We start from the raw sequence: 57,671 nt of genomic DNA, 5'->3' as shown, positions 1-57,671 counted from the left end.
AGGTAAACTGGGTGCTTGCCAAGTGATTGATGTTAAATCACTTGAGCAAAATGGCCGTGTGGTTTTCGGTGTGACAGTGACCATTGAAAACTTAGATACTGAAGAACAAAAGACTTATAAAATCGTTGGTGATGACGAAGCAGATTTTAAAATCAACAAAATCTCTGTGAACTCTCCAATTGCGCGTGGTCTTTTGGGTAAAAACGAAGGCGACGATGTAAAAATCAACACACCACAAGGTGAAGTTGAGTATGAAATTTCTAAAGTTGAATATCTTTAATTCATTAAGATAAGCAATTTTAAGCCCCTCTTTTGAGGGGTTTTTTATTGTTCTATGTTTTTGCTTAGCCCAATGTATGCTATCGAATGACCAAAATGTACGTTCAGCACTAATAGTCGACTGAATACGTCATTGTTCAACTGGCTTATTTCATTAAAGTGTTATCTAAAACAAAAAGAGTCATAACACACGATGAAATTTGGACATGCAAGCCGAACGGCACAAGCTGCTGCTGCCATTCGCGCAAATCATTATCTATATGCGAACGAACCTGTTTTTTCCGACCCTTATGCCTTTCATTTCACCAGTCCAATTTGGCGTCGACTACTTTCAAATCGTGCATGTATAAAAGCGTTGAATAGCAAAATACCCAATCAAACGTTTGGATTACTTACTGCACAGGTGGTGGCACGTTCACGCTATGCCGAAGATCAATTAGAAAAGGCAGTACAACAAGGAATTAAACAATATGTGCTGATTGGTGCAGGTTTAGATTCTTTTGTCCTCCGATTAGCGCAGAAATACTCAGATATTAAAATTTTTGAGGTTGATCACCCAGATACTCAAACATTAAAAATACGAAGTTTACAGAAACTCGGACATATTCCAGACCATGTTGAATTTGTTTCTATTGATTTTGAAAAAGAAAATTTAGCGCATGCCTTAAAACGGAGTTCTTATGATACAAAGCAACCAACTTTCTTTTCTTGGCTTGGAACGACGCATTATTTAAAACCAGAAACAACTATGAGCACCTTGCAAACTATTGCCGAATTTGTAGCCTCAGGTAGCGAATTGGTTTTAGATTATTCCATTCCCTATCAAGATTTAACTGGTATAGAGCGTGTCGGATCATTTGCTGTTTCCAAATTTACCTATTTTTTAAGTGAACCCATTATTGGGACATTTCACAGTAATGAGTTACACCGTGCTGCAACAACGTTGGGTTATGTAGTCTTAGAAGATTTATCTGCACATGACATTACACAGCGTTATTTTGCGAATCGTAAAGATGGAATACGACATACTCAAGCCACGCATTTGCTGCATTTAAAACGTGCTTAAGCATTTATCTGTAGTCGACATTTATAGTGAGTCAGCTAAAATAGTCACGCGAATCATTATTGCTATTAAACCTTATGTCTGAAAAATTGATTAATTCACCTGTCAATCATTGGTGTGAGTTTGAGTTCATCTCTAAAACAGTGAAGAACCCAAATATTCACATCAAAGGTAATTATTCATATTATTCTGCATATTGGGATCAGGGTTTTGAGCGCTGTGTGGTGCGTTATCTACACGATAAACCTGCAACAGCTGAGAAGCCGATAGACCAGCTATATATCGGTAATTTTGTCTGTTTTGGCGCAGAATGCGTGATTATGATGGGTGGTAACCAACTCCACCGAACCGACTGGATTTCGGCATTTCCGTTTGATACACGGAGTTTTGTCCCTGCGGGTGACACAATCATTGGTGATGGATGCTGGATCGGCTCACGTGCAATGATTATGCAAGGCGTGACACTGGGTGAAGGTGCTGTGGTAGCTACTGGCGCGGTGGTGACTAAAGATGTGCCACCTTATGCAGTTGTCGGCGGCGTGCCTGCTCAAATTATTAAATATCGTTTCCCTCTGGAAGATATCAAAAAACTGCTTTCCCTTAAGCTCTATGACTTAGATGAAAAGCAGTTTTTAAAGATGCGGGAACAGTTGCAGACGGATGATGTTAATTCGCTACTTCTTTATGTACAAAATTCAAGTTAAAAGTTATATTTATTTCAAATAATTATTCTTAATAAATATGCACCTATCATCAAAAACTCTGGAAAAACTTCGCGACCTAATTAACGAAACAACCGAATACCGATCAGGTCCCAAAATTATAGATTTTTTCTCAATCTTCGATTACATGGACACTTATGGTCAGGGCTTTCCATCAAGATGGGCATATACAGATTTTCGGTTAGGAAGAATTAATAAAACTGAAAAGATAAAAATATGTATTCAGACGCTCTTTAATCCTATCAACTACATGGATGATCTAAAAAGGCTCGATACTCTAATAGCTAATTTTAACAAATATCTTCAATTCGATAAATTTCGTGTGGCGCGAAAAAACACAGAAATTTTTATAGAATCAGTCAGTGAGGTAAATTTAGACGAAAATTTAAATACTGAGGAAGAAAATCTGGAAAATAATTTTATCAAACATGAGTTCAATGTTGATTTCTCTAAACTCAATTTAATACCAGCATTAGTTCCAATAATTGATAAGAGAATGCAAGAAATAGAAAAAGCTTTCAAAGCAGAAGCATATTTATCGGTCGTTTTATTAGCAGGTAGTACATTAGAAGGATTATTTCTAAATATAGCTTCTTTAAACCCCAAAGTTTTTAATTTATCCACACAAAGCCCTAAAAAAGATGGAAAAGTTAAAAATTTTGATCAATGGACACTAAATAACTTTATCGAAGTGTCCCACTCCATTGGAATACTTGAAAAAGATACCTATCGTTTTAGTAAAGAATTAAGAGATTTCAGAAACTATATACACCCATTTCAACAAATGAGTGAGAAATTTTCACCAAGAGAAGAAACGGCAAAAATTTGTCTTCAAGTATTAAAATCAGCAATCTCAGACATACAAACTAACAAACATAAATTTTAGGCATAAAAAAACCCACTCAATCGGAGTGGTTTTTTCAAAATATGGTGGATATTACGAGACTTGAACTTGTGCTCCACAATTATGAGTACGGCACTTTAACCAACTCAGCTAAATAGCTTATAAATGTCTATATATGTAGCAAAAAAAAATACTACAATCATCTTTATTCCTAGCCTTTTTTACTCAATCAGACTATAAAGAACTCACAAAATAAAAAAAACACTTTTCAGGATGAATGATGACGAGAACCACTCAATTCTCAGGCATATTTATACTTGCCCTGCTGGCAGCAGTCGTCGCAACTTTTTGCGATGCGATTCATGTCTATACCCAGACGCTTAGTTATCCCAACCCATTATTTTTCCATCAAGCTTGGTGGGTATTCCCCGGCTTTTTTATAGCCTTTGCTTTCATGGCATTTACCTATATTCAACTTACACAACGACTTAAACACTATGTGATGACTCAGCTCAGTTGCTATCATGACGGCACTGCGCCCCTCGTCGAGAGCCTAATACTATTTGCCATAGTCTATATACTCAGCGGATTTGGCAATTTTCATCCCGAAGCACTTTGTTGGATTTTTTACATTAGCTTTTTTATTCGCTGGTTATTTAGCTATGAGCGTACATGGCTACTGATATTGGCCATCATGCTTGCTTTTGGTGGCATATTCTTTGAAGGGCTATTGGCTGAGTTTACATTAGTCAAATATCGCCATGAAGATATTTACAATGTGCCGTATTGGCTCGGCGGCGTATATATGCATGGCGCATTTGCTTTACGTGCGGGTATGCGTCGTTTTGTTTATCGTTAATTTTTTTAAATTTGGAAAATTGAGACATAAAAAAAAGACCACTCAATCGGAGTGGTCTTTTTTTGAATATGGTGGCTATGACGAGACTTGAACTTGTGACCCCCGCATTATGAGTGCGGTGCTCTAACCAACTGAGCTACATAGCCTTAAACTGTGCGCGCATTATGGAGGGATATTTAAATATCGTCAAGCCCATAATGCGCGTATTTGATCAAAATTTGTTGAAGTGAACCGATAAGCCGGGTTCTGTCGAGGACGATCATTCCTCTAGGCGTACAATCACTCATACGCTCAAGCGACCTACCCGGATCCAGCATGGGCCATGCCTAAAGGATCCCTATTTGGTCTTGCTTCCGGTGGGGTTTACCATGCCATGAACTGTTACCAGTCATGCGGTGCGCTCTTACCGCACCCTTTCACCCTTACCTCCGATTTTGATTGCTCAAAACCATAATGAAGGCGGTCTACTCTCTGCTGCACTTTCCGTCGGCTCACGCCGCCCAGGTGTTACCTGGCACCTTGCCCTATGAAGCCCGGACTTTCCTCCCCTGCTTTAGTCACGGAGACCTATACACAGCAGCGATCGTCTGGTTCACTTCGGGGCGCATTTTAACAAATCTGACAACTAATTGCTTGATGTTTTTTGAGCAGTTAGTTTTTCGTACTTTTGTTGAAGCTGTTCCTGAGTTTCAGGATGTGCCGGATCCAATGGAATACAGTCCACCGGACAGAACAACTGACACTGCGGTTTATCGTGATGCCCAACGCATTCCGTACACAAATCAGGGTTAATCTCATAAATGAGTTCCCCCATGAAAATCGCCTCATTGGGGCATACAGGTTCACAGACATCGCAGTTGATGCATTCATCAGTGATATATAAAGACACTCTACCAACCTTGCTGTTGTTTACGCTTAAAGGCTTCCACGACAGCTTGTGGTACAAACTGAGTGACATCACCATTTAAACGTGCAATTTCACGCACGAGCGTAGATGAAATAAACGAATATTGCTCTGATGGGGTTAAGAACACCGCTTCAAATTTACTGTCCAAACGGCGATTCATATTTGCCAATTGAAATTCATATTCAAAATCTGAAACTGCACGTAACCCACGTAATACGGCTGTTGCTTTTTGCTCGTTAAAGAAATTGACCAACAGCCCATCAAAACCTACAAACTCAACATTTGACAAATGACTTAAAGACTCTTGCGCTAGTGCAACACGTTCTTCCAGACTAAACACAGGGTTTTTGTGATGTCCAATTGCAATTGCCACGACAACTTCGTCAAACATGCGTGATGCACGTGTCACTAAGTCGATATGACCATTAGTAATTGGATCGAATGTGCCCGGATAAATTACACGAGTTTTAGACATCCAGTTGTACTCTGTTATTTTGTAGACGGGTATTTTAACAAAATCTTGATTTATAGGTGAAGTCAGCTTGTAAATTTAAAAACTTCATCTTATTCAAAGTTCGGGTACAATAGTGCTAAGTTTGGAAGTTTTTGATTATGACGAAAGCAGTAGTTAAAAAAAATAGTAGCAGTACGATTGCCCTAAATAAGCGTGCGCGTCACGATTATTTCATTGAAGAAAAATTTGAAGCGGGTCTTTCATTACAAGGCTGGGAAGTCAAATCAATGCGTGCGGGTCGTATGACTATCGTAGAGAGCTATATTACGTTTAAAAATGGTGAAGCATTTTTATTCGGCGCTCAAGTGCAACCTTTACTGAGTGCTTCGACACATGTAGTGCCTGAAGCAACACGTACTCGTAAATTATTGCTAAACCGCCGTGAAATTGAAAAACTACAAGGTGCAATTAACCAAAAAGGTTATTCATGTGTGCCTTTGGCATGTTACTGGAAAGGTCCTCATGCCAAACTTGAAATTGCCCTAGTAAAAGGTAAACAGCTTCACGACAAGCGTGCAACGGAAAAAGACCGTGATTGGCAGCGCGATAAAGCCCGTATTTTTCATAAATAAGTTCAATAAAAAAACCTCCATCTTGGAGGTTTTTTTATTTTTAAATTGCAGATTTAGCAGAATTTCAATCCACCAAAACAGTTGGTCCGAACTTCCTGATTTCCCAATACCTGATTTTTTAACGTTAAATTGGCCGCACCGGCATTACTAAGGTTAATTGAACCGACATTTTTATAAATCGGTAAACCAAATGCTGCACCAACAGCAGAACCTAAGGGAATATAAATCGGTTCATTGGTTAAAATTTGCGATACTTTTTGAGCAACTTGTGGCAAGACGCCTGAGATATCCACTTCAGATGTTGGATTCAATTTGCCAATATTGATCGGGTCTTTAAATGACATCCACCAACCTGTACGTGCAATATCATCGGCATTGGCATCTGGCCAACTAATATCTTGAGATTGAAGCGATAAATAACCGGCTGTGCCATTTAGTGGAATGTTATGAATCATATTTAAGGCTTGCTCAAAGGTAATGTTCATTTTCAAACCATCAATTGATGAGCCAGAATCCATAAAGAACTGCGCCCCTTCTACCCATAACAAATTACGGTCAAGTTTGACCTGCAAGCTACCACTATCACGATTCAGTTGAATCGACGGTACAGTCGCACTGATATTTTTGGCAACGGCTTGAGTTTGTCGTTTTCCGTTAATGGTAATTTCAGGGACGGTAAACGGCACATTCATTGAAGGAATTTTTAAACCCTTACTATTTTCAGGTTGGCTGACAAAGCTACGATCATTGTTCCAAATCGTGTTAATCACCAAGTTTCCCGATAAAGTCTCACTGCTGCTATCCCCAAAGATCGCGGCTTGGGTCTTTGCTGTCCCTGTAGTCGGTGCAATTTTCATATAACCACTCAGTGACTTAATCCCATCTGTCGGCGCACCCGTGTTTTGAATACCAGTGGTCAATAAACCTGTAATTGATTCAGCACTGACACGGAAGCCTTTAACTTCGCGTAAAGCGGCTTGTTTTGGGTTTTTAATTGCAAATTCAATAAACGGATTTTTCAGTTCGGCACTGGTTGACGCTCGATCACCATTAAAGACGGGATTACCGTTGGCATCGGTCGACGTTGCATTACCACTCAACGCCAGATGACGAATATCAATATCACAGCCATTTGACCCATTTACCCCACCACAGCCGAGTTGCAAACTTTTGACATTGACATTTAGATCCATGACGGCATCTAAACTGAGTTTGTAGAAACCAATATTTTCATCGACCATTTGTTGGTTGACCAAAATAGGATCGGTATAGGACATATTCATCAATGCAGCACCATTGATGGTAGACAATTCTTCATCGGCTAATCCCACCAATCCTTCTGCTGCAAAAACAACGTCAGAAACACATAAGGTCAATGCCATTGCGACTATTGTTTTTTTCACGATTATTTAATCCTTTTTAATATTCGTCACTCATCCCGAGTGAAATTTATGAGAAGATTAAATCAATAGCGTTGGCGTAAATGAATGGCAATTTGTGACACACATCACAACTCAATTATACAAAATGCCAATTTTCACAAATTTCAGGCCATTAAAAACCCCAGTAACATTTCCATCACTAGGGTTTTCAAAGATTTATAAATGATAGTTCAAACGATTTATTTACAAATTAATTAACTTTATTTAACAACAGTCCCAGATATTCACCAAACCAAATAGCGGTTTCTAAATCACCCGCAGGTGGCGTGACTTCAACAGGCGCATTATCCGATTGTGTCATTAAACCTAAAAAGCTCGACATCCGATTTAAATCTGTTGTGCTTCGTCCAGTTGGCATCAATGGAAGACCGCTCCACAACATGCCGTGCTGCATGGCGAATAAATTGATTTGCTGCAATACTGCCAATTTATCTCCACTTAAGCCGCCACCATTGGTAAAACCAGCGGCTAACTTGCCTTGCCATGTCCGTGCTAACCAGCGTTTAGATGATTGCTCCATGAATAATTTCATTGCCGCACTCATACTGCCCATATAGGTTGGGCATCCAAAAACGATGGCATCTGCACTGTCCAATTCATCCCAATCCACATGCTCTACATTCATGAGATAGACTTTTACACCGGCTTTTTCTGCACCTTGTACAATGAAATTCGCCACTTTGGCAGTGTGCCCATAGGGACTGTGGTAAACAACAGCAAGAGATTTAGCAGTCAAAGACATAACATTTAAAAGTCGATAGATTCAGTCAAGTTTAGCATTTTCAAAGCATAAAGACGAATGTTGCCATACGTCCTGTTTTCGCTTCTCGGCGATAAGAAAAATATTCATCAGCTTGCAAAAAGGTACATTGGTCGCCACCGGTTACAGCTTTAACCCCATGTAATGCAAGAATATAACGCGCTATCGCATAAAGATCAGCATAATATTTGCCTTCCTTTACACCAGCTTTAAATGCACTTTCAAGTTCTGGATATTTGGAACAAAAGGCAGCTTTGACTTCTGCGCCAATTTCAAAACTCTCTTGGCAAATGGCTGCCCCCAACCAAGCCCATGTTGGCTGAGTGTGCATGGCTGCAATGGTGTTTTCCACAATACCATTAGCCAAGCCCTTCCAACCTGCATGCAGATTGGCAACTTCTGTCCCGTCAGCATTACCCAAAACCACGGGTAAGCAGTCTGCGGTCATCATCATCAGGGCATGATGTTTAGACTGCGTGACCATACCATCGCCTTCGGGTGCAACAAAGTTGATCTGTTCATCAATGCGATGGCATAGCGTACTGTGCGTTTGGTTCATCCAGCTGATTTTATTCACGCCATATTTAGCAAAGTCTTTGAGCAATTGCATCCGGTGCTTTTGCACACGCGCTGCATCATCTCCTACATGCAATGCCAGATTAAATCCTGCCAGTTCAGGTTGTTCAGCGGGTTGCGTCTTATCATGATGAACTCGAGTTTGTCCCACAAAAACACCCTGTGGAAGTCCCTGAACAAATTGCATGTTGCCGTCCTTTTCTATCTATGGCGTGTAAATCAGTTTAAAACTTAATAAGCTTTGTTTTCGCTACGTAATACTTCAACCAATTGATTAAAGTCTTCAGGCCATGGTGCTTCAAACATCATGTCTTCACCTGTACGTGGATGAACGAGACCCAATTTAACCGCATGTAAAGCCTGACGTTTAAAGCCACGTAAAGTGTCATCTAATAACACCGACGCGCCTGCAGGCATACGTACACGTGGTACATACACTTGATCGCCCACAAGACCATGACCGATATAAGTAAAATGCACACGAATTTGATGGGTACGACCCGTTTCTAGACGTGCTTGAACGCGGGTAAAGTTTTGGAAACGTTCTTTCACATTATAGTGAGTCACCGCATCTTTACCGCCCGGCAAGACAGCCATTTTGATGCGATCGACAGGATGACGTTTAATTGGTTCATCGACTGTACCGCCAGCAATAATGTTGCCATATACGATCAAATCGTAAATACGGTAAACCGATTTCTTCGCCAATTGCTTACTTAAAGAAAATTGGGATTCGAGGTTTTTCGCAACAACCAACAGACCTGAGGTGTCTTTATCAATACGATGCACCAAACCTGCACGGGTCAACTCTGAAGATTTTGGGTAATGGTGCAAAATTGCATTCACCAATGTGCCTGTACTGTTTCCAGCGCCCGGATGAACAACCATACCGACAGGTTTATTAATCACCATAATATCGTCATCTTCATAGACAATATTAAGTGGAATATCTTCAGGTAAGCTACGGGTTTGTGCTTCTAACTCGACGTCTAAAGTCAGTAACTCTGTGCCTTCGCATTTGTACTTTGGTTTCACAGTGTTACCATTGACCAACAAATGGCCTTCTTTGAGCCACTGTTTTAGCTTTTCACGAGAAAAATCAGTCCAAACCAGTGCTGAAACCTGATCAATACGTTGTCCTAAATAGCTTTCATCCAATTGAAATTGCAACGATAAACGTGTTGCAGTTGAGTCTGAAGTATGGTTATCTGCATCCTCAGAATCTTCAAGTAAATTGAAATCAGTTTCAGGGAAATTAGAATTGGAAGATTGTGCTTGACTCATTTGCTCATTCAGACAAAAGTGGTTTAATAGTTCAATTGTAGCTCATTGCCCGTATTAACAGAGGAATTTTTATGTCGCTACCAAAATATAAAATGACAATGCTTGCTCTAACAATAGGCATTGCATCGGCAATGGTAGGCTGTAGCAGTAATCCAAAGAAAGAAGTGGTCGACACAGGTCCACAATCAAGCGAACAGATTTATATCGAAAAAGCACAAAAAGCGCTTGAACGTAACCAATATACAGATGCAGCAAAACACCTTGAAGCTCTAGAGACCTACTACCCTACAGGTAACTATGCGCAGCAAGCACAACTTGAACTATTGTATGTAAAGTTTCAGCAAAAAGACTATGAAGGTGCGATTGCACTTGCAGACCGTTTTATTCGTATGAACCCACAATATCCGCAAGTTGATTATGCCTACTACGTGCGTGGTGTTTCAAACATGGAGCAAAACTACAACGGTTTGCTTCGCTATACTTCTTTAAAGCAATCGCATCGTGATGTGAGCTATCTCAAAGTGGCTTATCAAAACTTTGTCGACTTTATCCGTCGCTACCCATCGAGTGAATATGCAGTCGATGCCGCACAACGTATGAAGTTCATCAGTCAAGAATTGGCTGAAAGCGAAATGAATGCGGCGCGTTTTAATGTGAAGCGTAAAGCATGGTTAGCTGCTGTTGAACGTTCACTTTGGGTGATCGAACATTATCCGCAAGCACCGCAAGTTCCAGAAGCTCTAGCGACTGTAGCCTATGGTTATGACAAACTTGGTGATAAAACCACGTCTCAGCAATACATCGAAGTACTTAAACTGAACTATCCAAAACTTGTGAAGTCAGACGGTACGATCAATATGCGTGCTGCACGTAGTGAAGGCAGCTTCCTTAACCGTGCAACTTTGGGTATTTTCGGTAAAGAAGCACAGACGATGTCTGAGCAAACCTCTACAGACGTAGTTGAAACCGATGAAGAAAAACGCAGTTTAACCAATCGTTTAAGCTTTGGCTTATTGGATCGTCCTCATAGCGAAAAAACTGAGTCGTCAGAATAAGCTGAATAATATAGTCGCAACGAAGGTCGATTTTTCACAAAGGGCAAGTTAGAATACTTGCCCTTTTATCTTTTCAGGATCTACAGATTCGGTTAGATTAAAAGGTATACAATAGTTCGATGGACGATGCTGTACTGCATCTCCACCTGAACTTACAGCATTGCTGATTTCAACATATTTCACGAACTGCCCAAATTCAATAGATAGACAGATAAAACAGCATGGCCATTCCTCAACATACAATTGATCAAATTTTAGATCGCACCGATATTGTCGATGTGATTGGTCAATTTGTGAAATTGAAAAAGACTGGACGCACCTACTCAGGATGCTGCCCATTCCATCAGGAAAAATCGCCATCTTTCCATGTCTATCGTGATAAACAATATTTTCACTGCTTTGGTTGTCAGGCCAATGGTAATGCCATCCGTTTTTTAATGGATATTGGTAGCCGTAACTTCATTGAAGTGATGAAGGATTTATCTAGCCAAACGGGTATTGAACTACCGAAAGACAATAACGATTCCAATAAACTCAAATATAAACGCGAATCTAAACCCAAACCTGTACAAAAACCTGCAATCGAAGCAAAAGCTCTGCCGCCCAATACAGGCGAAACCGAATCCACTCCTACTGCAGTAAATTTCGAACACGACCCATTTGCTGAGTTTCAAAATAACGAAGATGCGTTTTATGGGAACGATCCCTTTGCTCACTTTGACCAAGTTGCAAATGCTTTTGAAGATGTGCCGCAAGACGGAAACTTATATGACTTGCTGGAAAATGTCGCACAGTTTTATGAGCAACAACTTCCGCTCAGTCCAATTGGGCAAGCTTATTTTAAACAACGGGGTCTCAGTGCAGACACCATCGCCTATTGGCGCTTAGGCTATGCCCCTGAAGATTGGCAACATCTGGAAAAAGCCTTTCCACAAGATATCGAAGGACTCAAACTTCTCGGTTTGATTCGCACCAGTGACAGTGGTCGTGACTTTGACCTACTGCGCGAGCGGGTGATTTTCCCGATTCGAGATGCGAAAGGTCGTGTGGTCGGTTTTGGTGGTCGTGCCCTAAATGATGAAATCAAACCGAAGTACATCAACTCCCCAGACTCTGAAGTTTTCCATAAAAACCAGTTACTTTATGGTTTATATGAAGGCCGTAAACAAAAAGCCCAAGATTGGTTAATGGTCGAAGGTTATATGGATGTGATTGCCCTACAGCAATATGGCATTCATGGCGCTGTAGCGACTTTAGGGACTGCCAGTAATACTGAACATTTAAATATTTTATTTAAGCAAAATAGCCGTATTACCATTGCATTTGATGGAGATGCCGCAGGTCAAAAAGCAGCTCGACGTACGCTTGAAATTGCCCTGCCATTACTGAATGATGGTCGTGAACTTAAATTCTTTGTTTTGCCGAATGACCACGACCCAGATTCATTGATCCGTCGTGAAGGTATTGAAAATTTTCGACGGTTATTGCACACCTCACCGCTTCTTTCTGAATTTGTTTTTGCACATTTAACGCAAAATCATGATGTCAGTTCACCTGAAGGTAAAAGTCAGGTGATGGGTGAACTCAGACAGCTCACTGAACTGTTGCCGAAAGGTGGTTCATATCGTTATTTGCTGCAACAATATTTCCGTGAAAAATTAGGGTTTAGCCGAAAGTGGCAGCCTCAAGTCAATAATGATGCATCATTGAGCTTTAGTACAAAAATTGATGCTGAAGAATATGTGATTGCGATTTTAATCAATCATCCTTATCTTTACATTCATTTTGAGCCTTTACGCGCCTTAGTTTCACAAGACCTATTGCTTTATCATGTGTTAAATATTTTCAATGTGATTTTTGATGAATTGCCTGATGATCCAGAGTTATCCACCTATTATGTACTCGGTGCTTGTGCAGCACATCATCATGAATTACAACATATTTTAGAGCATGCCAATATCAGCGATTATACGTCATCACCTGAACAAGCAGATAAACTTGCGGCAGATTTATCGACAAAATTGCAATATCAATTCTTACAACTCAAGATCAAGTCGAATAAGTTTTCTAGCCTTGCTGAAATGCGTAATTTAAAACAACGTATTTATGATATTGATAAAAAAAGATCACTCACGCTCCTTGAAGATTAAGTTTTAATTTCAAGTTCAAGCTGTGAACAACATACTATTCAATGAATCAGCTTATTTATTTCTTTGGTTTACGGCGATTTTCAGCCACATTAACTAAATTTTGTTCTAACATTTCAAAATAAGCAGGGTCTTCCGCCATCGCTGCATTGCGCAGCACGATAGAGGTCGGATGCAATAGTTTTTGGGTTAAACGATGCGACATTTCTTGCATAATTGTAGCCGCATCTTCACCCTTTTGTAGACGATTCAAGGCCAAAGCCAGCTCTTCTTGACGCAATGACTCACCATGTTCACGGTATGCATGAATCGTCGAGCCAGCCAAATTCACTTTTTGCTGTGTAATTAAATCTGTCGCAAGCTGATTGACCATCACTTCGGCTTCAACTGCTGCCTGACGACGCTGAGCCAAGTTTTCTTCTATGACTGTTTGCAGATCATCTACACCATATAAATAAACACCATCTAAACTTTCAACTTTGGCTTCAATATCACGGGGTACCGCCAAATCGACCAACAACATTTGTTTATAACGGCGTTTTTTCAATGCTGCTTTGACATCCGCAAAATAAATCACTTGATGCAAGCTTCCAGTACAACTTGAAATTACATCTGCGCGATGTAAATTGTCTGCCAAATCTGCAAAATCAATTATTTCAACTTCTACACGATGAGCAATCTCTTGGGATAAAGCTTCAGCACGGGCACGTGTACGGTTACAGATAATAATTCTACCCACACCCATTTCGGCCAAATGCTTCGCAACCAAGCTATTCATTTCACCAGCAGCAACAATCATGACCGTCAATTTTTCAGGCTGACTAAAAACCTGTAAAGCTAGCTGAGCAACGGCATAGCCCATCGATACCGCATGACTTCCTACCGCTGTTTCAGAACGCACTCGTTTTGCCGCATAAAAGGCATATTCAAAAATACGGTTTAAATTTGGGGAGACAGTTTCGGCATCTTTGGCTAAGGACAAAGCCGTTTTAACTTGACCTAAGATTTGAGGCTCACCAAGCATGAGCGAATCCAAGCCGCTAGCCACACGCATGAGGTGTGTCACCGCCTGTGCATTTTCATAACGATACACATGATTTGACAATTGCTTTACATCAATACCATTTGATTGGGCAAGCCAATTCAATACCATGTCTGCATTTTCAGACATCGCATAGACCTCAGTACGATTACATGTAGACACCACCACCATGTCATTAAGTTCAGGTGCATGGCTTTGCTGTTCAAGCAGCGCTGTTAACTTTTCAGGGTTAAATGCAATCTGTTCGCGCAGTTCTACAGAGGCGGTTTGATGGTTGACACCCAATGCAAAGAAAGACATATCAGATCATCATTTCGCTAAATTTATGCTATTGTGCATTATCGGCGTCATAAAAAGCATTACTTGGATCAAGAAAAATTGCGTCTAACAAATAGCCGACTGAACGGCCAGACAATAAAGCAGTATTCTACCACATTCTTACTTGTTGGTAGCATGGCTTCTACTGCCCCAATTCGGGCCGTGGGAGAAGTTTACCATGCAAATTCAGGATATGATGCAATTAAACAAAGTATGATTGCAGAATTTGCCTTAGCTTATAACGACATTCCAACCGCGCTTCATAATTACACCGTGCTTGCAATCAAAAGTAAATCCACCATGGTCAAACAGCGTGCTTTAAACGTTGCTATTGAGCAAAATGATTTACAAGCAGCCTTAGATATTGCTACACATTGGGTTGTGCAAGAACCTGAAGATGTACCAGCATTATTTTATTTATCACATATTGCTTTGAAAGCCCATGAATATGAGCTTGCCGCTGAAACACTTGATAAAATTTTAACCATTGACCCAAATGCAGATTTAGAACAAATTTTGGCGGGTATTTCCCCTGAATCAGAGGAAGATCGCGCTTATCTGATTCAAGCACTGACCGCTAGCAAAGAAAAAACCAATCCCTCTATTTTGGTCTTAGTCGCAGGTTTACAAGCTCAAAATGGCGCCTTTGCCGATGCCTTAGACACCATTAATTTAGCATTGAAAAAACGCCCGAAAGTGACTGGTTATATCTTAATGAAAGCCAATTTACTTATGTCGTTAGGTGATGAAGAAGAAACCTTAAAATGGTTCGAAAAATCCAGCCGTAAACACCGCAACAATATGGAAGTTCGCTTAGCAGAAGCAAAGTATTTAATTAAAATCAATCAGTCAGAATTAGGTCTAGAAAAACTCGAAGATATACTAAAGAAATGGCCATCTGCTGAAGAACCGCTATTTATGGCAGGTTTGACCAGTATTGACTTAGAGCTTTATGAAAAAGCCGAAAAGTATTTGGTGGAGTTACGTTATTCGAGCAAATACCAAAATGAAGCGTATTACTATCTCGCAGTAAATGCTGAACGCAAACAGCATTATGAAACGGCAAAAGCCTATTATCGCCTTGTTGATGGCAGTCTTTATACAGTTTCACGGCGCAATATGATCAGCATTTTTAGCCAGCAAAATAAGCTGCATGATGCACTGCGCTTTTTAACCCAAGAGCGGGTTAATTATCCTCAACATGCCAGTTTCTTATATCTTGCTCAGGCAGATATTTTAAAACGCATGAACAATAAAAAAGCAGCAGTCCGTTTGCTTGATGAAGCGGTAAGAAACTTGCCCGAAGATCCTGAGCTTATTTATGCCGAAGTTCTACTGCTCGACGCCCATCAAGATAAAGATAGACTAGACCAATTACTAAAACAATTACTTGAAATTGAACCCAATAGCCCGACCTATTTAAATGCATATGCCTATACCTTGGCGGTACAAAATAGACGCTTAGATGAAGCCCGAAAATACGTCGAACATGCCTTAGAATATGCTCCTGAGCAAGCCTCAATTTTAGATACGTTCGGTTATATTTGTTATTTGCAAAATGATTTTAGTACATCTGCATCTGTTTTGGCCAAAGCGTATGAACTGAGTAATAGTTTAAAAATTGGCATTCGCTATGCACGATCAGTCTTCATGCAAGGTGATATGAATAAATTTGACGCGTTGTTACAACAACTCCAACAAAAACATCCGAATGATCCGCAATTAGAGCAACTACATTCGTTATTGTTACCCCAACCCATGAAAAAGAGTTAGAAAGACTTTATGCAAATATCTTCAAAATTTGGGGTATCTGCCCTGACCTGCTGCGCTTTATTTTTTACCGGTTGTCAGCAATATGTTAAAACACCCGATCAACCCAGCCCTGAAGAAGTCGCTGCAAATCAATTCAACTTACAAGGTAAGATTGGTGTGCGCACGCCACAACAGTCAGGAAGTGCTTTTTTTACTTGGGTTCAAGACCGCAATGAATATGATATCGAACTGAGTGGCATATTAGGTGTTGGAAAAACTCAAATCAGCGGTAAACCCGGTCAAGTTCAACTCAATAGTGCAAAAACCGGTTTGATTGAAGCAGCAACACCAGAAGAATTACTCGAACGTGCTACCGGTTGGCAAGCTCCCATTACCCACCTCGTCGACTGGGTACAGGCGCGCCCTGCAACCACACAAGCAAAAATTCAACGCGATACTGCGCAGCGTCCACAACAGATTATTGAAGATGGTTGGACGGTTGACCTGAGTTATAATGAAACTGCAACGGTACCGAACAAGTTAATTTTAAAACAAGCACTTGAATCCGGTCATGAAAACCGTATTACAATGGTGATTCAAAATCGTTAATTTGCCTAAAAGCTGAACTATGACTTCCGTGATTCGTGTACCTTCTCCTGCAAAACTCAATTTGTTTTTGCACATTACTGGCCGACGTCCGAATGGATATCACGAATTACAAACGATTTTTCAGCTCATCGATTTATCGGATTGGATGGAATTTCACCCACTTGCAAATTCTGCTGATGAAGATTTTATTCAAATTGAGGGCTTAAACAGCGTCAATCTAGAGCAAAATTTAATTTATCGTGCTGCTCAAATACTCAAACCGTTTGCAAAAGCACTGACTGCACAAAAAATCCACATTGAAAAAAATATTCCGATGGGTGCAGGGCTCGGTGGTGGTTCATCCAATGCAGCCACCACCCTTATTGTGCTCAATCAACTATGGAAATGTGGTCTAAATACCGAACAACTTGCAGAACTCGGCTTACAACTTGGGGCAGATGTTCCCGTGTTTGTACATGGTCTAAATGCATGGGCAGAAGGCATCGGTGAACACTTAACATTCATAGATTTAGCTCAAAAACAGTACATTGTGTTAAAACCTGACTGTTTTATCAGCACTCAACTGCTTTTTTCACAAAAAACGTTGACAAGAGACTCAAAGCCCACTAAATTTTGCGGCTATCAGGAAACGCCATCTGATTTTGGAAATAACTTTGAGCCTGTGGCACGAAGCTTATATCCCGAAGTCGATGAAGCAATGCGGTACTTAGATCAGTTCGGTACAGCAAAGCTTACAGGTACAGGTGCTTGTGTATTTACTGAAGTGACTGAAAATATGAATATTGATGACATATTGAAAAATGCACCATGTAAATCTTACTTGGTTTGCAGTTTGCAAGAATCACCATTACGTCATTTTGAGGTTTGATATAGGGGCGTCGCCAAGTGGTAAGGCACCGGGTTTTGATCTCGGCATCCGTTGGTTCGAATCCAGCCGCCCCTGCCATCATTTTTCACCTGTAGATGTAATTGCTGTAAAGTATTAGGGGCGTCGCCAAGTGGTAAGGCACCGGGTTTTGATCTCGGCATCCGTTGGTTCGAATCCAGCCGCCCCTGCCATTTACTTTATTCGCTATTTCATCAATTTAGGGGCGTCGCCAAGTGGTAAGGCACCGGGTTTTGATCTCGGCATCCGTTGGTTCGAATCCAGCCGCCCCTGCCATTTACTTCAAAAAAGACAGAGCATAATTTGCAGTATCTTTGTTGTTTCAACTTGACAAAATACCGTAAAAATATTAAAGTTCTGCCGCATTAGGGGCGTCGCCAAGTGGTAAGGCACCGGGTTTTGATCTCGGCATCCGTTGGTTCGAATCCAGCCGCCCCTGCCATCTAATTCTCCAATTTGCCAACCGCCAAGGGTGCTTCATGCCCAATCTTGTCGTTTTTAGTGGATCTGCACATCCACAATTCGCCCAAAAAGTCGTTAGCCACCTTCACATCCCTCTAGGTGCTGCATCTGTAGGTCAATTTTCTGACGGTGAAATCGCTGTCGAAATTACTGAAAATGTTCGTGGTAAAGACGTATTCATCGTACAACCAACTTGTGCTCCAACTAACGATAACCTTATGGAAATCTTAGTTATGGCTGATGCTTTGCGTCGAGCAAGTGCTGGTCGTATCACTGCTGTCATTCCTTATTTTGGTTATGCTCGTCAAGACCGTCGTCCACGTTCAAGCCGCGTGCCAATTACAGCAAAAGTTGTTGCAGATATGCTCACAACTGTTGGTATTGACCGCGTTGTCATGATCGACCTTCATGCTGACCAAATCCAAGGTTTCTTCGATATTCCTGTAGACAACATCTACGGTACTCCTGCACTTTTAGCAGATCTTCGTCAACAGTCACACGACAACTTAATGGTTGTTTCTCCTGACGTTGGTGGTGTAGTACGTGCGCGTGCTGTAGCTAAGCAAATGGGTGATATCGATCTTGCGATCATCGACAAACGCCGTCAAAAAGCGAATGAATCTCAAGTAATGCACTTGATCGGTGACGTTAAAGGCCGTGACTGTGTCATCGTTGATGATATGGTGGATACAGCAGGTACATTGTGTAAAGCTGCTGACGCACTAAAAACTTTTGGTGCTCGCAAAGTTGTTGCTTACGCAACTCACCCTGTACTTTCTGGTAAAGCTTTAGAAAACTTGAAAAACTCTGTGATTGACGAATTGGTTGTAACAGACACCATTCCGCTTTCAGAAGAAGCTCAAGCTCTTGGTAAGATTCGCCAAGTTTCAGTTGCAAGTATGGTTGCTGAAACAATTCGTCGTATTAACAACGAAGAATCTATTAGCGCAATGTTCGATTCTTATCTATAATATAGCGCTAAATTTAAAAGCCCTGCCTTTTGGTGGGGCTTTCTATCACTAGACTGGTCGAAGGTCTAGTTAATTAAACTTAAATAGGAATGTCTATCATGGCAAACTTCGTATTAAATGCAGTAGCACGTGAAGAAGCAGTACAAGGGAAAGGTTCGAGCCGCCGCCTTCGTCTTCAAAATAAAGTACCAGCAATCATCTACGGTGGTGCAGCTGAACCTGTAGCAGTTACTTTGGAACTTCGCGAACTTGTTAAAGCTTTAGAAAACAACGCATTCTTTGAAGAAGTTGTTGAAATCAACATTGACGGTAAAGCTGAAAGCGTTAAAATCCAAGCTTTACAACGTCACCCAGCTAAAAACACTCCTATGCACGCTGACTTCAAACGCGCATAAGTGTTAAATGGTGTAAATGAGTGAGTAAACTTTCACTGATTGTTGGTTTGGGTAACCCAGGTTCTGAGTATGCCCAAACCCGCCATAATGCAGGCTTCTGGTTCGTAGAACGCCTTGCAGAACAATATGGCATCCAACTCAAAGCTGATCCTAAATATAAAGGCATCAGTGGTCGTGGTAATATCGAAGGTCAAGACGTTCGTCTGCTGTTACCTACAACCTTTATGAACCTCTCTGGTCAAAGTGTTGTTCCCTTCGCCAAATTCTATCAAATTGCTCCCGAAGCAATGCTTATCGCACACGATGAACTTGATATGAACCCTGGTGTCATTCGCCTGAAAACTGGCGGTGGTCATGGTGGTCATAATGGTTTACGCGATATCGTCCCGCATATTGGTCCAAATTTCCATCGTTTACGTATTGGTATTGGTCACCCTGGTTCTAAAGAACGTGTCTCAGGCCATGTCTTAGGTAAAGCACCAAGTAGTGAACAAGGCTTAATGGATGATGCTATTGCACATGCCTTATCACGTACTAAATTGTTGGTAAGTGGTGAGATTCAGCAAGCCATGAACCAGATCAACGCTTACAAATAGAACTGACAATTCCACAAATTGTTGAACAATACTTATTGCCATCTGAATGATTTCAGAGCAAAATGCGCTTGCATTTGACTGCTCACCCAGCATTCAAGAGATTGTTCCACCATAAGATACGATCTTAGGTCTACCAAGGAGACGCTAGCCATGCTATCTCGTTTATTAAAAGCTAAAATCCACCGTTGCGTCGTTACACAAGCAGAATTACATTATGAAGGTTCTTGTGCAATTGACGGTATTCTTCTAGATTTAGCCGGTATCCGTGAATATGAAGAAATTCATATGTGGAACGTGACTAATGGTAAGCGTTTTACCACTTATGCCATTCGTGGTGAAGAAGGTTCTGGCATTATCTCTGTAAATGGCGGTGCTGCTCACCAAGCAGATATTGGCGACTTGATGATTATCGCAACTTTTGGCGATTTCACAGAAGCTGAAGCAAATGCACATAAGCCACGTTTAGTCTATGCGAACCCAAACAACACTGTGAACCACACAGCGAACTGTATTCCAGTTCAAGTTGCTTAATTCAAGCATTTAAAGATTCTAAAAAGCCCGCAAAATTTGCGGGCTTTTTTATGGCTGAACTATGCATTATTGACTGCAAAAATTCAGTATTAGACGCATATCACTACATACAACTCAACAGCTCAACTTATCTCCCCTGCTCTCGGGCCCTTCCACCATGCTTGGTTTTGTTTACAATCAAAGGGCTGTAAATGCTCTCCGACCAAACCCACCAACAAAGGCTGACCATTTTCTTGTACCTTTAGCTCTGCATATTGCGCATCGCGATAGCACGACTCCAAGCCTTCAGCAAATAAAAAGCTGCTCGCAGCGGGATATAAACCCTCAAATCTATTGTCAGGATTTTTGAGCACCAGTTTTGTGGATGAGCTTGGATACTGCGCTAACAACTCTGGGTTGAAACTGGTTCGAATCACCCTACGCTGTGCATCAAGCTGCACATAACTCACAATACTTTTTTGATCGACAAAATAGTCACGGTGTACATTTTCTTCTGTGTTCGCTTTGGCAGCCTGCCCATTGGCAGATTGCTCTTTTGATGACTGACCCCCAAAATAGAGCTGATAATTCAAGGCCATATAATCACCTTGAATCAAAGAGCGTGGATCGACAGGCTGCAGCTTTACATAAATACTCTGACTGTTTGCCAGATGCCATTCATGACGTGCAATCATCAGTACAAATAAAAGAATACTAAGTACAGCCAAACCAATAGGAAGCATTTTTTTATTGAGTATGGTCATCACACATCTCCCCCTTGTTTATACTGTATCGTAGATAACATCTTGGTAATGCCAAGTAGCAAAAGGCCAGAAATCAAAATCGTTAAACTTTTCAATAAAAAACTCAGACCCAAATTGTAATACAGCATCCATAAGCTAAAAATGATCAACAAGATGCTCAAGGCTTTAACCAAAGATTGCTGATAGACCTGCGCCCATGCCAATAAAACCAATAACAAGAAAATTCCAAAATAGCCCATCGCAATCAGCACAAGGCCCAATAGCAGTAACGGCCATTTTTCGCTCCCCACCTGTTTTTGCTGATTTGCGATGTAAAGGCCAAGCCAAACCACAGGCAGCAGGTAACCGACAAACAGGTCAAGAACACCATTTTGGGTCTGTTCAAACTGTAGAATGTTATTTGACAACGTCTGCAACACCACACCCACCAATACGATGCATAACATCCACAACACAATGCTTTTTCGATACATCGAGTGCAACCAAGCTGTTGCACTCCCGAGCAAGAAAATCAGTAGAATATAATTCAATCCAATCACAGCTAAGATGACATGTTCATTGCTCATAAAAAGATCGGCATCAAATAGTGTGGCCACTGCAAGGCCGTATCCTGCAATGAGTTGAATAAAAACAATAAACCAATGCATTCGACTAAACAAACAGAGCAATATAACGCCAATTTGCAACACTAAAATAAACGAAATGCTATTGGTTAAGCTCTCTGTATGAATGAAGACCGCAGATTGGCCACATACCCATAAGCAGTAAGCAAATTGGCGACTAAAGATACTTTTAGCTCGTCGAATCAACCACCAAGCCACAGCTACAAAAACTAAGCCCATGACGATCGAAAACGCCTTCCAATAGGTCAGCAATAAGCTCGATAAAATAATTCCTGCCAACCATGCCCCAATCGCTAAAGGAATAACCGCAAATTTAGTCTGTGGCAGAAATTTCATCAGTGCCCAACTGATCACCGCAAACCAAGCAAATATCAGCAAAGCAAAAACCAACAATCCTGCACTCGAGTCAGATAAAATATGTTCTGCCCATTGGAAAATCAAAATACTGAAACTCGCGGCAAGACCCGCAGTTTGTAAACTGGTTTCTAATGCACGCTGTTGTCGATAAAAATAGATAATCAGATAAATTGGAAGCAACAAGGCAAAAATTAAATATTGCCATTGATACTGATCTACCCCATTTCCACAGTATAAAAACATGCAATACATCGACATTAGTGTGATAAATGCAATAAATACTAAGCGCAGTGCAGCATAATATTTCAAACAATAGGTCACACAAATTGCCGTCAATACATTCATACAGAGTAAATACCCCCAAGAATGATCAACGATTAAATAGCTTTGTTTAAAATATAAAAATAATGCCAATTGACTGATCAAACACAGTAACGCAAAGACTCCGATATTCGGTCGATATAACCAAGGTAAAAGCAGCAAAGCCCAGACTAAAAATAACAGATAACTGTCTGCACCTGTTTGATAGACCTGTCCAATCACAGCCAAACTCAATCCGAGCAACAAAGCACTTAAAGCATCTAAACTTTGCTGAATCCAAGCATGCCTTGCAAAATATACACTCGTCACAGCACTCAGTAGCAACAGCAACATTGGAATTGCCAATTGAATGAATTTTGGCAACATCAACCAGTTTGCCGCGATCAAATACACGAAACTGGCAGCTATCAGTGCAACACCGATCACTTGCAGATACCGAATAACCTGTACATCTTGAAACAGATCTGTTGAAAACTCTTGATCTAACTGTGAACGATGCAGCTTTATATTCTGCTGCTGAGAATGCTGAGGAACGGTCATTTTTTATCATTATGCAATCATGATTGATTTATCGGCACGATAGCATGCTTTGACACACTTTATATAAATGCTTACAAATCCAATCTTATAACTTTACTTATCTAAAATTTTGCAAATGATTCTAAGCAATAATCCCCCCATCATCACTCAAACAGGTCTATACTAAAGACACATCGCTTCAGGGCGGGGTGAAATTCCCCACCGGTGGTAAATTTGCTGGGTTGAAAGCCCTGAAAAAAGCCCACGAGCCAATCGTTTAAACGCGATTCGCAGATCAGGTGCAATACCTGAGCCGACGGTATAGTCCGGATGAAAGAAGACGACGTCACATCTCTATATCATTGATCATTTTCAATATATATCGTAACGCCACTATTTCACATGTCCTGAAATGTTCAACCGTATCTAAAATTTACGCGAGCGTTTCAATGTCTAGTTTAATTCAACCCGAAATTTTCTTTTCTGCCCTTCCACCTGCAGAACAGCGCATGCTGCAAGCCTTAGAAGACATTCGTCAAGGCAAGCCTGTTTTAGTCATGGACGATTTTGAACGTGAAAATGAAGCCGACCTGATTGTTGCTGCAGAAACACTCACTGTAGAAACCATGGCACGTATGATTCGTGATGGTTCAGGAATTGTCTGCCTGTGTTTAACCGATGCTCAAGCCAATCATTTAGAACTTCCACCCATGGTGTCTGATAACTCTAGCCATTTTAAAACTGCCTTTACTGTCACCATTGAAGCTGCGGAAGGTGTTACTACTGGCGTTTCAGCAAAAGACCGAACAACTACAGTCAAAGCCGCAATTAAGGATGGTGCTGTGGCTAGTGACTTAAACCGTCCGGGTCATGTTTTTCCTTTACGTGCGCGTGAAGGCGGCGTATTGACCCGTCGTGGACATACTGAAGGGACTATTGATTTGGCACGTCTGGCCGGTTTAAAACCTGCAGGTGTTTTGTGTGAATTAACCAACCCAGACGGCACAATGGCGAATGGCGTACAAGTTTTAGCGTATGCACAAACCCATCATTTGACTGTACTCACCATTGAAGAAATTGTGCAATATCGTTTACAGCACAATCTCTAGTGCGAATTAATTAAAGCTCTACACGTTCATAAAAAAGGCTGATTGAATCAGCCTTTTTATTTTTTTAATAGACGTTTCAAGTTAAGAATTAAGCCGTGAATGTGCTATAGATGCCATAGATGGCAACAACCACTAAAATCAGCCCACACAATGCCAACAATTTTTTATACCAGCGTGATTTCGACAATCGATGAAAAGACAAATACACCAAAGACAAGGTCGCGAAATCTAAAACAATCCAACTCAGGGTCAACACAATTAAACTCAGATTAAGATAAGGGGTAATTCCTACAAACTGCGGAAAAAATGACGCGAAGAAAATAATATCCTTAGGATTTGAAATCCCCACAATTAGTCCTTGCTTAACCCCCCCTTGTGCTGCTTTTAACCGCAGAGATTGTGCAGTAGGCTGTATAGTTACTTCTTTTAAAATATCAAATCCAATATAAGCAATATATAAACAACCCAGTATTTTGATGCCATCAAGCCAATGCGCATTAACATTTAAAATGCCTTTTAAAATACACACTGACAGCACAATCAAAATCAGTGACGCAAAATTTGTCCCGACAATGGTTTGAAATGCCTTTTTATATCCGCCTTGTAAACCTGAACTTGCGACCAACAGCATGACAGGTCCAGGTGTTGCAATCATTACGATGACTGCCACACAATATAAAAAGTACTCCGAATAATTCACGCTGAGATTCCTTCACTTATTTTTTTTACATCACGATAAATTTCATAAATAAAAAAAGAGGACTTAGTCCTCTTCATCCATGTTTTGCAATAAATGCAAGCGAATGGCATCTGCTCTTAAAAATGCCAAATCATAGCTGGCTGTGGCGAGTGCTAAAACACGACGCTCAAATTCATCCCACAACGGTCGCACCTGTTTGTAATGTATCCCGAGTCCACTTTCATCTGTGAAATGACGGTTTTTTTCGCAGAGCTTGAGTGCGTGATACAGTTTGCGGCCTTTGCTTGCATCTGGACGTAAGCGAACTCGCTTAGACAAAACAAAACCTTCGACATGGACGATATCTGCTTGCGGCAACATCGGTATTAAAATTTGATCTAATTGTGCATCTAAACGACACCAAATGGCCGTGTGTTGCTCTGCTGTATAGGTATTCCATTTTATGACTTCATGGTTAAAGCGGCGGCAACCACGACAGACTGAATCACCAAATACCGTAGAACAACGCCCTGCACATGGGGTTAACGAGGCAATTCGACGATCAGTACTCAAAACCGGCTCCATTCAATCAATATTTATGGGATAAAAACAACTCGGCATGACTATACACGCTAAAACTACTGAAATGAAGCTATGATCAAATGTGTGGTTAAAAGCCATCGCTTTACTCGCTTATTCATCCAAATCACGGTAGAATGTGCGCCTTAATTTTTATCCTGTTTATTCATTTGGAGTACTCCATGAACGCTACTGTAGAACAGCTTGCACCTGTAGAACAGCAAGCGACCTCTGGTTGGGTTGTTGCCGCACTTTATCAATTCAAAGAAGTTCAAGATCCTGCCGATCTTCAACAACGTCTTTTAGACTTGGTAAAAACCATCAACCTTTGCGGTACTCTAATTGTGGCAGGTGAAGGAATTAACGGTACTGTAGCCGGTGACCGTAAATCTGTAGATATCATCCATCAATTCCTTCTCAATGAAGGCTTCAATGCGATGGAATACAAAGAATCGCATAGTACGGATAAACCATTCCGTAAAATGAAGATCAAACTGAAAAAAGAAATCGTGACTTTAGGTGTGGAAGTGAAACCACGTGATTTAGTCGGTCACTATCTTGATCCTAAAGAATGGAATGAACTAATTACACGTGATGACGTAATCCTAATTGATACACGTAACGACTATGAGTACAAAGCAGGTACATTTAAGGGTGCGATTGACCCGAAAACTGAGACTTTCCGTGAATTCCCTGAATACGTGAAAAAAGAGCTTGAGCAGCATAAAGATAAGAAAATTGCCATGTTCTGTACAGGCGGTATTCGCTGTGAAAAATCAACCTCACTTTTACTTCAAGAAGGCTTTAATGAGGTTTATCACCTTAAAGGCGGTATCTTAAAATATTTAGAAGAAACCCCTGTTGAAGAAAGCATGTGGGAAGGTGAATGTTTCGTATTTGACGGTCGTACTGCTGTCACTCACGGTATGGAAGAAGGCGAAAATATCAAATGTCACGCATGCGGTTGGCCACTGGCTCCTGCTGAAGTTGAACTTCCGAGCTACGAACACGGCGTATCATGCAAATACTGTATCGACAAAACTACTGAACAGCAAAAAGCAGGCTTCCGTATGCGTCAATCACAAATTGTGGCAGCAAAACGTAAGCGTCTCTAAGGAAAATTTGTTGTAACGATATATAAATAAAAGCCCTATTTTTAGGGCTTTTTTTACGCATTCTCAACAGTGACTTAATTTTTTTGACAAAATAACTATATCTGGTTATTTACGAGAATCAGTTCGCGCATTTATGCTTATTCTGATCAATTGATCCGAGAAAATCATTATAGATAATTGAAAAGGAAAGCATTATGCCAAAATTAATCAACTCTCCAATTGCAACCTCAAGGCGCCTTGCTTTACCCGCTCCCCGTGTAAAAGAAAGTGTAGGAGAATTAAAACACCTCCTTAACCAACAGTCGCATATTTTGATAGTCAGTATTGCTACATGCATTGGTGCAATTTTTGCCTTATTTATTGCCTATACATTGCACTTACAACCCACTATGCTCAACATTCTTGGACTGTGTGTTATTCCATTTGCTTTATCTCTAAGCTTACGCCAAGTCTATATTCACACACTGTTAAATATGGAACATGATGATTAATTTACGCACCTTACAACGTCACTTATTGCAACCTAGTCCTACGCTGTTCAGTATATAAAACGATTTTTAAAGCTGCTAAAGCGCCAAAAATCAAAAATAAAATCCAAACTGAGCAGCGTACACTCAGTACTTTAAAAACTATGATCTAAGCCTTTCAATTATTCAGCCTTATATCATTCAGCATTGCTTAATGCCCTCACACATTAATACATTTTCCTTCTCATTAAGCCTACATGCTACTTAATACAAGATGAACTCAATATTTGTTGTTTTTGCTTAGGTGGTTTCAGGAATATTTAAAACGGAACTTTACCCACTGCGCTTTTCAACATAGGATAAATACACCTTTTCTCTGCCTTAGCTACCATGACTTTAACTGAATGGATCATTTCAATCATGGAACAATTGGGTTATCTCGGTATTGCCCTACTCATGTTTCTTGACAATGTCTTCCCCCCAATCCCCTCAGAAATCATTATGCCCTCGGCTGGCTATTCTGCCTCCCAAGGTCAACTACTGCTCATTGGTGTCATTATTTCAGGTTGTGTCGGCTCTTTACTGGCGGCTGCATTGCTATATTGGATTGGTTATAAATTTAAGCATGAATCCATCTTTCACTTCGTCGATCGCTATGGAAAGTATTTATTTATCAAATCGGCAGATGTAAAAAAATCTCTAGCATGGTTTGAGCAATACGGTCACCGCATTGTATTTTTCGGCCGGATGATTCCAGCTGTGCGTTCTCTTATTAGTATTCCTGCTGGAATGAGCCGCATGCCATTTTGGAAGTTTATGTTTTATAGTGGTTTAGGTACGATTATTTGGACCACTTTTTTAGCTTGTATGGGTTTTTATTTAGGTGAAAATCAGCAGTTAATGCAGCAAATATTTAGTAAAGTTGGCCATCTGATTATTCTGATCACAGTCATCATTATTGCTTGGATTTTGTACCGTCGACATCAACGTCGACCTCGTTAATTTTTTGTTTTGGGGCTTAAATGAAACACTATCTCCTACACTTTGCTGCTGTTTATAGCATCGCCTTGGTGCTTTTGATTACCGTATTAATTTTTGGATTAAATCTTGGTGGTATTACATTAATTCCTACATTGGTGGCATGTGCATTAATCAGCGTTGGGCATTTTGTAAAGAAAGAACAACGTGTGCCTAGCAACCATGAAAAGATCCAACTGGTTTGGGGCTCCAGTGCCGTTGCAATCATCATTGGTAGCTTTTTTGTGCTGTTCTTGGTGCTGATGAATCCCAATGCCGAAAGCATTATGAAGTCTGTGGATAATGCAGGCATTGGGCTAACTGCTGTAGTTATGCTCTGCATGGTCGCCATTCATGGCACGATATTTCATATTGCCTACGGTTGGTATGCAGACTATTGCGCTAAAAAATTATAAATTTTTTCAATGTATTGCGTTAAAATTTAAATCATCACCACTTCAATGAAAGTTAAAATTCAGTGAAGACACTTCAGGTAAGTTATACTCGCACTTTATATAATGAAAACATGAACATTAAATAATGAAAAAATACATCATCACATTTAGCATTGCTTATGCACTCGCCATGGTTGCTGTCGCAGCCATCGAATCTTTCTTTGATTTACCTGGTAGTTCATCTATTACCTGTCTCATCGTGGGCGGTCTTGCTGCAGCATCTAGCTTTGTTAAAGACCATCAGCGAGTGCCAAATAAGTTAGAAAAGCGAACTTTGATTTGGAGCTGTATTTTAGCTTCCGTACTGATTAGTGTCGTCGCGACTGTCATTTGTCTCTTGATCTTCCCTGAAACCCAAGCCTTTATTCAAATGGCGCTAACGCAATTACCCGCTTGGGTCTGGCTGCTTGCTATCAGCTTTACCTTATTCATCCATTATCTCATGTTGGCTTTATCTTTTGGATGGATGGCAAAGAGCTTCTTAAAAGCCAAACGTAGTTAAGCCTTTAGACTAACTTTGAATTGAAAAGGTATAGCGCTAAAAAAAGCACCCCAAGGTGCTTTTTTTAAATTTCGTCGAAATTAATTTGGTGTGTGATACATCAAATATAATTCGTTCAAATTGGTTGGGATTTCTTCTGCAAGTTCATCCATCAACTGACCATTACGACGGAAAGATTCCATTTGTGGATCTTCTTCATCAATGCCGCTGAACACCATGATTGGCAAAGTTAAATCTACCAATTGTTCTTCAAACTCGTCGGTGAACCATGCATCTTCGTTTAGGAACATGGCATCAACGAAGCCAACACTCCAGTCACCAAGACTTGATTCAACATCGGCTTCTTCAATTTCAAATGGAAATTCAATACCATCTTCATTGGCAAGATTCTGACGAATCGATTCGAGCCATGCTTTTACTTGTGCTATAATTTCAGCAGGTACTTTTTTCTGATTGTTATCAAAAAGTTCGTCTAGCCATTTATCAAAAGCTGGGCCTACTGCAATTGCACATAAAAAACCATGAGTCGCTGCAAAATCTAGACCATGCTCGTTGTCATCGCCGTCTAGATAGTTACTCAAAAGGTCTAAATCTAAAGCACTCATTTCAAATCCAGAGTTAGAAACTTAATGCGTAAGCATAGCATTTTCAAGCGCTATGCTAAATCGCTATTTAGTCTTCTTCGTCATCAAAATCATCGTCATCGTCGATGTCGTAATCAAAATCTTTAAGCTCACGTTCAAGACGGCGCTGAGCCAGAAGGTCATCAATAAGTCGGCGCTTTTCTAACGATTCTTTCGCGCTAGTTTTTGCACTGGCCTCATCGAAATTCACATCATCATCACCGTAGTTATCATCTAGTTCAAAATCTGTAGAAGACACCAAAACTACCTCATAATGAAAAAAATTGAAGGGGTCTAGCCGCTATTTATATGGGATATAAAATATTGTCAAGTTTTATTTGTTTTTTTAACAACTAAACTTTAAAAATAGGTCTTTTTTTCTTACCAAAACCTGTGGCATGATATAATCCACCCTGCGTCCTTCATTTTTATGACAGTCAAAGATGACTCGTAAAATAATCGATGCATGGGATGAACTTGAAAACAACAATTTCAGCCCCACCTAAATTACTGAATTTAAATTTTTAATATCTCATTGGACAGCTTGATGCTGTACCGTCCTAATGGGATAAGCCAGCTATTAACAAGATTTAATGAGACGATCGTGCTAAAATGCACGGTTTTTTACTGCCACAGATTCAACGAAGAGTAAGCAAAGATGAGCGATATGACTTCCCCTACTTCTCAAGTAGCGGCTCTGATTAGCCGAGGCAAAGAGCAAGGTTACCTAACTTTCGCCGAGGTTAACGATCATCTCCCGGACTCAATCACTGAAAGTGAACAGATTGAAGACATCATTCAGATGTTGAATGACGTGGGTATTCCGGTACATGATCGTGCACCAGAAACTGACGATACAATGTTTGAAGGTGGCAGCGAAGCGACTGACGAAGTTGCTGAAGAAGAAGCCGCTGCTGTACTTGCATCTGTTGAAAATGAACCCGGTCGTACTACTGACCCTGTGCGTATGTATATGCGCGAAATGGGTACAGTTGAGCTTTTGACACGTGAAGGCGAAATTAGCATTGCAAAACGCATCGAAGAAGGTATTCGTGACGTTTTACATTCTATTGCTTATTGGCCAAATGCAGTCGAAGTTGTACTGCAAGAATACAAAGATTATGAAGCGGGTGAACGCCGTCTAGCGGATATTCTTTCTGGTTATTTAGATCCAGAATCTGACGAAGCCATCCCAGAAGTGATCGATGAAGATGATTCTGAGATCGATGAAGATGAAGCGTCAACCAACAAGCCAACTAAAGATGTCAAACTTGATGATGACGATGAAGAAGAAGAGTCTGAAGGTGATGATGATTCTGAAGGCGAATCTGGTCCAGATCCTGAAATTGCTAAAGCACGTTTCACCGAGCTTGAACAAGCATGGTTAGTCACTAAAGCCGCAATTGAAAAACATGGTCGTAACAGTAAAGAAGCTGCTGCTGCACTTGAAGCACTTGCAACTGTGTTCATGATGTTCAAATTCACACCACGTTTATTCGACATCATCTCTGATTTGATTCGTAATACCCATGACCAAATCCGTACTTCTGAACGTGAAGTTATGCGCTATGCAGTACGTCGTGGTCGTATGGACCGTACTCAATTCCGTACGTCATTCCCAGGCCAAGAATCTAACTTTGCTTGGTTAGATGAACAAATTGCTAAAGCACCTGCAGAAATGAAAGGCTATCTTGAAAAAGTCCGCCCTGACGTTCTGGCATTCCAACAAAAAATCGCTGACATCGAGAAAGAACTTGGTTTAGATGTTAAAGGCATCAAAGACATTTCTAAACGTATGTCGATTGGTGAAGCGAAAGCTCGCCGTGCGAAAAAGGAAATGGTTGAAGCGAACTTACGTTTGGTAATTTCGATTGCGAAAAAATACACCAACCGTGGTTTGCAATTCCTCGACTTGATCCAAGAAGGTAACATCGGCTTGATGAAAGCGGTGGATAAATTCGAATATCGTCGTGGTTATAAGTTCTCTACTTATGCAACTTGGTGGATTCGTCAGGCGATTACGCGTTCTATTGCCGACCAAGCACGTACTATTCGTATTCCAGTACACATGATCGAAACCATTAACAAGATCAACCGTGTATCTCGCCAACTTCTTCAAGAAATGGGTCGTGAACCTACACCAGAAGAATTAGGTGAACGTCTAGAAATGGACGAAGTGAAAGTTCGTAAAGTGCTTAAAATCGCGAAAGAACCAATTTCAATGGAAACACCAATTGGTGATGATGAAGATTCGCATCTTGGTGACTTCATTGAAGACGGTAATATCACCTCTCCTATTGACGCTGCTACGTCAGAAGGCTTAAAAGAAGCAACACGTGAAGTTCTTGAAAACTTGACTGAACGTGAAGCGAAAGTCTTGAAAATGCGTTTTGGTATCGATATGCCAACAGACCACACTCTAGAAGAAGTTGGTAAGCAGTTTGACGTAACACGTGAACGTATTCGTCAGATTGAAGCGAAAGCTTTACGTAAATTACGTCATCCTTCTCGTTCTGAACACTTACGTTCTTTCCTTGAGAATGACTAATCTATCTATAGGATAATGCAGGCTTGAATATGGGGGGTTCTCCCCCATAATATGAGCATGTAGCAAAACAATACAAAATACCTGCTCATTGCAGGTATTTTTTCTAATGAGGTGTCCCATGACTGATATGACTAATCGCGCTCCTTCACGTGAATTGCAAGAGCATCTTTGGGTGTTCCCGATGGATTATCCAATTAAACTGATTGGTCTTGCAGGCGCGGAACTCCGTCAGGCAGTAAATGATATTTTCGTTAAACATTTTCCTGAATTTGACGGCAGTGAAATGACTGTAACGCCTTCACGTACAGGTAAATACCATTCAGTAACAGCAAATCTTCGTTTTGAAGAACTTGAACAAGTTCACGCAGTTTATGCAGACCTTGCAGCTTGTCCATTAATTAAGACAGCACTGTAAGTACTGAAAAACACGCTTTCGAGCGTGTTTTTTTATGTGAAAATAGAGCATTAAATTACAACTCAAACCGTTCAACGCCCCCATTATTCTGCCAATTCATTATAATAAAACTCTATGTTTGACCATAAAGGACGCAACACGCGTGACTGAAACTGTTCAAAAACCCGAATTAATCATTCGTCAATATAACCACCTTACCCCTTATGCAGACCGCTTTTTAGAGATGAAAACTCTCACTGAACAGCGAGATGAATGCTCACCCGATGAGCTGTGGATATTGCAACATCCCGATGTATTAACTCAAGGGCAAGCTGGCAAACCTGAACATATTTTGGTGCAAAGTAACATCCCTGTGGTACAAACAGACCGTGGTGGACAAGTCACTTGGCATGGACCGGGTCAGTTGGTCGCTTATTTCATGTTTGACTTGAATCGCTTAGGTTGGAACGTGCGTACGCTGGTTTCCTATGCAGAAAACTTGATGATCGAACTGCTGAAAAAGTACGGCATCGACGCTTATGCCAAGCCTGATGCACCGGGTGTTTATGTTGCAGAACGCAAAATTGGTTCTCTCGGTTTTAAAATTCGTAAAGGCCGCAGTTATCACGGTTTGGCACTGAATATCGATTGTGATCTATTTGGTTTTCATACCATTAATCCATGTGGCTATGCTGGATTAGAAATGGTTCGTATACAAGATTTGGTGCAAGATTACCCTAAATTTGAAAACTTATGCGTCGATATCATTGATACTTTGAAAAACAGTGGTTACTTTAAAGACGTAACAGTCAAACAACTATAAAAGACTTTGCTTTCTCAAAGAAAATAATTTAGAGTAAAAGCTCTAAATTTAATAATTATAGATAAGGGATGTACACGTGATTGCAACTAAATCCGTTAAACCCGCGCTCCAGCAGGCCTATGTCAAACTCATGATGGATGTGATTGGCAGAGGTCTGGTCATGGCGAGCCAGGTCGATGAAGAAATTAAACAAGAAGTTGCTAAATTTCCAGTTAATTTTATTTTATCTATGAATGTTTTTCCTAATGGTGCTGCATTTGTCGCGCAAGTCACGGAAGACCATCAACTCAAACTCCTCACACCCGGCACTCAAAAGCCTGACTTAACCATTACGTTTAAGCATTTGAATCATGCCTTTTTGGTCTTCTCATTTCAAGAAAGTACCGCACAAGCCTTTGCCAATGACCGCATGATCGCCGATGGTGATTTGTCTTATGCCATCCGACTGGTGCGTTGTCTCAACAAAATGGAAGCGTTAATTTTACCTAAATTGGTGGCTGAATTGGCTGTCAAAGAATATCCAACACATTTAAGCCTAAAAGAAAAACTGAGCGGTGCTGCAAATATTTATTTAAAAGTAGCCCAGTCTTATTTAAAACGGAGCGCATAACACATGGCTAAACCATATTACGAATTTTTCTGTCCTGTAAAAGTGATTGCTGGCCATGCTGCTTTAGAACACATTCCATTCGAACTGTCTACTTTGGGTGCTAAGCGCCCCATGATCATTACTGACAAAGGCGTTCGCAGTAATCAATTACTTGCACCGATTGAAGCGGCATTTGAAAGTACCGAGACGGTGATTGGCTATATTTTTGATGATGTTCCGCCAGACTCAAGTCTAGAAACCGTACGTAAAGCGGCTCAACTTTACCGCGACAACCAATGTGATGCCATTATTGCCGTCGGTGGCGGTTCAGTGATTGATACCTCTAAAGCAACCAACATCTTGGTGTCTGAAGGTGGTGATGACTTACTGAAATACTCAGGTGCGCACAACTTACCAAAACCTTTAAAACCATTTTTTGTGATTCCAACAACCTCGGGGACAGGTTCAGAAGTGACTATGGTCGCTGTGGTTTCTGACCCTGAAAAGAATGTCAAAATGGCCTTTGCATCGAATTATTTGATGCCACATGCGGCAATTCTTGACCCACGTATGACGCAAACTTTGCCACCTCATCTTACGGCGATGACAGCGATGGATGCGATGACGCATGCCATTGAAGCCTATACGTGCATGGCGGCAAACCCTATTTCAGATGCCTATGCAACTGCCGCAATCAAGAAAATTAGCAATAGCTTATTTGGTGTATTAGATAATACCAGCGATGCACATGGGCGCTTAGAACTTGCACAAGCGTCTACAATGGCAGGAATTGCATTTTCGAATTCGATGGTTGGATTAGTCCACTCATTGGGTCATGCTTTAGGTGCTGTTGCTCACCTGCCCCATGGATTATGCATGAATTTATTCTTGCCGTATGTGTTGGAATACAACAAAGAAGTGAATGGCGATAAGATTGCTGAATTGCTATTACCACTGGCTGGTCCTGATATTTATGCACAAACACCGGCCAACCTCCGCGCTGAAAAAGCCATTTCAACGCTTTTAGCCATGCGTGACCGCTTGTTTAGTTTGACCAAATTACCACGTACTTTGAGTGAAACAGGTAAAGTGACTGAAGCTCAATTAGATGAAGTGGCAGAGAAAGCACTGAATGATGGATCTATTATTTATAATCCTAAAGAAGCCAGCTTAGAAGACCTCAAAACTATTCTAAAAAAAGCTTGGTAATTGCTGAAAAATAAGCGAATATAGCGAAAAATTAAGCCTGATGTTTTTTTAAACATCGGGCTTTTCACTTGCAGAACGCAATATCAGTTATTTTTTAATCAAACTGGCATAATTTCTGCTAAAAATAATTTCAAAGTTACTGACAAAATGTACCAATTTGGAGTAGATTGGCGCACTTTTGTTTTAAAACGTAGGGGGGATCGTTCGTCTCAAACGATCCTTAGAATATGACTGATCCTTGATCAACGATAAGAGGATAACGCCGTTGACAAATATCTCTGGGACTCAATCGGCAGCTAAACTGCAAAAAACGCTTGGACTCTGGCACATTATTATTATTGGTTTGGCTTACATCCAACCAATGACTCTATTTGATACTTTTGGTTTAGTATCTGAAGAAAGTCATAGACACGTGCCGACTTCTTACATTATTGCCCTTATTGCAATTCTGTTTACCTCGATTAGTTATGGTCATATGATCCGTCGCTACCCTTCTTCGGGTTCTGCGTATACCTATGCCCAAAAATCTATTCACCCGAACGTAGGTTTCATGGTGGGTTGGTCTTCTTGGTTAGACTACCTATTATCTCCAATGGTGAATATTATTCTTGCAGTGATTTACCTTGAAGCACTATTTCCAACAGTAAACCACTGGGTATGGGTCATTGTGCTAACGGCATTCATGACTGGAATTAACTTACGCGGCGCGCGTTTTGTTGCTAACTTCAACAGCCTGATTGTACTTGTGCAGTTATTAGTAATTGGTATTTTCACGTGGATGGTCTACAGCAAGCTTCAAATGGGCTTCAATGCTGATGGCCCGATTTCTGCGGCAGAACGCTATCAATTATGGAGCCTTGAGCCATTTTGGAATGAGCTGACGTCTGTGGGTGCGCTGATTACAGGTGCAACATTACTGTGCTTCTCGTTCACTGGTTTTGACTCATTAAGTTCATTGGCAGAAGAAACCAAAGATACTGAGAAAACACTGCCGAAAGCGATTTTCTTAACTGCTTTAATCGCAGGGATTATCTTCATTATTAGTACCTACTTCATGCAGCTGTTCTTCCCTGCTGAGCCGGGTAACTATTTCAAGAATATTGCTGAAACACAGCCAGAGATACTCTTGCTCGTCGGCGGCTCACTGTTCCAATCCTATGTGTTAACTTTTGCGATTGTGACAGTAATGGCATCAGGTATTTCTGCACATGCTGGCGTATCACGTCTGATGTATGTAATGGGTCGTGATGGCGTAATTAACAAGAAGATCTTTGGTCATATTAGTCCGAAAAACTTCACACCATCGTATAACATCATGATCGTAGGTGCGGTTGCATTAACTGCGGGCTTTATGAATCTTGATATTGTCATTTCGATGATTAGTTTTGGTGCATTGACAGCCTTTACTTTCGTGAACTTATCTGTGATTTCACGTTATGCACTTCGTGATGGCCGCACAAAAACAGCCAAAGATATTTTTAGCTTTGTCGTTATTCCAATGCTTGGCTTTATCAGTATCTTTGCGATGTGGTTAGAAATTGAAGAAACTGCATTGAAATATGGTTTATGGTGGGCAATGTTCGGTATTTTATACCTTGGTTATAAAACCAAAGGTTTTAAACACCCTGCACCGCAACATAACGAATTTGATGATAAATTCTAATCAAGTTTATCTCTAAACAAAAAAGGCGCTTAAAGCGCCTTTTTTGTTTTAAATATACCAATTAAGGTTGTATGGATTTTCTAGATTGCTGAAATTGAATTGAAATTTCTTCACACTTGTCTGGTGTATTGCCTTTTAATTCAACCGATGCTCCATCACCGTGTGACCATATACCATCTTCAACAGTCTCTAAATTTACAGCTGCTTCAAATATATGCTGTTGTTGTGGATAGAGTTTGATATCTATAGGTGTATCACATACTTGTTTTGGAAAATATGGTCTAACCTGCTCGAATAATTGCATGGTTAATGGCATATCACATTGCAAATGAATGGTGACTGGTACGCTATTGGTATTTTTTAAGATCAATTGAACATTTTGCGAATTAAGATCCGCTTGGGCAGCAGGTATTTCTACATACGTTTTTGTGTCAATCGACTGACGATCAAATGGATTGAGGAAGGCTAATTTACGTTCCACGCCATAACAAGAATCCTGCACGGAAGCTGAAAACTCTAAATATCGTGTCCCCAAGATAATTGTTCCGCGGCCATCCCCTGCATGACCGATATCAATGATTGGATCACCTGTACCTTCAATTGTAACCCCACCACTTCGAAAAAACTCTATGTCACAACCCGCTAAAACGCTGATCAAGCCACAAAGGGTTAAAGTCTTAAAGTTTAATTTTCGTATCATGTTGATAAACTCCAAAGCGAAATACACGATTTGCTTCAGGATTCCCGTCATCCATTGCGCAACGCTCCGCGGCAAGTTTTAAAAGTTGTAGTGAGTATTTCTGCCAAAGCTCTAAGCTCATTTCATGTAATTTATTAATCGATTCTTCTGTTAATTCGTCAGCACAAATGGCTTGTTCTAAATAAGGTATTTCATCAGGATTCAATAAATTATGCAAACCCGCTTCTAAATGCGCTTGAACATTTCGTGTTAAAATTTTACGTGCTTCTAATTGTGAAGGATCTGGAATAAAACGACGCTGTTGTAAATACACCTGCCCATCTTTTTCAGTGGCAATTTCCAAACGAACAAGTTCATTGAGTACCGAACGCGGATGACGTTCTGTTGAAATTCTTTTTACCAGCATTTCAAAGCTATTTTCTGAATCACTGCTAAATGGTAAAGAATCCCCCCAGCCTTCTGCAAGCCACAAACCCATCACACGTGATGGCACACTAATCGGCTCCGAAACAGTCGCTTCGGTCAAATCCTTACCTTCAGAAATCACTTCTTTATAAGCAGTCACGTCTTTACGGTGTAAGCCAGAAAGTAAACTAATCGCGGAAATCGTGGGTTTTTGATCGATACGCTCTAACTCACGTACAGCTTGTTGAAAAAATATAGGCTTCAATGCAGCAGTAAACTCAGTATATCCAACACCTGATCGTATCAACCATTGGCTCAACTCATTCATCAGCACCAATACTTGCTGTAAATTTTGATCTGCCTCATTGGTGAGAAGTTTACTCATTGAATTGCCATGAAAATTAGACTGTATAAGTGAAATTTTCGCATTATTTAATCTACTTCACAATTTTTATCTGATGAGATCTTGAGGATATTCAGTAAAAAAATGATTATTTACATTAAAATGCGTAAATGACACGCTGATCGATATATCCAAACTTTCAACGCTATGCCACCAGCCAATTGGGATAAATAAGGTTTCTCCAGGTTGCAAAATGCACTCAAATGGCGTCACTTTTTCTAACAATGGATAGTCTGCTAGATCAGCCTTTGCGACGTCTGAAACCTGACTGAATACCCAATGATCGTTATACATATACGGCATTTGCCATGCAGGAATCAAAGTCACTTTTTTACGTCCATAGATTTGTGCCAACATATTATTGGTTAAGTCATAATGCAGTGGTGTAAATGTGCCTGCAGGGCCAAACCATAAAAAATGTCGATTTTTGATCTCTTTTTGACAATAAGCTTTGGCGAAGTCACCTAAATCTTCACTAATCTTTTGCATGAATTGCTTATTTTGAGCGGCGTTATTCGCAGTTAAATAAATGTCATTGCTGTGCTTAGTGGCTTTAATTTGTGCGACAAAATCTTGCATCAAAATAATACGTTTCAATTGTACCGATTTTTTTTCAAAATCTTGATGCTGCTCACGATGCATCTGGACTTCAACCAACTCATTTTCAAAATGCTGTGCAAAATAATCAGGACTCCATTTATGCAGTGCAGGCCAATGTTGTATCCCATCTTTTAAAATGACCGGTCGCATCTGGCTATAATACCGTTCTATAAATGTTTCAAAATCAGGTGTTTCTATGCAATCGATTGTGGATGGAATGTGGTCGTTCAATTGATTCAATTGACCCATCACCTGTAATAGCCAACGCTGTTTATTCTGCTGTTGCTGTACTTGCTTCAGTTTTTTAAAAATTACGTTATTGTTTACACGCTTTAGAAACTGAATGATTAAATGATTTGAAATATTTTTTTGCTTAATTTTTTCTAAAATTTCATCTGTCTCTAAGCCCTCAAGACTGTATTCCAAAAGTTCATTTTGCAGCTGTTCTGAAAGTTGATCTGCATCAGAAAATAAGTATTGATCCGCCCTTGGGCTTAATCCATGTGATTGTAAAATTAGACTTATTTTCTGTACATCGCAACCATTTTCAATATTTTCATTCAACCAATTTTGCCATTCCGTCGGTAAGGACTGATACCAATTTTTACTTTGCTTTAGATGTTCACTCTGGCTTTCTACATTCATCTTCACCACTCCACCCTCTTTACAAGTGAAGTATAAATGATCTATTTTAAAAATGCTAAATTTTCGCATTTTATAATTATTTAAACACCGCGAATGTTATGAATCCGAAAAACTCATGCGGAATGACATAACAAAGTAAAGGAGAAAGTTCATGAAAATTCGTCATTTAGTCATTGTTAGCAGTCTGTCTTTAGCTTCAATACCGGTATATGCAGGTTTTGCCGATACCATGCGTGATTTAAGAAATACGCTGAATCAATTTAATGAAACATCCAAAGAAGTATCGAATACCGCAAAAGAATGGACAGGTAGTCGGGCCACGACTAACTCAAATTATGCTGCAAATGGTTTCAGCATGGGACAGCAACTCAGACCTAAAATTAATAATCTACCGCTTTATCAAACTGCCGATAAATCGAGCCAAGTCATTAAGAAACTGTCAAAAAATGCAGACATTATTTTTGCGGGAAACATGACTAAAACAGGTTTGATCGAAGTCACTACAGAACATGGCAATGGCTGGATTGAGTCACACCTTGTGCAATAAATCTAGATTTTAAAAGTTTATACAACTGCATCAGCCGTACATAACAACTTCACTCTATTGAGCACTAGTCATGAATAATAATCACAAAATCAGCATTATCGCTGCTGTATTTACAACATTGGTGGGCTGTGGTGGATCAAGCTCCAATGATGATGGCGCGACACCTACACCTACACCTACACCTACACCTACACCTACACCTACACCTACACCTACACCTACACCTACACCTACACCTACACCTACACCAACGCCAACGCCAACGCCAACGCCAACAACTGTAGCGGATAAATTCACAGGAGAATGGATTCAAGGGAATTCTGCCCTCGGTAACAATAATTGCGATTTACCACAAATTTCAATTCATAAAACCAGTGAAAACTCAGTCAGTGCAGTGAACGAAGAACTAAAATATGCGGTACACAATAGTTCAAGTAAAACTTGCAGCGGTGAATTTGTTTCCAAACGCTATCAATTACTTCATGACATGGTTATAAGTGAAATACAGCCGGCTGCAACACTAAATAACTTTGAATATCATTCGATTAAGTTTCAACCAGTCAGAGGTGGCGCGACGAGCAACCGTGTCTTAACTTTTTTAAATAATAATTCTTTCTGTGTAATTAACGCGACGATTTCAAATCCAAGCTATATCATCATGCAACGCGGACTAATTACTGACCCACTCAAGGACAGCCGCTGCTATACAAAAAATTCCAATGAATTCTTCACCAATTTAAAACCGAAAACCAAAATCACAGCTGCGGACTTTAAGTCTGAGAATTTTATTAATACCACCGACACAGTAAACTTCTTAACTCAGCTCAATACAATGGGACAAAGTGGTTATAAGTTAATTGGCTATGATTCTAAAACTTTGGACAATGGTAATGTTAATAGCTACATGAAACTTGCCAATGAAAATACGCGTTTCAATCATATTGTTGCAGACCGTACAGCACCCTCTATCGCTGACATATATTTTACATGGCGTAATCAGTTAAATGAAAAAGGCAAATCAGGCTATCAATACCTGCATAGCGTCAGACCAACCAATGCCCTGAATTTCAAAGATTATTTTATTAAGAAGGAAAATGATACCGCGACATATACTTACGACAGCGGCTATGTTTCCCCGCTCGTAGAACCAGTGCAACTGGAAACTATGCTCAATACACTGGGTGCCCAAGGCTGCCGTATTATTCAATTCAAAAGCTATTTCACAGGTTTACGACCTGAAGTTCTGAACGGTAAACAAAATAGTCCTAAAGTTGCAACCTGTATAAATAGCAGCGCACACCATGGCACTTACAGCTATCGATATAAAACTTACCCAACCGGCAGCAATAGTGTAGAGCGCAGCTTAAAATTACAGGAGATGATCGATGAGCAAGCAAAAGACGGTTACCGCTTAGTCAGCCGTGCTTTAGATATGAGTTCAACCACCAAAAACGGCATGCTGTTTATGAAAGACAGTGAAAACACTAATGTCGGTGAGTTTAAAGTCTTTAGTGAAACTGTCTTTGCAACGTCGACATTTAACGACGTCTTACTGAAACGTCTTCAGCAGCAAGGTCAATTGGGTTGGTTATACACCAGTGGTCAACTGCTATTTGCAAATAATCCAAAACATCTACAAACAGAACTGAGTGACTTTAATTTAATTGATTAATTCACGAGGTAATTTGAGCTTTTCCATATCCTTGATGTCTCGGCATCAAGGACATTAATTATTGAGATGGATCAAAAGGGTTTCAGCAAACCACTTATTTTAAGCGGCAATTAAAACCCATCTTGGTGTCTACAATATTTTTTTCATAACCTAAACTTTGAATAAATTGATTTCGATCTGCTACTAACTGCTGATCGGCAGGGCTAAGACGCGCTTTATTTTTTTGTGCCAACGCATAGGTTTCATTCACTAAACCCTGATAGATCCCGCAAACTTCCTGACGCTTGGACTTTTTCAATTGACGACCACCATACCATGAACGTTCAAAATCGTCGGCTTTTAGTGTTTTTCCCCATTCCTCAATACGCTGATTTTGTCTTTGCTGCATTTCCAGCATGCCCTGTTGTACTTCAGCCTTAGTAAAAGGCTTAATCACCTCAACCTTCGGTACAACTGGAACATTTTCTGTAGTTGCAGTGACGGTCACTGCTGTCTGTTCCGTTGTGGTTGATAGGGTTGGATTAGCCCAACTCATTGATGAAATGAATCCGGTCGCAAATACGACACCAAAAGCTTTTAAATTTATAGATTTCAAGTTTTAAGTACCCGTTTTATTTCTTCACAGTGTTCTTATACACATTTTTATATTGATGCTAAAGTTTTTAAGCCCTTATTTTACAAAACTTCATTGCTGTAAATGGTTCACTGTGTTCACTCCCAATAAAAAAGCCGCTCGATAGAGCGGCTTTTTGAACAGATCACACTTAGACCAATTCTTTAAAGTCTTGCTGACGCCAAGCTTCATATAAAATCACAGCAGTAGCATTAGACAAGTTTAAACTGCGTGAATTTGGTGCCATCGGTAGGCGAATCCAATGTTCTTTTGGGAACATCATACGGACATCTTCCGGCAAACCACGTGTTTCTGGCCCCATCAACAGCGCCACAGGACGGTTTAAATTGGAGGTATGCGGTGTTTCAAAACCTTTGGTTGTTAATGGATAAATGGCATCCATCTCAATACCTTGCGCTTTTAAGCCCGCAAGACATTCTTCAAAGTTTTCCCACACTTTCATGTGCGCCCATTCATGATAATCCAAACCGGCGCGGCGAAGTTTTTTATCATCCAGCTCAAAACCTAATGGCTTGACCAAATGCAACTGCGCTCCAGTATTGGCACATAAACGAATGATATTCCCTGTATTTGCAGGAATTTCTGGCTCGTATAAAACAACATGGATCACAGTTTTTTTCTCTACTCTTTAGTTAAATAATGGCTTAAAGCTCAGGCTATAGTTTCTGTAGCTGTAGCATAAGTTTAGATGGTACAACAAGCGCTTGCTTATCTACATTGCTTAGCTTTCGCTTTACACGAGGACAATCCACTTACTCATATCCTTTGTAGTTAGCTTTCGCCTTGCAATTGGACAATACAATAACTTGCTTATCCTCTTTGCTCAGGCATAGCCTTCACCTTGCACGTGGACAATTCAGCAGCCTGCTTATCCTCTTTGCTCAGGCATAGCCTTCGCCTTGCGCTCGGGAAACGCGTTGCGTTGCTTACCCTCGCTCATGCCATTGAAGTTGTTCACGCAGACTCACCACATCACCAATAATCGTCAATGTAGGCGCCTGAATTTGGTATTCACTGACTTTAGATGCAATATCTGCCAATGTCCCAACCACGACTTTTTGTTCAGGTGTCGTCCCTTTAGAAACCAATGCGACAGGCATGTCTGGACGCTGCCCGTGCGCGATGAGTTTCTCACAAATTTTTTCTAGTCCTACCAAGCCCATATATAGCACGAGCGTTTGATTTTGATAAACCAACTCATTCCAAGGCAGCTCCGGTGAACCTTCTTTGAGATGCCCTGTCAAGAAGCGTACACTTTGCGCATAATCTCGATGCGTTAAAGGAATCCCTGCATAAGCCGAACATCCAGAGGCAGCAGTAATTCCCGGAACGACTTGGAAGGCAATGCCTGCCGCAAACAGCTCCTGAATTTCTTCACCGCCGCGGCCAAAGATGAACGGATCTCCACCTTTTAAGCGACAGACGCGTTTGCCTTCACTTGCGTATTTTACCAGTAAGGCATTAATGCCTTCTTGCGGAACAGCATGATTGGATCGTGCCTTACCTACGTAGATTTTCTCTGCATCACGGCGGCAGAGGTCCATAATCGGCTGAGAGACCAAACGGTCATAGATCACCACATCCGCTTGCTGCATTAAACGCAGTGCTTTTAAGGTCAGCAGTTCAGGATCACCCGGCCCCGCCCCAACCAAATACACCTCTCCTTTCGGCTGTTTCCATTCCAATAATGCCTGTTCAATCAAACGATTGGCTTCAGTCAAATTGTCATTAAATACCTGCTCTTTGAGCGGGCTTGCATACAAGTCTTCCCAAAAAATACGGCGTTCATCTGGATTGACGATTTTGGCTTTAACGGCTGCGCGCCATTGACCTGAGAACTCAGCCAGTTTGCCCATGCCATGCGGAATCGAGCTTTCTAACTGGGTGCGTATTTGGCGCGAGAGTACTGGCGATGTGCCATTAGATGCAACGGAGATGACCAGTGGAGAACGGTCAATGATCGCAGGAACCATAAAACGGCAATGCGGCGGATCATCGACACTATTAACCAAGACATTTTCAGCTTCGCAGGCTTCAAAAACCGCCTGATTGACCGCTTTGTCATTGGTTGCTGCAATCACTAAACGAAACTGACGCAGCGCAATGGCATTTTCTTGATAAACCGATTCGTGATAAATCGAGTTGAGATATTGACCTTGAGTTTGATTAACCAAGGTCAATAAATCATTTTCAATTTCGGGTGAGCAAACTGTCAGCTGAGCGCCCGCTTTTGCAAGCAGCACAGCCTTTCTATATGCAATTCGACCACCACCAACAATCAGACAAGGTTGCTGCTGCAACTTCAAAGAGATTGGAAAGATATCCACACACGACCTCAATAGTTTAAATCTGATTGTCTTAAGCAATTTTTGTGCACAAATGTATGCACTTTATCGACTATTAATCGATAAATTCAGCACCGCCCATATATGGACGAAGTACTGTTGGAATTTCAATTGAACCGTCTGCACGTTGATAGTTTTCCATCACGGCAAGTAAAGTACGACCAACTGCCAAACCTGAACCATTCAGCGTGTGTACAAACTCAGTTTTCTTTTGGTCAGCACGGTAACGCGCTTTCATACGGCGTGCTTGGAAGTCACCCATGCATGAGCAAGATGAAATTTCACGGTAGGTATTTTGACTTGGCACCCAAACTTCTAAATCATAAGTTTTGATTGCACCAAAGCCCATGTCTCCGCCACACAGAACGACTTTACGGTATGGTAAGCCTAATGCTTGAAGAATACCTTCGGCATGACCCGTTAATTCTTCCAAAGCATCCATCGAAGTTTCAGGTTTTACAATCTGAACCATTTCTACTTTGTCAAATTGGTGTTGACGGATCAAACCACGTGTATCACGGCCATACGAACCCGCTTCACTACGGAAACATGGCGTATGCGCTGCATATTTTAATGGCAAACGTTCTGGATCAATGATTTCATCACGCACGAAGTTGGTTACAGGCACTTCTGCAGTCGGGATCAGGTAGTATTCTTTTTCGCCTTGAAGTTTGAATAAATCCTCTTCAAATTTAGGCAATTGGCCTGTACCACGTAAAGAATCTGCATTAACTAAATAAGGTACATACGCTTCTGTATAGCCATTTTCCAAGGTATGTGTATTTAACATAAATTGGGTAATTGCACGCTGTAAACGCGCCAATGGGCCTTTAAGTACGCTAAAACGAGTACCTGTCAATTTAGTTGCGGTTTCAAATTCTAAACCGCCCATCATTTCACCCAAGTCAGTATGGTCTTTGATCTCAAAATCAAACTGACGTGGTGTACCCCATTTTAAAACTTCAACATTGTCGTTTTCGTCTTTACCTTCTGGCACAGACTCATGAGGTAAATTTGGAATCGATAAAGATTTGGCTTCAAGTTCAGCCTGAAGCTCAGAAAGTGCAACTTCTGCGGCTTTAATTTCATCACCAATAGCAGACATACGTGCCATGATTTCAGATGCATCACCGCCAGCTTTTTTAATTTGACCAACTTGTTTTGCACCAGCATTACGTTCAGCTTGTAACGACTCAGTTTTAGACTGAATTTCCTTACGGCGAGCTTCAAGGTCTGCCCACTCTGCTACGTTAAGTTGAACACCACGTTTTGCTAAGGCTAAGTTTACAGCCTCAATATTATTTCTGAGTAATTTCGGGTCGATCATAGCCAATCTTAAGTAAAGAAAAAAACTGGCTATAGTGTAAGCTCTTAACACTCAAAAATACAGTGACCGAGCTTACAGCTGCCCCTTATTAGACCAATAATCTTGCTTCAAATTGTCTTATTTGGTGTCGTAATTTGGCAAACTTGGTAAATATTCAGGTTTAAATAGTCCTTTAGCCGTAAAATATGGAAGTTTTAGCTCAGGCATGCCCTCTGCATAACTCGCCAATTCATACAATGGATAAGCAAATACAATCCCGTTCGCACCATAATAAAAATTATCGCTTAACTGAAGTTTTGAACGTTCAATATCATGACTATCTAACCACATATAGTTGGCATCAAAAAGTGCGCTAATCACTTTCGCATCTGCACCTTTGACCAAGACATCTTGTAAAGCCAAACGTTTTTTGGCTTTTAAATCAAAATTGACATATTCAACATGGGACATACCATGAGCCGCATGCGCTGCGTAGGTATAGCTTTCGATTGCAAAAGTTGCGATATGTCCCCACTGACTAATATATCGAACAGAAGTGGTACTTTGACTTAGGCCTGCATCCGTCTTGTCTGATAAATCGATTTTTTGATTCGGCTCAGTTGAAAATGCAATCGGGTCTGCTTTTTTAATCCGATCAGTAAAATATTGATTAATCCAATCAACATTGGTTTCAACTGTTTGAATCCTATATTGGGTACAACCTTCCGCATCGCAAGCTTGAGCTTTTGGTAATTGCATCTCGACAGATTTAGATTGAATAAGTGGAATCGCATCAGCGACGACCGCTGGCTTCTGTTCCGTTGTTTCACCTTCAACAGGTTCATTTCGAGGATGGCAGGCCGTTAATGACCCGATTAAAACCACAGCTGAAACAGCCCAAGCTATATTATTCATATGATTTTTTTTCATCCCAAAATTCCCTATAGCAACAGTCAAAACCACAAGTTACTTCATTTAAGCAAACTGTGAATATCAGCATACTACTAAATTTCTCTTATATTCAGCTTGCTGGCTTTACATTTCTCCATAAAAAAAGCAGACCGATGTCTGCTTTTTTTCGATTATGAGAATTATTGATCAATAATGTCCGTACCTTTTGGAGGTACAAAATTAAAGGTTGACGTTGGAATAGACGCATTCACCTTCACATTATTGAAACGTACATGGGTTGTTTGACCTAATGAGTCTTGGAGAATCATTAAAGTCGGCGCATTTTTCGCACCAAAACTAATGGTTAAGCTTTGAAACACACCATCATCACTTTTTGGATATAAAGTGTAATAAGTTTTGGTCTTATTCGGCTGTGTAATACGATAAGACTTCATAATTTGAGCCGTATTACCCGACAATAATAATGCAGGCGTATTCGCAACTTGGTCATCTAAGCTTTGGCGTACCGCTTGTTGTAGGTCTGGGTCATAAATCCAAACTGTTTTACCTGTAGTCGCAATGGTTTGCTTAGATGGGCTGGTTGTTTCCCAATAGAATTTACCCGGGCGCTGAACTTTCATGACCCCAATAAAAGTCTGGTTCATATGCTGCGCACTTAAACCTTTCTTTTGAGTTGCTTTGGGGTTAGTCACTTTTGTAGTTTGCTGAAAGTTAGCTGTAAAACTTTTAATACCCGATAATTGTTTCACCAAATTGGCAGTTGCCTGCTGCTCCGACGCTGCAACTGGTGCCGCGAATACTGTCGTACTCATAACCGGTGCCAGTGTCGCTGCACCTAATGCCATAGCACAGATGGTTTTACGAAGCATTTTCATAGATTCACCTTTTATATTTGCATCAACGCAATTTGTTAGATGGCTCCATCTTAAACCACTTTCATTGACTAAATTTAGAAAAAATAAGAAGTTTTGTATGGTTATTAATGCAAATTGCTGTTTTTTATTCATCATGATGGAGAAATATAAAATAAAAAGGCACTTGATTTGATTCAAATGCCTTTCAAATAGTTAAACAACGATTTAGCAATTTTAATAATTCAATATTAAGTTATTTCCATTGCCAACCGATCGATGCACCAGCGCCAAAGTCACCTTCAGAGTTCCCTGTTGCAGCCAATTTATACACATATTTATTGCTTTCAGTCACTCCACTGAAACCAACTGCATAGCCTTGTGAACCTTCCCAAGCCCCCATACCTACGCTAAACATGTTGTATCCGGCATCTGTGGGTTGCGGTAAGGAGGCGATTGCAATACTTGAAGCAACAGCACCGTAAACATTATCTTTAAATTTATTGAAATTATGGTTCAATTCATTCACACGTTGATTGGTATAACTATTGGCTTGGTTGAGTACATTTGCCCCATGCTGATCTGTATATGCTTTTGAACTATTTAACACTTCTAGATCTGCTTGACGCATTTGTTTCACGTTTACCGCATCGGTGTCTGCCGTACCTGCTGCCACATGGATAATTTGCCGCTCTGCACCAGCCGAGCCAACGGAAACCGTATTATTGCGGTCAGAGCTTGAACCATTGCCAAGTACAATAGCATTATTTGCAGAGGTGTTGATATTGTTACCAACCACATAGGTATTATTACCTGTGACTGTGTTATTTGAACCTACAGCACCAGATCCATCACCACTGACGGTATTGTTTACACCGAGGGCAATAGACTGATTACCATCAGCTTTATTACCTGCACCGACTGCAATCGCATCTTGTCCATTCGCAGTTGGTTTAGGTGCTGTATTGGCAACGTTTGATTGTATTTTAATGTACGGATCTGTTCCTTTTAAGCTCAACAACCATTCAACTTCAGTACCGACAAATCCATTTTTTATCGCAAGTTCATATGCACTGAAACCATTTTCACCTGTTAGCCCTTGTGCGCCAACTGCACCACGTAGACTTTCTAGCCATTGGTCTTCATTACCTTCATAACCATTGTTCACCGCAACTTGATAAGCACTTGCACCATCTAAACCATTGCTACCATTCAGACCGTTCAACCCATCCTTACCATCGATGCCGTCTCGGCCTTTGAGTCCATCTTTACCAGTAGCACCTGTTGCTCCAGTATCGCCTTTGTCACCTTTAGCTCCGGTATCACCTGTTGCTCCGGTATCACCTTTTTCACCAGCAGGACCTTGAGGACCCATTGGCCCTGCTGGACCAGGAATACCACTATTGCAACGATTACAAGTATGCCCAGGATGTGATGAACCACTCCCACCGGCCCATGCAATTGAACCTAGAGAAATTAAAATACTCACAGCAAGTAATTTTGGTACAGCTTTAATAGCGATTGAAGTTATTTCACCAAGTCCTAGCGTCTTTTCAAATGCAATTTGTTGGCTTTTATCAGGACAATTCCTTTTCTGATAGTCAGCATTGATAAAAACTGTATTCAATATTTTATTCATGTCCTTATCCTTTTTTGTATTTGTACTCCTCTATTACGCTCTTTATATTTTGTGATTTAAATCACTATTTATGGTGATTTATTGCTTCATACATCGTTTGTAACAATCAAGAAAAATACCTCACATTTTCTTCAGACGAAAAAAAACCCGCAAAAAAATGCGGGTCTTTTTTCTATTAAAGCTTACGCTTCAACAGATACGTAGCGACGACCGAATTGGCCTTTCACTTCGAATTTTACAACGCCGTCAGCAGTTGCAAATAAAGTATGGTCACGGCCCATACCTACATTTACACCAGCGTGGAATTCAGTACCACGTTGACGAACGATGATGTTACCAGCAGTCACAGATTGACCGCCGTAGATTTTAACACCCAACATTTTTGGGTTCGAGTCACGACCGTTTTTAGTCGAACCACCGGCTTTTTTAGTTGCCATGTCTACTTACTCCTCGTAATTAGCCTGAAATAGCTGTAATTTTCAACTCAGTGAACCATTGACGGTGACCTTGTTGTTTACGATAGTGTTTACGACGACGCATTTTAATGATGCGGATTTTGTCGTGACGACCATGGCTAACTACTTCAGCAGTTACTTTAGCGCCAGCTACTACTGGTGCACCAATTTGAATGCTGTCACCGTTAACAAGCATCAACACGTCATCAAAAGTAACAGTTGAGCCAGTTTCAGCTTTCAATAATTCTACTTTAAGGGTTTCACCCTCAACTACACGGTGTTGTTTACCACCGCTTTGGATTACTGCGTACATTTAAGTACTCCAAACATGCCCGTGTTGTCGTGCCGGTAAAGGGATATACCGATCTTAAAACGATCGTCACTGGGGTTTCGCAAAGGCAAAGATTTTAAGGGATAACCCGAAAAACAACAAGTCATTTCCGTAAAATATTAGATGAGTATGCGTTTATTATATAAACAGTGTCATTAAAAGTATTAAAATGAGTGATCTATTTCACTTACCATGTTTTTTTGCAAGGTTTGACATAGATTTTTAGCAACGATTCGCTAATATACTCTGGACTGACATCAACAACATGCTGTTCAAACAACATGCTAAAGATAAAAGTCTGTTAAAAAATAAGTACAATACTTCCGCTTGATGAAAAAAATCACTTAAGATTAAGTCAATTGAGTAAGTTCTTATCTGTTATTCATATAACAAATTGCTACACTACGTCTGTAATTCAAAAATTATTGAGGTTTCTCTTCATATGACCATCGACTTTAAGCAAGATATTCTCGCGCCTGTTGCTACTGACTTTGCTGCGATGGACAAATTTATTAATGAAGGGATCACGTCTAAAGTTGCCTTGGTCATGGCAGTCAGTAAACATGTAGTTGAAGCAGGCGGTAAACGCATGCGTCCCATTATGTGCTTACTTGCAGCAAAGGCATGTGGCGCAGAAGATTTAGAAAAACACCGTAAACTTGCAGCAATTATTGAAATGCTACATACCGCAACCTTGGTACATGACGACGTAGTCGATGAATCGGGTTTACGCCGTGGTCGCCCAACCGCAAATGCGACATGGAATAATCAAACTGCCGTACTTGTGGGGGATTTTCTAATTTCACGAGCTTTTGATTTATTGGTGGATCTAGACAGCAAAGTATTACTCAAAGACTTTTCAACGGGTACCTGTGAAATTGCTGAAGGTGAAGTTTTACAACTTCAATCACAGCACCAACCCGAAACTACTGAACAAACCTATTTAGATATTATTCACGGTAAAACTTCGCGTTTATTTGAGCTCGCTACCGAAGGTGCAGCGATTCTGACGGGTACACCAGAGTACCGTGAACCGCTTAGAAAATTTGCGGGACACTTTGGAAATGCCTTTCAAATTATTGACGATATTTTAGATTACACCTCAGATGCTGAAACATTAGGTAAAAATATTGGTGATGATTTGATGGAAGGTAAACCAACTTTACCTTTAATCTCTGCCTTAAAGAATACCACTGGCGAAGAACATGACATTATTCGCCGCAGTATTGCCACAGGTGGTACGGCAGATTTAGAGCGTGTTATTCAGATTGTACAAAGCTCTGGGGCACTTGATTATTGTAGCCAACGAGCGACTGAAGAAACTGAGGCAGCACTAGCCGCTTTAGCAGCGCTACCAGATACTGAATATCGTCAAGCTTTAATCAACCTCGCAAACTTGGCATTACACCGAATTCAATAATTAACAATATTCATCGTAATTCCCCTTGCCTATGCATATAAAACTCAATGATATCTTTTTGACCATGCAGCAACAGCTCGATACCCCTCGGGCTGTGCTGGATGAAAACTTGCTGATCGAATTGGTCAACCGAATTCGACCAGAAGATACAAAAAATACCGACGAAATTAAGAAAAAATTTCAGGCTTTCATCCAAGCTTTACTCATCACGCCAGATGCAGCCTCTACCCTGCAAAGTTTTGTCCTAAAGCTCATTAGCCGATATAAACAAACCAGTTTATATGCGGACACGGGTATTTTGTCTCTCGATGGTTTCTGGGGACAACTGTTCCAACGGCTTGGCGCACATTTTCTTCCTCTGATCAATGACGAAACTCAATTACAAGATTTAGTCCGTCGAGTTTTTTATCGTCATAGCGACAAATATTGGCTGGACAGTATTGATGATCAGCAATGGGTGCAGCTATTTCGACTATTTAATCAAGGTCATAGCAATCAGGAAGAAAAAAAGAAAATTCGCCGTGAGTTAATTAAAGCCATTACCGTTTTGTCCTATCGGGTAAGTGGTATTGGCTTATATCCTGAATTTATTAATGCACAGCCTGAACTGACAGAATATGAATCACCTTTTTTGGTGCAAAACCGCGAAATAAACGATTTTATTCAGCAGTATAAAAAGCTCCATCAAAGTGCTGAAGAAATGAGTGCTGTGCTACCGCCAGATGCTTCTCAAGCGTTGGTAATGCTGGAACAATGTCGTGATGTGGTGCTGAAGATTCGGCGTGCGACCAAACGAATTGGTGTAAGTGTCAGCCTGACTTACTTATTGTCGCTTTTAGAACAGTGTTTAGATCGCTTAGAAATCTTACTCAACCTGATTGTTGAAGAAGATGATGTCCGCTATGTGTCTATGGGTAGTTTACTCAGTGATGTGACGTCAGCGATTTATAGCGAGCGCAGTGTGCGCGATTTGCTCGCCACCAATAGTGAATTGGTTGCCCTACAAGTCACCGAAAACGCAAGTAAAACTGGCGAACACTATGTAAGTACGGACAAACAAGGCTTTATGAGCATGTACCGATCTGCGGCAGGTGCCGGTGTGATCATTGCATGTATGGCAACTTTAAAAGTGCTGATGGCCCGTGTCAGCATGGCACCGCTCATGCAAGCCATTTCATATAGTCTGAACTACTCTTTCGGCTTTATGCTGATTCATGTCTTACATTTTACTGTTGCCACTAAACAGCCTGCGATGACAGCTGCCGCCCTTGCCTCGACGGTTCAGCATCGTAAAGGCTCGAAAATGGCGCAGATTGCCGAGCTTGCCGCGCTGATTATTAATATCATTCGAACCCAGTTTATTGCAATCTTAGGCAACATCAGTATTGCGATTCCTGTTGCAGCATTGATCGCATTAAGTTGGGACATGGCTTTACATGAGCCATTAATGAATCATGCAAAAGCAGCTAAAACCTTACACGACCTCAATCCATTTACCTCACTGGCTGTGCCACATGCTGCGATAGCTGGAGTATGTTTGTTTTTATCAGGTTTGCTTGCTGGGTACTTTGACAACATGGCGATCTATCGCAAAGTTGGACCACGGATTCAAGCACATCCAAAGTTAAAACGCATCATGGGTCAAGAGAGACTGGATAAGCTTGCCGCTTACATTGAGCGAAACTTAGGTGCTTTAGCAGGTAACTTCTTATTCGGGATCATGCTGGGCAGTATGGGAACAATTGGATTTATTTTTGGTTTACCTTTAGATATTCGCCATATCGCCTTCGCCTCGGCCAACTTCATTCAAGGCCTCATCAATATTAATGGTTCACCAGACATTGGCTTAATCATTGTGTCATTCTTAGGGGTTATTCTGATCGGTCTTACCAACTTATTCGTCAGTTTCACGTTAACCATTATTGTGGCACTACGGGCACGTCGCGTAAGATTTGAACAATGGAAACCACTGGCTAAACTGGTGATGACTCATTTTCTAACGCGACCAAGTGATTTTTTCTGGCCACCGAAAACCCCACTTGAAGTTGAAGATGGCACACAAGCCAGCAAGAACAATCATTAGCAGATTTGTGTTTTATTTTAGTAAGATGTGAATGAACGCAAAAAATAAAATCAGTATGATTTACACATACTTGAAATAAAGTGTACTGATGAGTACACTTTAGTCCATTAATTAACCGAGCTCAAACCGGTTAAAATGACAAGGAATAAAATATGCCACGAACGCTACTGTTTGTTGGTTTTTTTGCATTAATTATCAGTGTGTTGTCGCTTTATTCTAGCTATTTAAATCTATTAGATTTAAGTATCGTGGAATGGATGAGTCAGCACCGTATTGCTGTTTTTAATCAAATTACCATCGGACTTTCGGCGCTAGGGGGCATGCCTTTTGTATTATTTTTCACCACGCTATGGTGTTTACACTTTGCGTGGTATAAAAAATACACAGAGATTGTTTTTATCAGTATAGGGATCTTTGGAAGTATCGGCCTTGCATGGTTGCTTAAATTTACGTTCACCAGACCGCGTCCCCCAGAAATGTACCATCTTGTAGCGTCTTACGGGAGTTCATTCCCAAGCGCACACAGTTGTTATGCTGCATCGCTTGCGTGTCTGATGATCTTGATTTACCGACAACATGCTCAACATCGCTTGATCACCATTTTGGCATTGTTATGGATGCTGTGTATGGGTGTTTCGCGAGTATATGTTGGGGTTCATTTTCCGACAGATGTCTTATCCGGTTGGAGCATAAGTTTTATTTGGATCGCGCTACTTTATTTGAGTTACATCAAAATCAGTAAAGCGTAAACAAATGAATAATTTAGATAAATATCTAATTGAGGTGGAACAATGATGTCTGCAAAGCTTTGGGCTCCCGCCCTGACTGCTTGCGCATTGGCAACAAGTATTGCACTTGTTGGTTGTAGCAAAGATCCTAAAGATGCACAGCAAGCTGCTGCTGCACAGCAAATGCCACCAACTGAAGTCGGTGTCATTGTTGCCCAACCGCAAAGCGTTGAACAATCTGTTGAACTTTCAGGCCGTACATCTGCCTATGAAATTTCAGAAGTACGTCCACAAACCAGTGGTGTAGTACTGAAACGTCTATTTGCAGAAGGTAGCTATGTTCGAGAAGGACAAGCCTTGTACGAGATCGACTCGCGTACAAACCGTGCTTCAGCTGACAGTGCTCGTGCTGCTTTAAGACGTCAACAAGCAAATTTAGGCGTGTTACGTGTTAAAGAAGGTCGCTACCGTCAGCTTGTTGGCTCAAATGCGATTTCAAAACAAGAATACGACGATATTGTTGCTCAAGTTAAACTGGCTGAAGCAGACGTTGCTGCATCTCAGGCAGAACTTAAAAATGCAGAAATTAATTTAGGTTATTCAACTGTACGTGCGCCAATTTCGGGTCAAACAAACCGTTCAACTGTGACTGCTGGTGCATTAGTTACTGCATCTCAAGCTGATCCATTAGTCACAATTCAACGTCTTGATCCAATGTACGTTGACATTAACCAATCAAGTGCTGAACTTCTTCGCTTACGTCAACAATTAAGCCAAGGCAACTTAGACAGCAGTAATAACACCAAAGTGAAATTACGTCTTGAAGATGGTAGCGAATACCCAATTGAAGGTCGTCTTGCATTTTCTGATGCGAGTGTAAACCCAGATACAGGTACGGTTACACTTCGTGCTGTTTTTTCTAACCCGAATCATTTATTACTTCCGGGTATGTTTGCCAATGCTCGCATCGTTCAAGGTGTGATTCCAAATGCTTACCTGATTCCACAAGCTGCCATTACGCGTACCCCTACAGGTCAAGCGATTGCAATGATTGTAAATGCAAAAGGTGCTGTTGAATCTCGTCCTGTAACCACTGTTGGTACGCAAGGTTCGAATTGGATCGTTACTCAAGGCTTAAACACTGGCGATAAAGTGATTGTTGACGGCATTGCGAAAGTTAAGCCAGAACAACAAGTTGTAGCCAAACCGTATCAACCTCAGGCTGCTGCACCTCAAGGTGCGCAACAACCTGCTGCAGCAAAGCCAGATGCTAAAGTTGCAGAACAAGCAGCACCTAAATCTGAACAAAAAGCTACTTCAAACGCATAAGGAGTAGACTGAATGGCTCAATTCTTTATTCATCGCCCCATTTTTGCGTGGGTGATTGCATTGGTGATTATGTTGGCGGGTGTACTCACGCTATCTAATATGCCAATTGCACAGTATCCGACCATTGCGCCGCCAACGGTTTCAATATCTGCGACTTACCCTGGTGCGTCTGCAGAAACAGTTGAAAACACCGTAACCCAAATCATTGAACAACAAATGAATGGTTTGGATGGCTTACGTTATATTTCGTCAAACAGTGCGGGTAACGGTCAAGCATCTATTACATTGAACTTTGAACAAGGGATCGATCCAGATATCGCCCAAGTTCAAGTCCAAAACAAACTCCAGTCTGCGACAGCGCTATTACCTGAAGACGTACAACGTCAAGGTGTAAAAGTCACCAAATCTGGCGCAAGCTTCCTACAAGTTGTAGCATTCCACTCACCGTCGGGCAAGTTGACTGCGGACGACATTAAGGACTATGTAAACTCGAATATTTCTGAACCTCTCAGTCGTGTGGCAGGTGTAGGTGAAGTCCAAGTATTTGGTGGTTCTTATGCGATGCGTATTTGGCTAGATCCAGCCAAAATGGCAAACCTGAAAGTTACACCGAGTGATGTGGCTGCGGCTATCCGTACACAGAATGCTCAGGTTGCTGTTGGTCAGTTAGGCGGTGCGCCTGCAACTGAAGGTCAAGTACTGAACGCGACAGTTACAGCACAAAGTTTGTTGCAAACACCAGAGCAGTTTAAAAACATTTTCCTGCGTAACAGTAGTGATGGTGCTCAAGTACGTTTAGGTGATGTTGCACGTGTTGAATTAGGTGCTGACAACTATCAGTTCGACTCTAAGTTCAACAACAAACCTGCTGGTGGTGTAGCGATCAAACTAGCAACTGGTGCAAACGCATTAGATACAGCCGAAGCTGTTGAAGCACGTTTAAAAGAACTACGTCCAAACTACCCTGAAGGTTTAAAAGACACGCTTGCATTTGATACGACTCCATTCATTAAGTTATCGATTGAAAGTGTTGTACATACCCTTGTAGAAGCCGTGATTCTTGTATTCTTTGTGATGTTCTTATTCTTACAGAACTGGCGCGCAACGATTATTCCGACATTGGCTGTACCTGTAGTGGTATTGGGTACTTTTGCTGTCATTAACATGTTTGGTTTCTCGATCAACACACTCACCATGTTCGCGATGGTACTGGCGATTGGTCTCCTCGTGGATGATGCGATTGTTGTCGTAGAGAACGTTGAACGTGTCATGGTTGAAGATCATCTTGACCCAGTGACTGCAACTGAAATCTCAATGAAACAGATCTCGGGTGCCTTAATCGGTATTACCTCTGTGTTAACCGCTGTATTCGTGCCGATGGCATTCTTCGGTGGTACGACAGGTGTAATTTATCGTCAGTTCTCAATCACGCTGGTAACAGCAATGATTCTGTCATTGATTGTAGCATTGACCTTTACCCCTGCCCTATGTGCGACCATGTTGAAACAACATGATCCAAACAAACCAGAAAGCAACAATATCTTTGCCCGTTTCTTCCGTTGGTTTAACAGCTCTTTTGATAAAGTTGCGCATAAATACCAAGGCGGCGTGAACTTCATGACGCACCACAAGATTTTCTCTGGTGTGATTTATGCGGTTGTGATTGGCTTATTGGTACTTTTATTCCAAAAGTTACCATCATCATTCTTACCTGAAGAAGACCAAGGTGTTGTAATGACACTGGT

At 40.8% G+C, this 57,671-nt stretch carries 59 protein-coding genes, 5 tRNA genes, 1 other RNA gene and 1 riboswitch (2 of these 66 only partly in view); of the genes, 38 read left to right on the top strand and 27 right to left on the bottom strand.

Annotation, left to right across the window (positions count from 1 at the left end; translation table 11 throughout):
* The 5 genes from greA to FTU29_RS04625 form a co-directional block, all read left to right on the top strand.
* Nucleotides 1–280 carry the 3' portion of a transcription elongation factor GreA gene (gene greA / locus FTU29_RS04645; RefSeq protein ID WP_078192164.1) on the top strand. Its footprint begins 197 nt before the window's first position, so the window shows 280 of its 477 coding nt (coding positions 198–477); its start codon lies off the left edge, out of view; its stop codon occupies nucleotides 278–280.
* Nucleotides 281–472: 192 nt separating this feature from the next.
* Nucleotides 473–1,345: a class I SAM-dependent methyltransferase gene (locus FTU29_RS04640; RefSeq protein ID WP_180120636.1), complete on the top strand. Its 873-nt coding sequence runs from the start codon at nucleotides 473–475 to the stop codon at nucleotides 1,343–1,345.
* 74 nt (nucleotides 1,346–1,419) lie between these two features.
* On the top strand, nucleotides 1,420–2,046 hold the full coding sequence (locus FTU29_RS04635; RefSeq protein WP_180101756.1) for a CatB-related O-acetyltransferase: 627 nt from the start codon (nucleotides 1,420–1,422) through the stop codon (nucleotides 2,044–2,046).
* A 145-nt stretch (nucleotides 2,047–2,191) separates the two neighbouring features.
* Nucleotides 2,192–2,950: a hypothetical protein gene (locus tag FTU29_RS04630; RefSeq protein WP_257223036.1), complete on the top strand. Its 759-nt coding sequence runs from the start codon at nucleotides 2,192–2,194 to the stop codon at nucleotides 2,948–2,950.
* 238 nt (nucleotides 2,951–3,188) lie between these two features.
* Nucleotides 3,189–3,767: a hypothetical protein gene (locus FTU29_RS04625; protein WP_180120634.1), complete on the top strand. Its 579-nt coding sequence runs from the start codon at nucleotides 3,189–3,191 to the stop codon at nucleotides 3,765–3,767.
* A gap of 69 nt (nucleotides 3,768–3,836) precedes the next feature.
* Here FTU29_RS04625 and FTU29_RS04620 read toward each other — a convergent pair.
* The 4 genes from FTU29_RS04620 to coaD all read right to left on the bottom strand — a co-directional run bounded on the left by FTU29_RS04620 (nucleotide 3,837) and on the right by coaD (nucleotide 5,149).
* Nucleotides 3,837–3,913 (bottom strand) — tRNA-Met (locus tag FTU29_RS04620).
* A gap of 73 nt (nucleotides 3,914–3,986) precedes the next feature.
* An RNA gene (gene rnpB, locus FTU29_RS04615) (RNase P RNA component class A) lies at nucleotides 3,987–4,366 on the bottom strand.
* A gap of 26 nt (nucleotides 4,367–4,392) precedes the next feature.
* Nucleotides 4,393–4,656, bottom strand: coding sequence for a YfhL family 4Fe-4S dicluster ferredoxin (locus FTU29_RS04610; RefSeq protein WP_078191349.1), 264 nt, complete (start codon nucleotides 4,654–4,656; stop codon nucleotides 4,393–4,395).
* A gap of 1 nt (nucleotide 4,657) precedes the next feature.
* Entirely contained in the window at nucleotides 4,658–5,149 is a 492-nt protein-coding gene (gene coaD / locus FTU29_RS04605) for a pantetheine-phosphate adenylyltransferase (RefSeq protein WP_078191350.1), read from the bottom strand.
* A 137-nt stretch (nucleotides 5,150–5,286) separates the two neighbouring features.
* Here coaD and smpB point away from each other — a divergent pair, with 137 nt between their 5' ends.
* Entirely contained in the window at nucleotides 5,287–5,760 is a 474-nt protein-coding gene (gene smpB / locus FTU29_RS04600; protein ID WP_078191351.1) for an SsrA-binding protein SmpB, read from the top strand.
* 53 nt (nucleotides 5,761–5,813) lie between these two features.
* Here smpB and FTU29_RS04595 read toward each other — a convergent pair whose 3' ends face one another.
* The 4 genes from FTU29_RS04595 to rluD all read right to left on the bottom strand — a co-directional run bounded on the left by FTU29_RS04595 (nucleotide 5,814) and on the right by rluD (nucleotide 9,822).
* Nucleotides 5,814–7,163: a hypothetical protein gene (locus FTU29_RS04595; protein WP_373423565.1), complete on the bottom strand. Its 1,350-nt coding sequence runs from the start codon at nucleotides 7,161–7,163 to the stop codon at nucleotides 5,814–5,816.
* A gap of 229 nt (nucleotides 7,164–7,392) precedes the next feature.
* Nucleotides 7,393–7,944: a flavodoxin family protein gene (locus FTU29_RS04590; protein ID WP_180101759.1), complete on the bottom strand. Its 552-nt coding sequence runs from the start codon at nucleotides 7,942–7,944 to the stop codon at nucleotides 7,393–7,395.
* A 40-nt stretch (nucleotides 7,945–7,984) separates the two neighbouring features.
* Nucleotides 7,985–8,725 (bottom strand): peptidoglycan editing factor PgeF, encoded by a 741-nt coding sequence (gene pgeF, locus FTU29_RS04585; protein ID WP_180120632.1) that lies wholly within the window; start codon nucleotides 8,723–8,725, stop codon nucleotides 7,985–7,987.
* Nucleotides 8,726–8,769: 44 nt separating this feature from the next.
* Nucleotides 8,770–9,822, bottom strand: a complete 1,053-nt coding sequence (gene rluD, locus FTU29_RS04580; RefSeq protein ID WP_078192173.1) for a 23S rRNA pseudouridine(1911/1915/1917) synthase RluD — start codon at nucleotides 9,820–9,822, stop codon at nucleotides 8,770–8,772.
* A gap of 71 nt (nucleotides 9,823–9,893) precedes the next feature.
* On the opposite strand from rluD, the gene FTU29_RS04575 reads away from it, so the two are divergent.
* Nucleotides 9,894–10,877 (top strand): outer membrane protein assembly factor BamD, encoded by a 984-nt coding sequence (locus tag FTU29_RS04575; RefSeq protein ID WP_180120630.1) that lies wholly within the window; start codon nucleotides 9,894–9,896, stop codon nucleotides 10,875–10,877.
* A gap of 221 nt (nucleotides 10,878–11,098) precedes the next feature.
* A complete protein-coding gene (locus FTU29_RS04570; protein WP_180120628.1) occupies nucleotides 11,099–13,027 on the top strand; it encodes a DNA primase in 1,929 nt (642 codons plus the stop codon).
* A gap of 55 nt (nucleotides 13,028–13,082) precedes the next feature.
* Here FTU29_RS04570 and hemA read toward each other — a convergent pair whose 3' ends face one another.
* The gene (gene hemA, locus FTU29_RS04565) at nucleotides 13,083–14,366 is read right to left on the bottom strand and encodes a glutamyl-tRNA reductase (RefSeq protein WP_180120626.1); all 1,284 of its coding nucleotides are present in this window, start codon (nucleotides 14,364–14,366) and stop codon (nucleotides 13,083–13,085) included.
* A gap of 78 nt (nucleotides 14,367–14,444) precedes the next feature.
* Between hemA and FTU29_RS04560 the strand changes: the two genes are divergently transcribed.
* The 11 genes from FTU29_RS04560 (at nucleotide 14,445) to panD (ending at nucleotide 20,586) form a co-directional block, all read left to right on the top strand.
* Complete coding sequence (locus FTU29_RS04560) at nucleotides 14,445–16,157, top strand: hypothetical protein (RefSeq protein ID WP_180023231.1); 1,713 nt, start codon at nucleotides 14,445–14,447, stop codon at nucleotides 16,155–16,157.
* A gap of 9 nt (nucleotides 16,158–16,166) precedes the next feature.
* Nucleotides 16,167–16,745: a lipoprotein insertase outer membrane protein LolB gene (gene lolB, locus FTU29_RS04555; protein WP_180120625.1), complete on the top strand. Its 579-nt coding sequence runs from the start codon at nucleotides 16,167–16,169 to the stop codon at nucleotides 16,743–16,745.
* 28 nt (nucleotides 16,746–16,773) lie between these two features.
* Entirely contained in the window at nucleotides 16,774–17,613 is an 840-nt protein-coding gene (ispE, locus tag FTU29_RS04550; protein ID WP_180093864.1) for a 4-(cytidine 5'-diphospho)-2-C-methyl-D-erythritol kinase, read from the top strand.
* Nucleotides 17,614–17,616: 3 nt separating this feature from the next.
* Nucleotides 17,617–17,691 (top strand) — tRNA-Gln (locus tag FTU29_RS04545).
* 38 nt (nucleotides 17,692–17,729) lie between these two features.
* Nucleotides 17,730–17,804: transfer RNA gene (locus tag FTU29_RS04540), tRNA-Gln, on the top strand.
* A gap of 28 nt (nucleotides 17,805–17,832) precedes the next feature.
* Nucleotides 17,833–17,907: transfer RNA gene (locus FTU29_RS04535), tRNA-Gln, on the top strand.
* Between the two features lie 91 nt (nucleotides 17,908–17,998).
* A tRNA-Gln gene (locus FTU29_RS04530) sits at nucleotides 17,999–18,073 on the top strand.
* Between the two features lie 37 nt (nucleotides 18,074–18,110).
* Nucleotides 18,111–19,064: a ribose-phosphate pyrophosphokinase gene (locus FTU29_RS04525; RefSeq protein WP_078191360.1), complete on the top strand. Its 954-nt coding sequence runs from the start codon at nucleotides 18,111–18,113 to the stop codon at nucleotides 19,062–19,064.
* Between the two features lie 98 nt (nucleotides 19,065–19,162).
* The gene (gene rplY / locus FTU29_RS04520) at nucleotides 19,163–19,459 is read left to right on the top strand and encodes a 50S ribosomal protein L25 (RefSeq protein ID WP_078192179.1); all 297 of its coding nucleotides are present in this window, start codon (nucleotides 19,163–19,165) and stop codon (nucleotides 19,457–19,459) included.
* 20 nt (nucleotides 19,460–19,479) lie between these two features.
* Nucleotides 19,480–20,055 carry an aminoacyl-tRNA hydrolase gene (pth, locus tag FTU29_RS04515; protein WP_168378106.1) on the top strand — a complete coding sequence of 192 codons (576 nt, stop codon included), beginning with the start codon at nucleotides 19,480–19,482 and terminating at the stop codon, nucleotides 20,053–20,055.
* Between the two features lie 150 nt (nucleotides 20,056–20,205).
* Nucleotides 20,206–20,586, top strand: a complete 381-nt coding sequence (gene panD, locus FTU29_RS04510) for an aspartate 1-decarboxylase (RefSeq protein ID WP_078192181.1) — start codon at nucleotides 20,206–20,208, stop codon at nucleotides 20,584–20,586.
* A gap of 122 nt (nucleotides 20,587–20,708) precedes the next feature.
* Here the strand turns inward: panD and FTU29_RS04505 are convergent, their stop codons facing one another.
* Nucleotides 20,709–21,329 carry a GDYXXLXY domain-containing protein gene (locus FTU29_RS04505; protein WP_180101765.1) on the bottom strand — a complete coding sequence of 207 codons (621 nt, stop codon included), beginning with the start codon at nucleotides 21,327–21,329 and terminating at the stop codon, nucleotides 20,709–20,711.
* Nucleotides 21,329–23,170, bottom strand: a complete 1,842-nt coding sequence (locus FTU29_RS04500; protein ID WP_180120623.1) for a DUF2157 domain-containing protein — start codon at nucleotides 23,168–23,170, stop codon at nucleotides 21,329–21,331. The genes FTU29_RS04505 and FTU29_RS04500 overlap by 1 nt, the downstream gene beginning before the upstream one ends.
* Before the next feature lie 171 nt (nucleotides 23,171–23,341).
* Nucleotides 23,342–23,495: riboswitch (FMN riboswitch) on the top strand.
* A 103-nt stretch (nucleotides 23,496–23,598) separates the two neighbouring features.
* On the opposite strand from FTU29_RS04500, the gene ribB reads away from it, so the two are divergent.
* Nucleotides 23,599–24,258, top strand: coding sequence for a 3,4-dihydroxy-2-butanone-4-phosphate synthase (gene ribB / locus FTU29_RS04495; protein ID WP_180120622.1), 660 nt, complete (start codon nucleotides 23,599–23,601; stop codon nucleotides 24,256–24,258).
* 88 nt (nucleotides 24,259–24,346) lie between these two features.
* On the opposite strand, the gene FTU29_RS04490 is transcribed toward ribB, so the two are convergent.
* Nucleotides 24,347–24,958 carry a LysE family translocator gene (locus tag FTU29_RS04490; protein ID WP_180120620.1) on the bottom strand — a complete coding sequence of 204 codons (612 nt, stop codon included), beginning with the start codon at nucleotides 24,956–24,958 and terminating at the stop codon, nucleotides 24,347–24,349.
* A 63-nt stretch (nucleotides 24,959–25,021) separates the two neighbouring features.
* Nucleotides 25,022–25,510, bottom strand: a complete 489-nt coding sequence (locus FTU29_RS04485) for a DUF1289 domain-containing protein (RefSeq protein WP_111885315.1) — start codon at nucleotides 25,508–25,510, stop codon at nucleotides 25,022–25,024.
* Nucleotides 25,511–25,698: 188 nt separating this feature from the next.
* On the opposite strand from FTU29_RS04485, the gene FTU29_RS04480 reads away from it, so the two are divergent.
* From FTU29_RS04480 to FTU29_RS04460, 5 genes are all read left to right on the top strand, one after another.
* Entirely contained in the window at nucleotides 25,699–26,631 is a 933-nt protein-coding gene (locus FTU29_RS04480) for a rhodanese-related sulfurtransferase (RefSeq protein ID WP_111885306.1), read from the top strand.
* A 194-nt stretch (nucleotides 26,632–26,825) separates the two neighbouring features.
* Entirely contained in the window at nucleotides 26,826–27,122 is a 297-nt protein-coding gene (locus tag FTU29_RS04475; protein WP_078192186.1) for a hypothetical protein, read from the top strand.
* 366 nt (nucleotides 27,123–27,488) lie between these two features.
* The gene (locus tag FTU29_RS04470; protein ID WP_180120618.1) at nucleotides 27,489–28,100 is read left to right on the top strand and encodes a DedA family protein; all 612 of its coding nucleotides are present in this window, start codon (nucleotides 27,489–27,491) and stop codon (nucleotides 28,098–28,100) included.
* Between the two features lie 20 nt (nucleotides 28,101–28,120).
* Nucleotides 28,121–28,531 (top strand): ABZJ_00895 family protein, encoded by a 411-nt coding sequence (locus FTU29_RS04465; protein ID WP_078192189.1) that lies wholly within the window; start codon nucleotides 28,121–28,123, stop codon nucleotides 28,529–28,531.
* A gap of 124 nt (nucleotides 28,532–28,655) precedes the next feature.
* Nucleotides 28,656–29,072, top strand: coding sequence for an ABZJ_00895 family protein (locus FTU29_RS04460; protein ID WP_180120616.1), 417 nt, complete (start codon nucleotides 28,656–28,658; stop codon nucleotides 29,070–29,072).
* Nucleotides 29,073–29,152: 80 nt separating this feature from the next.
* Here the strand turns inward: FTU29_RS04460 and FTU29_RS04455 are convergent, their stop codons facing one another.
* Nucleotides 29,153–29,677, bottom strand: coding sequence for a YecA family protein (locus FTU29_RS04455; protein WP_180120614.1), 525 nt, complete (start codon nucleotides 29,675–29,677; stop codon nucleotides 29,153–29,155).
* Nucleotides 29,678–29,744: 67 nt separating this feature from the next.
* Nucleotides 29,745–29,954 (bottom strand): PA3496 family putative envelope integrity protein, encoded by a 210-nt coding sequence (locus FTU29_RS04450; protein ID WP_078191373.1) that lies wholly within the window; start codon nucleotides 29,952–29,954, stop codon nucleotides 29,745–29,747.
* A 399-nt stretch (nucleotides 29,955–30,353) separates the two neighbouring features.
* Here FTU29_RS04450 and rpoD point away from each other — a divergent pair, with 399 nt between their 5' ends.
* The 6 genes from rpoD (at nucleotide 30,354) to FTU29_RS04420 (ending at nucleotide 36,921) form a co-directional block, all read left to right on the top strand.
* On the top strand, nucleotides 30,354–32,243 hold the full coding sequence (gene rpoD, locus FTU29_RS04445) for an RNA polymerase sigma factor RpoD (protein ID WP_078192191.1): 1,890 nt from the start codon (nucleotides 30,354–30,356) through the stop codon (nucleotides 32,241–32,243).
* Nucleotides 32,244–32,370: 127 nt separating this feature from the next.
* Complete coding sequence (locus FTU29_RS04440; RefSeq protein ID WP_078192402.1) at nucleotides 32,371–32,658, top strand: YbeD family protein; 288 nt, start codon at nucleotides 32,371–32,373, stop codon at nucleotides 32,656–32,658.
* A 142-nt stretch (nucleotides 32,659–32,800) separates the two neighbouring features.
* Complete coding sequence (gene lipB, locus FTU29_RS04435; RefSeq protein WP_180120612.1) at nucleotides 32,801–33,460, top strand: lipoyl(octanoyl) transferase LipB; 660 nt, start codon at nucleotides 32,801–32,803, stop codon at nucleotides 33,458–33,460.
* Between the two features lie 76 nt (nucleotides 33,461–33,536).
* Entirely contained in the window at nucleotides 33,537–34,070 is a 534-nt protein-coding gene (locus FTU29_RS04430; protein ID WP_180011534.1) for a hypothetical protein, read from the top strand.
* A 3-nt stretch (nucleotides 34,071–34,073) separates the two neighbouring features.
* The gene (locus FTU29_RS04425; RefSeq protein ID WP_111885299.1) at nucleotides 34,074–35,258 is read left to right on the top strand and encodes an iron-containing alcohol dehydrogenase; all 1,185 of its coding nucleotides are present in this window, start codon (nucleotides 34,074–34,076) and stop codon (nucleotides 35,256–35,258) included.
* Between the two features lie 265 nt (nucleotides 35,259–35,523).
* Entirely contained in the window at nucleotides 35,524–36,921 is a 1,398-nt protein-coding gene (locus FTU29_RS04420) for an APC family permease (protein ID WP_111885298.1), read from the top strand.
* A gap of 61 nt (nucleotides 36,922–36,982) precedes the next feature.
* Here the strand turns inward: FTU29_RS04420 and FTU29_RS04415 are convergent, their stop codons facing one another.
* From FTU29_RS04415 to FTU29_RS04405, 3 genes are all read right to left on the bottom strand, one after another.
* Nucleotides 36,983–37,621 carry a hypothetical protein gene (locus tag FTU29_RS04415; protein WP_180023220.1) on the bottom strand — a complete coding sequence of 213 codons (639 nt, stop codon included), beginning with the start codon at nucleotides 37,619–37,621 and terminating at the stop codon, nucleotides 36,983–36,985.
* Entirely contained in the window at nucleotides 37,599–38,411 is an 813-nt protein-coding gene (locus FTU29_RS04410; protein ID WP_180120610.1) for a DUF6502 family protein, read from the bottom strand. Before FTU29_RS04410 ends, FTU29_RS04415 begins: the two co-directional genes overlap by 23 nt.
* 66 nt (nucleotides 38,412–38,477) lie before the next feature.
* Nucleotides 38,478–39,674 carry a cupin-like domain-containing protein gene (locus FTU29_RS04405; protein ID WP_180120608.1) on the bottom strand — a complete coding sequence of 399 codons (1,197 nt, stop codon included), beginning with the start codon at nucleotides 39,672–39,674 and terminating at the stop codon, nucleotides 38,478–38,480.
* A gap of 151 nt (nucleotides 39,675–39,825) precedes the next feature.
* On the opposite strand from FTU29_RS04405, the gene FTU29_RS04400 reads away from it, so the two are divergent.
* Nucleotides 39,826–40,221: a hypothetical protein gene (locus tag FTU29_RS04400; RefSeq protein ID WP_180120605.1), complete on the top strand. Its 396-nt coding sequence runs from the start codon at nucleotides 39,826–39,828 to the stop codon at nucleotides 40,219–40,221.
* A gap of 70 nt (nucleotides 40,222–40,291) precedes the next feature.
* Entirely contained in the window at nucleotides 40,292–41,893 is a 1,602-nt protein-coding gene (locus tag FTU29_RS04395; RefSeq protein ID WP_180120603.1) for a PT dipeptide repeat lipoprotein, read from the top strand.
* A gap of 94 nt (nucleotides 41,894–41,987) precedes the next feature.
* On the opposite strand, the gene FTU29_RS04390 is transcribed toward FTU29_RS04395, so the two are convergent.
* From FTU29_RS04390 to rplU, 9 genes are all read right to left on the bottom strand, one after another.
* Nucleotides 41,988–42,428 carry a hypothetical protein gene (locus FTU29_RS04390; protein WP_257226895.1) on the bottom strand — a complete coding sequence of 147 codons (441 nt, stop codon included), beginning with the start codon at nucleotides 42,426–42,428 and terminating at the stop codon, nucleotides 41,988–41,990.
* Nucleotides 42,429–42,657: 229 nt separating this feature from the next.
* Nucleotides 42,658–43,137: a tRNA (cytidine(34)-2'-O)-methyltransferase gene (locus FTU29_RS04385; protein WP_111885295.1), complete on the bottom strand. Its 480-nt coding sequence runs from the start codon at nucleotides 43,135–43,137 to the stop codon at nucleotides 42,658–42,660.
* 316 nt (nucleotides 43,138–43,453) lie between these two features.
* Entirely contained in the window at nucleotides 43,454–44,854 is a 1,401-nt protein-coding gene (cysG, locus tag FTU29_RS04380; RefSeq protein ID WP_180120602.1) for a siroheme synthase CysG, read from the bottom strand.
* A 73-nt stretch (nucleotides 44,855–44,927) separates the two neighbouring features.
* Complete coding sequence (gene serS / locus FTU29_RS04375) at nucleotides 44,928–46,199, bottom strand: serine--tRNA ligase (protein WP_180023214.1); 1,272 nt, start codon at nucleotides 46,197–46,199, stop codon at nucleotides 44,928–44,930.
* 117 nt (nucleotides 46,200–46,316) lie between these two features.
* Nucleotides 46,317–47,108, bottom strand: coding sequence for an RsiV family protein (locus FTU29_RS04370; protein WP_180107730.1), 792 nt, complete (start codon nucleotides 47,106–47,108; stop codon nucleotides 46,317–46,319).
* A 161-nt stretch (nucleotides 47,109–47,269) separates the two neighbouring features.
* Nucleotides 47,270–47,965, bottom strand: a complete 696-nt coding sequence (gene lolA / locus FTU29_RS04365; RefSeq protein ID WP_180120600.1) for an outer membrane lipoprotein chaperone LolA — start codon at nucleotides 47,963–47,965, stop codon at nucleotides 47,270–47,272.
* A 232-nt stretch (nucleotides 47,966–48,197) separates the two neighbouring features.
* Nucleotides 48,198–49,580 carry a YadA family autotransporter adhesin gene (locus FTU29_RS04360; RefSeq protein ID WP_257226894.1) on the bottom strand — a complete coding sequence of 461 codons (1,383 nt, stop codon included), beginning with the start codon at nucleotides 49,578–49,580 and terminating at the stop codon, nucleotides 48,198–48,200.
* A 182-nt stretch (nucleotides 49,581–49,762) separates the two neighbouring features.
* Nucleotides 49,763–50,017 carry a 50S ribosomal protein L27 gene (gene rpmA, locus FTU29_RS04355; RefSeq protein ID WP_067764378.1) on the bottom strand — a complete coding sequence of 85 codons (255 nt, stop codon included), beginning with the start codon at nucleotides 50,015–50,017 and terminating at the stop codon, nucleotides 49,763–49,765.
* 19 nt (nucleotides 50,018–50,036) lie between these two features.
* Nucleotides 50,037–50,348, bottom strand: coding sequence for a 50S ribosomal protein L21 (gene rplU, locus FTU29_RS04350; RefSeq protein ID WP_078191390.1), 312 nt, complete (start codon nucleotides 50,346–50,348; stop codon nucleotides 50,037–50,039).
* A gap of 460 nt (nucleotides 50,349–50,808) precedes the next feature.
* On the opposite strand from rplU, the gene sdsA reads away from it, so the two are divergent.
* The 5 genes from sdsA to FTU29_RS04325 all read left to right on the top strand — a co-directional run.
* On the top strand, nucleotides 50,809–51,786 hold the full coding sequence (sdsA, locus tag FTU29_RS04345; protein ID WP_078191391.1) for an All-trans-nonaprenyl-diphosphate synthase: 978 nt from the start codon (nucleotides 50,809–50,811) through the stop codon (nucleotides 51,784–51,786).
* A gap of 31 nt (nucleotides 51,787–51,817) precedes the next feature.
* Nucleotides 51,818–53,869, top strand: coding sequence for a site-specific recombinase (locus FTU29_RS04340; RefSeq protein ID WP_180120598.1), 2,052 nt, complete (start codon nucleotides 51,818–51,820; stop codon nucleotides 53,867–53,869).
* A gap of 152 nt (nucleotides 53,870–54,021) precedes the next feature.
* On the top strand, nucleotides 54,022–54,618 hold the full coding sequence (locus FTU29_RS04335) for a phosphatase PAP2 family protein (protein ID WP_180120596.1): 597 nt from the start codon (nucleotides 54,022–54,024) through the stop codon (nucleotides 54,616–54,618).
* Nucleotides 54,619–54,660: 42 nt separating this feature from the next.
* Entirely contained in the window at nucleotides 54,661–55,926 is a 1,266-nt protein-coding gene (locus FTU29_RS04330) for an efflux RND transporter periplasmic adaptor subunit (protein WP_180076725.1), read from the top strand.
* Nucleotides 55,927–55,938: 12 nt separating this feature from the next.
* On the top strand, nucleotides 55,939–57,671 hold the 5' portion of the coding sequence (locus FTU29_RS04325; protein ID WP_180120594.1) for an efflux RND transporter permease subunit. The gene runs 1,447 nt beyond the window's last position; the window shows 1,733 of its 3,180 coding nt (coding positions 1–1,733); the start codon lies at nucleotides 55,939–55,941; its stop codon lies beyond the right edge, outside the window.

Source organism: Acinetobacter sp. YH12086 (genome assembly GCF_013419345.1).
Classification (GTDB): domain Bacteria; phylum Pseudomonadota; class Gammaproteobacteria; order Pseudomonadales; family Moraxellaceae; genus Acinetobacter; species Acinetobacter amyesii.
Note: the sequence above shows the minus strand (reverse complement) of the source record. Positions and strands in the feature narration are given on the sequence as shown.

Bases quoted from the DNA above. Each gene is read 5' to 3' on its own strand.
- FTU29_RS04640 (WP_180120636.1), top strand. From the start codon at position 473: ATGAAATTTGGACATGCAAGCCGAACGGCACAAGCTGCTGCTGCCATT.
- FTU29_RS04635 (WP_180101756.1), top strand. From the start codon at position 1,420: ATGTCTGAAAAATTGATTAATTCACCTGTCAATCATTGGTGTGAGTTT.
- FTU29_RS04630 (WP_257223036.1), top strand. From the start codon at position 2,192: ATGGACACTTATGGTCAGGGCTTTCCATCAAGATGGGCATATACAGAT.
- FTU29_RS04625 (WP_180120634.1), top strand. From the start codon at position 3,189: ATGACGAGAACCACTCAATTCTCAGGCATATTTATACTTGCCCTGCTG.
- coaD (WP_078191350.1), bottom strand. From the start codon at position 5,149: ATGTCTAAAACTCGTGTAATTTATCCGGGCACATTCGATCCAATTACT.
- smpB (WP_078191351.1), top strand. From the start codon at position 5,287: ATGACGAAAGCAGTAGTTAAAAAAAATAGTAGCAGTACGATTGCCCTA.
- FTU29_RS04590 (WP_180101759.1), bottom strand. From the start codon at position 7,944: ATGTCTTTGACTGCTAAATCTCTTGCTGTTGTTTACCACAGTCCCTAT.
- pgeF (WP_180120632.1), bottom strand. From the start codon at position 8,725: ATGCAATTTGTTCAGGGACTTCCACAGGGTGTTTTTGTGGGACAAACT.
- rluD (WP_078192173.1), bottom strand. From the start codon at position 9,822: ATGAGTCAAGCACAATCTTCCAATTCTAATTTCCCTGAAACTGATTTC.
- FTU29_RS04575 (WP_180120630.1), top strand. From the start codon at position 9,894: ATGTCGCTACCAAAATATAAAATGACAATGCTTGCTCTAACAATAGGC.
- FTU29_RS04570 (WP_180120628.1), top strand. From the start codon at position 11,099: ATGGCCATTCCTCAACATACAATTGATCAAATTTTAGATCGCACCGAT.
- hemA (WP_180120626.1), bottom strand. From the start codon at position 14,366: ATGTCTTTCTTTGCATTGGGTGTCAACCATCAAACCGCCTCTGTAGAA.
- lolB (WP_180120625.1), top strand. From the start codon at position 16,167: ATGCAAATATCTTCAAAATTTGGGGTATCTGCCCTGACCTGCTGCGCT.
- FTU29_RS04525 (WP_078191360.1), top strand. From the start codon at position 18,111: ATGCCCAATCTTGTCGTTTTTAGTGGATCTGCACATCCACAATTCGCC.
- rplY (WP_078192179.1), top strand. From the start codon at position 19,163: ATGGCAAACTTCGTATTAAATGCAGTAGCACGTGAAGAAGCAGTACAA.
- panD (WP_078192181.1), top strand. From the start codon at position 20,206: ATGCTATCTCGTTTATTAAAAGCTAAAATCCACCGTTGCGTCGTTACA.
- FTU29_RS04505 (WP_180101765.1), bottom strand. From the start codon at position 21,329: ATGACCATACTCAATAAAAAAATGCTTCCTATTGGTTTGGCTGTACTT.
- FTU29_RS04500 (WP_180120623.1), bottom strand. From the start codon at position 23,170: ATGACCGTTCCTCAGCATTCTCAGCAGCAGAATATAAAGCTGCATCGT.
- ribB (WP_180120622.1), top strand. From the start codon at position 23,599: ATGTCTAGTTTAATTCAACCCGAAATTTTCTTTTCTGCCCTTCCACCT.
- FTU29_RS04480 (WP_111885306.1), top strand. From the start codon at position 25,699: ATGAACGCTACTGTAGAACAGCTTGCACCTGTAGAACAGCAAGCGACC.
- FTU29_RS04475 (WP_078192186.1), top strand. From the start codon at position 26,826: ATGCCAAAATTAATCAACTCTCCAATTGCAACCTCAAGGCGCCTTGCT.
- FTU29_RS04470 (WP_180120618.1), top strand. From the start codon at position 27,489: ATGACTTTAACTGAATGGATCATTTCAATCATGGAACAATTGGGTTAT.
- FTU29_RS04465 (WP_078192189.1), top strand. From the start codon at position 28,121: ATGAAACACTATCTCCTACACTTTGCTGCTGTTTATAGCATCGCCTTG.
- FTU29_RS04460 (WP_180120616.1), top strand. From the start codon at position 28,656: ATGAAAAAATACATCATCACATTTAGCATTGCTTATGCACTCGCCATG.
- FTU29_RS04455 (WP_180120614.1), bottom strand. From the start codon at position 29,677: ATGAGTGCTTTAGATTTAGACCTTTTGAGTAACTATCTAGACGGCGAT.
- rpoD (WP_078192191.1), top strand. From the start codon at position 30,354: ATGAGCGATATGACTTCCCCTACTTCTCAAGTAGCGGCTCTGATTAGC.
- FTU29_RS04440 (WP_078192402.1), top strand. From the start codon at position 32,371: ATGACTAATCGCGCTCCTTCACGTGAATTGCAAGAGCATCTTTGGGTG.
- FTU29_RS04425 (WP_111885299.1), top strand. From the start codon at position 34,074: ATGGCTAAACCATATTACGAATTTTTCTGTCCTGTAAAAGTGATTGCT.
- FTU29_RS04415 (WP_180023220.1), bottom strand. From the start codon at position 37,621: ATGATACGAAAATTAAACTTTAAGACTTTAACCCTTTGTGGCTTGATC.
- FTU29_RS04410 (WP_180120610.1), bottom strand. From the start codon at position 38,411: ATGAGTAAACTTCTCACCAATGAGGCAGATCAAAATTTACAGCAAGTA.
- FTU29_RS04405 (WP_180120608.1), bottom strand. From the start codon at position 39,674: ATGAATGTAGAAAGCCAGAGTGAACATCTAAAGCAAAGTAAAAATTGG.
- FTU29_RS04400 (WP_180120605.1), top strand. From the start codon at position 39,826: ATGAAAATTCGTCATTTAGTCATTGTTAGCAGTCTGTCTTTAGCTTCA.
- FTU29_RS04395 (WP_180120603.1), top strand. From the start codon at position 40,292: ATGAATAATAATCACAAAATCAGCATTATCGCTGCTGTATTTACAACA.
- FTU29_RS04390 (WP_257226895.1), bottom strand. From the start codon at position 42,428: ATGAGTTGGGCTAATCCAACCCTATCAACCACAACGGAACAGACAGCA.
- serS (WP_180023214.1), bottom strand. From the start codon at position 46,199: ATGATCGACCCGAAATTACTCAGAAATAATATTGAGGCTGTAAACTTA.
- FTU29_RS04370 (WP_180107730.1), bottom strand. From the start codon at position 47,108: ATGAAAAAAAATCATATGAATAATATAGCTTGGGCTGTTTCAGCTGTG.
- lolA (WP_180120600.1), bottom strand. From the start codon at position 47,965: ATGAAAATGCTTCGTAAAACCATCTGTGCTATGGCATTAGGTGCAGCG.
- FTU29_RS04360 (WP_257226894.1), bottom strand. From the start codon at position 49,580: ATGAATAAAATATTGAATACAGTTTTTATCAATGCTGACTATCAGAAA.
- rpmA (WP_067764378.1), bottom strand. From the start codon at position 50,017: ATGGCAACTAAAAAAGCCGGTGGTTCGACTAAAAACGGTCGTGACTCG.
- rplU (WP_078191390.1), bottom strand. From the start codon at position 50,348: ATGTACGCAGTAATCCAAAGCGGTGGTAAACAACACCGTGTAGTTGAG.
- sdsA (WP_078191391.1), top strand. From the start codon at position 50,809: ATGACCATCGACTTTAAGCAAGATATTCTCGCGCCTGTTGCTACTGAC.
- FTU29_RS04340 (WP_180120598.1), top strand. From the start codon at position 51,818: ATGCATATAAAACTCAATGATATCTTTTTGACCATGCAGCAACAGCTC.
- FTU29_RS04335 (WP_180120596.1), top strand. From the start codon at position 54,022: ATGCCACGAACGCTACTGTTTGTTGGTTTTTTTGCATTAATTATCAGT.
- FTU29_RS04330 (WP_180076725.1), top strand. From the start codon at position 54,661: ATGATGTCTGCAAAGCTTTGGGCTCCCGCCCTGACTGCTTGCGCATTG.